The organism is Aquamicrobium terrae (assembly GCF_040545735.1).
Classification (GTDB): Bacteria; Pseudomonadota; Alphaproteobacteria; order Rhizobiales; family Rhizobiaceae; genus Mesorhizobium; species Mesorhizobium terrae_A.
On record NZ_JBEPML010000017.1, the window covers coordinates 1 to 55803 of the forward strand.

The following is a 55803-nucleotide window of genomic DNA, read 5'->3' on the forward strand; positions in this document are numbered from 1 at the left end:
ACCGGTCGCCTGCCGCCGAGGCTGCGGGTTTGCAGGCCCGCAGCCTCGCTGCTCAACCTACCCCATATCGATCAAACAATCCCGGAAGCCGAAGCAAAGCGGAGGCTGTCCGGGATCCATTCCGGAACATCGCGGCGGCCCCTGCGGCACAGGAACCGGTACGGGCCTACGCCAGTCCGCGCTTCGCCATCATCGCCTCGGGCGACGGCATCTTGCCGCGGAAGGCCGTGTAGAGCTCTTCCGGGTCCTTAGAGCCGCCGGCCGCGTAGATGTTGCGGCGCAGACGTTCGGCCAGTTCCGGGTTGAACGCGTCTCCCGTTTCCTCGAATGCGGAGAACGCATCGGCGTCGAGCACCTCCGACCACATGTAGGAATAGTAGCCGGCCGAATAGCCGTCGCCGGCGAAGACATGGGAAAAATGCGGCGTGCGGTGGCGCATGGCGATGGTGTCCGGCATTTCCAGCCCCACCAGCGTTTCGGCCTCGAAACGAAGCGGTTCCTGCGGGGCGTCCGGCCGCGCGTGATAGGCCATGTCGACCAGCGCCGAGGCGGTGAACTCGACCGTGGCGAAACCTGCTCCGAAGGTCTGCGCCGCCAGCATCTTGTCGAGCAGCGCCTTGGGCATCGGCTTGCCGTCGCGGTAATGCAGCGCGTGCTTTTCCAGCACCGCCGGCACTGTCAGCCAGTGTTCGTAGAGCTGCGAAGGCAGTTCCACGAAATCGCGGCTGACGGAGGTGCCCGAAACGCTCGGCCAGGTCACGTCGGTGAGCATGCCGTGCAGGGCGTGGCCGAATTCGTGGAACAGGGTCTTGGCCTCGTCCATCGAAAGCAGCGCCGGCTCGCCCCTGGGCGGCTTGGCGAAATTCATGATGTTGTAGATGACCGGCGTCGAGCCCTCGCCGAGCTTGTAACCGGATTGCAGCGAACTCATCCATGCGCCGGAGCGCTTGGAAGGCCGCGCGAAATAGTCGGCCAGGAACAGGCCGCGTTCCGAGCCGTCCTTGTTCTTCACCACGAAGACGCGCACATCCTCGTGCCAGGCCGCGATGCCGGTCCTTTCCTCGAAGCTGATGCCGAACAGGCGTCCGGCCACGTCGAAGCAGGCGGCGATGATATGGTCGAGCTGGAGATAGGGCTTCAGCTCCGCCTCGTCGAAGGCGAATTTCTCGGCGCGCAGCTTTTCCTGGTAGAAGCGCCAGTCCCACGCCGCGAAGGCCTCGTTGCTGCCCGCCCCGGCCGCCAGCCGCTCCAGTTCCTTCTGGTCGCCGGCGGCCTTCTCCAGCGCCTTCTTCCACACCGGGTCGAGCAGGTCGTGCACCGCCTTCGGCGTCTTGGCCATGGTGTCGTCGAGCTTCAGCGCCGCATAGCTGTCATAGCCGAGCAGCTTCGCCTTCTCGGCGCGCAGCCTCAGCATGTCGCGCACCACCTTCGTGTTGTCGCTGGCGCCGCCGTTCTGGCCGCGCATGGTGAAGGCGCGCCAGGCAATTTCGCGCAGGTCGCGCCGCTCGGAAAAGGTGGTGAACGGCTCGTAGATCGAGCGTGACAGCGTCACCGCATAGCGGCCCTTCTGGCCGCGCAGGGCGGCGGCCTCGGCCATGGCGCTTTTCAGGAAGTCCGGCAGGCCGGCAAGGTCGCCCTCGTCGAGGAACAGCGCCCATTCGCGCTCGTCGGCCAGCACGTTCTGGCCGAAGCCGGTGCCGAGCGACGACAGTTCCTCGTTGATGGCGGCCAGCCGCTTCTTGCCCTCGGCATCCAGCTTGGCGCCGGAGCGCACAAACCCCTTCCAGCTCTTTTCCAGAACCCGCAGCGTCTCGGCGTCGAGCCCGAGTTCGTGGCGCTTCGCATGGAGCGCATCGATGCGGGCGAACAGTTTCTCGTTCATCGAGATGGCCGAGAAGTGACGCGCCATCTTCGGCGAGATCTCGCGCTCCAGCGCCTGGATCGTCTCGTTGGTGTTGGCGCCGGCCTTGCACCAGAAGATCGACGAGACCCGCTCCAGCGGCTGGCCGGAAAGCTCCAGCGCCGCCAGCGTGTTTTCCACGGTCGGCTCGGCCTTGCCGTTGGCGATGGCGTCGATGTCGGCTTCGTGCGCGGCGAGCGCCGCATCGAACGCCGGCTTGAAATCGTCGTCCGCAATGCGGGCGAAATCGGGCAGGCCGAGCGGCCCTTTCCATGCCGTAAGCGGATGAGCGGCAAGGTCGACGGTCTTTTCAGGGGACATGGAGCAGCTTTCGGCGGTTGAAGTCTCGTACCGCCGATGTAGGCCTGTCACCGCCCCGGTGCAACCATGGCAGGCACCGGCTCAGTAGGCGTCGCAATTGTCGGCGACTTCGGCCTGCGAGCTTGCCGTGATGCGGCCGTCGCTGACGGCGAAGGTCTCCTGCATCAGCATCCGGTTGTTGGGAAAGTCGTAGCAGACCATGACGGTGGAAACGCCGTCCTCTTCCTTTTCCAGGCGATGGCGAATGGTGCCGCCGGCCACGGCGTTCTCCCACTCGTCCATCGACTCCAGGAACTCCGCCTTGGTCTGGACGATATCAAGATCGTCGAGGCTGATGCGCGCATCGTCGGTCAGCAATTCGGCCAGAACCGCGCGGTCGGCCTTGAGCAACGCATCGTACCAGCGGTCGATCACCGCCTCATCGGCGCGCGCCGAAATCGCCACCAGCAGGACTGCGCCTGCAAGAAGCCCCAGCACCATGCGCATGACCGGCATGCCCTCTCCCTCCCGGCATGAACGAACATCGCGCACGCCGCCTCACACGGCGTGCTCTATCTGTAACGCGAAAGGCTCAGCCCAGTTCCGGCCGCTCGAAGTCGCCGGTATCCTTGTTCATGACCCACAATTCGCCGGTGGAGATGTCGAACCAGGCGCCGTAGAGGTTCAGCCGCCCCTTGCCTTCCAGAATGCTGACGCACGGGAACGTGCGCAGATTGGCCAGCGAATAGCGGATCGAGATGCGCTCCAGCGCGGTCTGGCGCTCGCTGGAGGTCATCAGCGTGCTGGCCGACACGGCTTCCGCCGCCGGCGCGATCAGGCTCATCCACTTGCCGATGAAGTCGCCGGGCGAAAGCGGTGTGTTGTCGCTGCTGAGCGCGGCCTTGATGCCGCCGCAGCGGCCGTGGCCCATGACCACGATGTTCTTCACCTTCAGGCTCTGCACCGCGAATTCAAGCGCCGCCGAGGTGGAATGGAACTCGTTGTCCGGCTCGTAGGGCGGCACCAGATTGGCCACGTTGCGCAGCACGAACAGCTCGCCCGGCCCGCAGTCGAAGATGGTTTCCGGCGCCGAGCGCGAGTCGCAGCAGGCCACGATCATGGTCTCAGGATGCTGCCCCTCGCGGGCCAGCGAGGCATATCGCCCGCTCTCGGCAGTGTATCTGCCTTGCATGAAGCTGCGGTAGCCGTTGAGGAGGTGCTCAGGAAGATGCGACATGGCCGGGCGAGTGCTTTCCGTTTGGGATGGCGGTAGCCTGATCGGGCTGTGCCCGGTCTAATGGCAAAAAGGCGCCACGATCAACGAAGAATCGCAGATTCGGCAAAGAAAGTGCCGGAAGCCGCGGCTAGAGCATTTTGCAGCCAGACGGAATCGTCTGGCGTTGCACAGCAGCGGCTGGAAAACCAAGCCAGAGCAGCGGCCGCATTCGTCAGAACGCCCGCTCCTCTAGTGCTGGCCGACCGGCTCCAGCCGGCGAAGTAGGATATCGGCGGAAGGGTGCAGCAGGCTGCGCGCGTCCGTCTCGATCTGCAACTCGTTGCTGCCGCGCTGCGCGGCCCGGCTGAGCACCTCGTAGACGGAGGCTGTGGTGGAATGCAGCGCCTGCTCCGCCGTCGCCTGCCCGAGCATGCGCGCCAGATAGAGCGAGGCGGTGAGGTCGCCAACGCCGTTCGGCGGGTTGTCCACCAGCGCGTGCTCGGCAAACAGCGCCTGCCGGTCGTCGACCAGAAGGTTGCCGACCCTGCCGCGGGCCGCGGCCGGCGAGGAGGTGACCAGCATCGTCGCCGGCGGCGCGGTCCGGGCGGCATCGGCCAGCGCCGGCAGGTCGGCCAGCTCGCGCCCGGCCATCCATGCCAGCTCGTAGCGGTTGGGCGTGGCGATATCGGCGAGCGGCATCAACTGGTCGCGCATCGCCTCGGCCACCGCCTGCGGCACATAGAGCCCGTCCAGGTCGCCCATCACCGGATCGCAGACATAGAGCGCGTCGGGATTGCGCCCCTTCACCGCCCGCACCAGAGAGGCGACCGCCTCGGCCTGCCGGCAATCTCCGAGGAAGCCGGACAGCACGCCCTTGACTTCGCCCAGCCAAGGGCTGCCTTCGAGATCCTTCATGAGCGAGGCGAACTGCTCCGGCGGCGCGACGATCTTCGTTCCCGGCCCGTGCCCCAGATGCCACGGCAGCACCACCGTCGGCACCGCCCAGACCGGAAAGCCCAGCGTCTCCAGCGCGAACACCGCCGCGCGGTTGCCGACCGTGCCGCGCACGACATGGCTGGAAATGACGATGACCGCCGGCTTCGGCGCGGGAAGGTGTGAGGTCATGCTTTATCCGTTGCTGAAGACGAGGCGGAACAGCCACACGGCAAGGCCGATCATGATCACCATGCCGAGCACGCGACCGATGCGCGTGCCCCAGGTCTCGATGCGGTCGGAGGGATCGGAATCGGCGGCGCTCAGATGATCGCCCACCCTTTTTGCGGCCCGCCCGGCAAGCGACGTGCCCGAAGGATCGGTCTCGCCGGCGACGCCTTTCAGGATGCGCCGCGATTCCTGCTCCCGCTGCCTGTCCCTGTCTGTGGCCATGGCTTCGAACCCTTGCCTCAACCCTGTTGCGGAGCCGATTGCCGCTGTCTTTCGCCTATAGCACGGCAAGGACGCATGGCAGGCATTTTCTCCGCGCTTCTTTGTGCTATTTCTTGGTCCACCATTCACAGTTGAGGGACATCCTCCATGCTCGCCCAGCGTCTCGCACTCCCCTCCCCGCTGCGCAACCTGCCGGCATTCCTGGTCATGGCCTTCCTGCTGCCGCTGCTGGCGGGGTGCGGCTACAACACCATTCCCACGGCGGAAGAAAACGCCAAGGCGGCATGGAGCGAAGTGCTCAACCAGTATCAGCGCCGCGCCGACCTCATTCCCAATCTGGTCGAGACGGTGAAGGGCTATGCCAGCCACGAGCGCGACGTGCTCGAAGGCGTGGTCGAGGCGCGCGCCAAGGCGACGCAGGTGACGGTGTCGCCCGAGAACCTCTCCGATCCGGGGGCCTTCAAGGCCTTCCAGGACAATCAGGCCGGCCTCACCAGCGCCTTGTCGCGGCTGCTCGCCGTGGTGGAGAACTATCCGGACTTGAAGGCGAACCAGAACTTCCTCGCCTTGCAGGCCCAGCTCGAAGGCACCGAGAACCGCATCGCCGTCGCCCGCCGCGACTACATCCAGGCGGTGCGCGACTACAACCTCACCCTGCGCACCTTCCCCTCGGTGATCTGGGCCACGCTGTGGTTCCGCTCCAACGAGCCGTTCCAGAACTTCACCGTGGCGGAGGACAAGATGGAAGCCCCGCAGGTCAACTTCGGCACCGGCCAGGGCGGCTGAGCCGCAGATGCGCAATCCGGGCCGGTAGGCAGGACGTGACGAGGCAGCATCCCCTCGCATTCGTGCGAACCCATCCTCCCGCCTGGCGGAGGATGGCAGCCGTGCTGCTGGTCGGCCTGTTGCTGCCGATGGCAGCGCTGGCGGCTGCCCTGCCGGCGCTGACCGGCCGCGTCGTCGACCAGGCCGGCATGATGGACGCCGCCACGCGTGTCCTCATCGAGCAGAAGCTGGCGGATTTCGAAAGGCAGGGCTCGGACCAGATCGTCGTCGCCACCGTCGAAAGCCTCGACGGCGAGGCCATCGAACCCTACGCCAACCGCCTGTTCCGCGCCTGGGGGCTGGGCCAGGCCGGCGAGAACAACGGTATCCTGCTGCTGATCTCGCGCGACGACCGCAAGATGCGCATCGAGGTCGGCTACGGGCTGGAGGGCACGCTCACCGACCTGCACAGCAAGCTCATCATCGAGAACGACCTGGTGCCGGCCTTCCGCGCCGGCGATTTCTCCGGCGGCATCGAGAAGGCCGTCGACGACATCATCATGGTGCTCCAGGGCAATCCCGAGGAACTCGAGGCACGCGGCGCCCGCAACCAGCGGAGCGGCGACATCGACGACTGGATACCGGTCATCTTCATCACCATCTGGGCGATCCTGTTCTTCGGCGGCTTCGCCATGGCGATCCTGCCGCCGATCTTCGGCGAGAAGATCGGCCCCGGCCGCTATCGCTGGCTGGGCATGGTGTTCGAGGTCAACAGGAGCGGCTCCTCGCGCCGGTCAAGGCGCGGCAGCGGCTGGTCCGGCGGAGGATGGTCGTCGGGCGGCGGGGGCTGGTCCTCCGGCGGCGGCGGATTCTCGGGCGGCGGCGGTTCGTCCGGCGGCGGCGGCGCATCGGGAGGCTGGTAGATGGCGACACGACCCATAGGCGAGGCCGACCGCGCGCGTGTCGCAGCCGCCATCCGCGCCGCCGAGGCGAAGACCGACGGCGAGATCTACTGCGTCGTCGCCCGCCAGAGCGATGGCTATTTCTTCCCGGCCGCCTGCATGGCGATGATCGGCATCCTGCTGGCCAGCCTCGCCGTCGCCTTCGTCTCCGAATATTGGTGGGTGTCGATCCGCCTGCCGCATTTCATCATGAAGCAACTGGCCGCCGCCGTTGCCGTGCTTGCGCTGCTGTGGCTGGTGCCGGCGCTGCGCATCCACCTCGTGCCCTGGCAGATGCGCCATCGCGCCGCGCACGACAATGCGCTGCGCCAGTTCCTCGGCCGCAACGTGCACAGGACCGCTGCCCGCACCGGCGTGCTGATCTTCGTCTCGCTGGCCGAGCACTATGCGGAAATCATCGCTGATGTCGGCATCGACAGCCGTGTCGACCCGGACCTGTGGGAAGACACGGTGAACGACCTGACCGCCCATGCCCGCCAGGACCGCCTTGCCGAAGGCTTCGTCCGGGCGGTGGAGACCGTGGGCGCCGTGCTCGCCGTCCACTTCCCCGTTTCGCCCGGCGACGCGAACGAACTCGACGATCACCTGATCGAGATCTGACCTCACGTCGGGCCGCCGTGCAAGAATGCGCCGGATGTCCGGCTCGCTCTTGCCTTCGGCCGATTCCGGGGATTATGGTTAAGAAACTATGAACACCTTGACCATCGACATCCGCAGAGCCGAGCCGCGCGACGCCGTCGCGATCGCCAGCGTGCACCTGGAGGCCTGGCGGGGCGCCTATGCCGGCATCATCCCCCACAAGGCGCTGACCTCGATGATCAACCGCCGCGGCGTCGACTGGTGGGCGAATGCCATCCGCCGCGCCGCCACGGTGCTTGTGGTGGAGATCGGCGGCGTCATCGCCGGCTATGCCACCATCGGCCGCAACCGTGCCCGCGAGCTTCCCCAGCAGGGCGAGATCTACGAGCTTTACCTGCGCCCGGAATACCAGGGCATCGGCCTTGGCAGCCGCCTGTTCGCCGCCGCCCGCCGTCGCCTCGCCGACCATGGGCTCAAGGGACTTGTCGTGTGGGCGCTGGAGGAGAACGACAACGCGCTCGCCTTCTATGCCGGTGCTGGCGGCCGCGACATCGCCGAGGGCGTTGAGGTGTTCGAGCACAAGGCCCTGAAGAAGATCGCCTTCGTCTGGGAATAGGGCGGCCCGACGATCTCCAAACGGTCCCCGCATCCGCAATCGCGCCGTTTTCGTCGTTTTTCCGGCCGAATCCGCAGACTGTCGGCCACATCGCATTGCCTGCGGCGCCAAGCCCCGCTATTGCCACCCCCAGGACGTGCTGCTTCGTCAGCGAATGCAGCCTCCCTGATTTCCACCTTCATTCCCGCAGCGACACCTGCCGGTGCCTTCCGGGAATTCAGCAACGTCATGAGGCCCAGACATGCGCATCGACGCCATATCGACCGGTAACAACCCGCCGGAAGACGTCAACGTCATCATCGAGGTCCCGGTCGGCGGCGAGCCGATCAAGTATGAAATGGACAAGGAGGCCGGCACGCTGTTCGTCGACCGCTTCCTCTACACCCCCATGCGCTACCCCGGAAACTACGGCTTCGTGCCGCATACGCTGTCGGGCGACGGCGACCCGGTCGACGTGCTGGTGTGCAACACGCGCGCCCTGGTGCCGGGCTGCGTCATCAATGTGCGCCCCATCGGCGTGCTGATCATGGAAGACAATGCCGGCGAGGACGAGAAGATCATCGCCGTGCCCTCCCCGCACATCACCAAGCGCTATGAGAACGTGTTCGACTACACCGACCTGCCGCAGATCACGCTCGATCAGGTCGCGCACTTCTTCGAGCACTACAAGGACCTGGAGCCCGGCAAGTGGGTCAAGATCGGCGGCTGGCACGGCGTCGACCGCGCCCGCCAGATGATCCTCGAGGGCATCGAGCGCGCCCGCGCCTCGAAGTGAGATATTGAGGCGGGCCCTGCCATCAGGACAGGGCCTGCGCCAGCTTCTGCTGCAAGTGCTGCGGCACGCCGCTCACCCGCACCGTCTTGAGCCGCGCCGTTCCCCCGGCCACCACCGCCACGGTGGAGGCCGGCACGCCCAGGCTTCTGGCCACCAGCTTTTCCAGCGCCGCATTGGCCGCGCCCTTTTCCGGCACCGCCCGCACCCGCGCCCTGGCGTGAACCTTGCCGTCGGCGGCCGTCTCCACCCCGCACAGCTCGTCCTTCGACGCTTTCGGCGTCAGCCGCACATAGAGATCGAGCCCGTCGTCGCGGAGCCTGCAAGGCAGGTTCACCGCGCGCCCTAGAGGAACAGCGGCGCCACGCTCATCAGCAGGAACTGCCGTATGAAGAAGATGGCCAGCAAGAGGATGATCGGCGAGATGTCGATGCCGCCGAGATCGGGCATGAAGCGCCGGATCGGCCGCAGGGCCGGCTCTGTCAGCCGGAACAGCATGTTGCCGATGGTGCCGACGAACTGGTTGCGCGGATTGACGACGTTGAACGCATAGAGCCAGGAAAAGACGGCCGAGGCGATGATGATCCACCAGTAGAGATCGAGCGCCAGGACGAGGGTCTGGATGAGGGCGATCATGCAGGTCTCCAATTGTCGTCGACATGTAGCCATTGCAGCTGGACCGGGCAAGTCCCCGCCGCCGGTTGCAGGAGCGCGGGAAAGACGCAATTGCTCGCTTGACAGGCCCTGCCCTCGGCCCATAAATGCGCCATCCCTCTGGATGGGGCTGTAGCTCAGCTGGGAGAGCGCGTCGTTCGCAATGACGAGGTCAGGGGTTCGATCCCCCTCAGCTCCACCAATTCTCCTTCCGCATTCGTCGTTTCGCATCGCCGCAGAAGGTGATCGGATGACCTTTAGTCATCCCGTTAATGCGTTCTTCAACCTGCTGGCCTATTGCGGAGCGCAATGGGATTCATGAAGCGTGCGGGCACGATGCCAGCCAGACACAGTGAAGTGCAACTGGGCGTGCTGCGCGATCTGCTCGCCGACCTGCGCAACAGCCTGCTGATTTCCATGCCGATCAGCACCGCCCTGTCGGTGCTCATCCTCATCGTCAAGCTCATGTCCGGGTTCGACTGGTTCGCCCTCCTGTGGTTCGTGGCCGTCAATCTCATCAACGGCGCGCGCATCGTGCTGGCGCTGCGGCAACCGCACGGCGAAGCCCTGGAGCAGGAACAGGACTATGCCGGCCTCTCCCGCTGGCTGCACAGCTACATGGTCCTCGCCTTCATGGGCGGCGTCGCCTGGGCCCATGTCGCCATCCTGTCGGAAGCCTTCACCGTACCGGAAGCGCCGGTCTATCTGGTCATCCTTGCCGGCATATCGGCCGGCGCGGTGTCCTACAGCGCCTGCTATGCGGCGCTGCCCATCCTGTTCATGGCGCCGCCGCTCGCCGCGGTCACGGTCTGCATGGTCATCCAGGGCGGGGTGGAGGACTACATACTGGCTTTCGCGGTGGTGCTGTTCTTCGGCGGCCTGACCAAAAGTTCCTTCCTCGGGCAGGAGAGGTTCCGCGAGACCAGCCGCCTCAAATACGAGGCCAGGCAGCATGCCGAGAACATGGAGAAGAATTCCCGGGAAGACCCGCTGACCGGGCTGCTCAACCGGCGCGGCCTCGAACAGGCGGTCAACCGGCTCGAGCGGGCGCAAGGCCCCTTTACGGCCATGCTGATCGATCTCGACGGCTTCAAGTCGGTCAACGACACCTACGGCCACCGCGTCGGTGACGATCTGCTGCTGAAGATCGCACGCCGCATTGACGCCGTGGTGCCGCCGGGGGTCACGCTGGCGCGCATCGGCGGTGACGAATTCACGCTGCTGTTCGTGGCCGCCAGCGCCCCCTCCAGCCCCGAGCATCTGGCCAGGCAGATCATCGCCGCCATCATCCGGCCCTATACGGGCATCAACTCCGTGCAGGTCGGCGCCTCCATCGGCATCTGCATCTCCGAGCGTCCGTGCCTCACCCATATGCTGCTGCGGGCCGACTTCGCCCTCTATACAGCCAAGAACCGCGGGCGAAACGAGCTGTGCATGTTCGACGCCGAGCTTGAGGGTTCGTTCAACCGCCAGCAATGCATCGAGCGGGATTTGAAGGCCGCGCTGCAATCGGGGGAGTTGCAGAGCTGGTATCAGCCGATCGTCAGGCTCGACACCCGGCAGATCGTCGGCTTCGAGAGCCTGCTACGCTGGCAGCATCCGGAGCATGGCCAGATCTCGCCGCCGGAAATCGTCACCACCGCGCGCACCACCGGCCTGCTGCAATCGCTCACCGAAACCGTGTTCCGCAACTGCTGCACGATGATGGAGCAGTTGCAGCGGGGCGGGCGGGCGGACCTTCGCGTCGCCATCAACGTCTCGCCGCGCGAGCTGGAGGCCGCCGACATCGACAGCATGATCCTCCAGGGCCTCGCCGCGCGTGGCCTGCCGCCTTCCATGCTGGAGATCGAGATCACCGAGGAAACGCCGGTCGATCCCGAACGCGTGGGTGAAAAGCTCGCCCGGCTGGCGCAGGCCGGCATCTCCATCGCGCTCGACGACTTCGGCGCCGGCTTCTCCACCCTCGCCTCGCTCAAGGACGGGCGCATTTCGAAGGTGAAGATCGACCGCAGCTTCACCAAGGATCTGACATGCCGGGCGGAAAGCCGGCTCCTGATGAAGGCGACCATCGACCTTGCCCATACGCTCGGCATGGAGGTGATGGCCGAGGGCGTGGAAACGACCGACCAGGCGCAGATCCTCCAGTCGCTGGGCTGCGCCTGCGCGCAAGGCTATCTGTTCTCGGCCGCCCTGCCGCTGGAGCAGGCCTTGCGGCAAGGCCAGCCGCAGCCGAGCTGAGGCTTCCGAAGCCGGGCATCACCGCAGGCCTCGCGAAAGAACAGCAAAAACAAACATATAAGAATGCGTTGCAGCTTCACCGGCTGCCCGCCGCCCGGCTGACGGCGCAGCGCTTCCCATGCCAAATTGTCGCACTGCACACATTGTTTGCGTTGCAGCAAAGAGCCGTCACCCGCCTGCGCCTAGCCTCCTGATTGTAACAAAAGGCAACACAATGCCAGAAGGAGATAAGAACATGTTGACGCGTCGCGAAGCACTGCTGGGTACAGCCACGGGTGCGGCAGCGGCCGCAATCCTGGGCTCGATGGTGGCGACCCCCGCCCTGGCGCAGGCCCGTGCGGGCGACATCGCCAGCCTGCCGCGGGTCAAGGTCGATCTCGTCCCGCCGCCCTTCGCCCATGCCCACGAGCAGGTCGCCACGAGCGGACCCAAGGTGGTCGAGTTCAGGATGGTCATCAAGGAACAGCCCATGGTGATCGACAATGAAGGCACCACCTTGCAGGCCATGACCTATGAGGGCTCCATGCCCGGCCCGCTGATGATCGTGCACGAGGGCGACTATGTCGAGCTCACGCTGGTCAATCCCGAGACCAACGAGATGCCGCACAACATCGACTTCCACTCCGCGACGGGAGCGCTCGGCGGCGGTGAACTGACCCACGTCAACCCCGGCGAGCAGGCGGTCCTACGCTGGAAGGCGACACGCACGGGCACCTTCGTCTATCACTGCGCGCCGACGGGCATGATCCCGTGGCATGTGGTGTCCGGCATGAGCGGCGCCATCATGGTGCTGCCGCGTGACGGGCTGAAGGACGAGAACGGCAAGCCGCTGAAATACGACCGCATCTTCTACATCGGCGAGCATGACCTCTATGCCCCGCGCGACGAGAGCGGCAACTACAAGCGCTACGAGTCGCTGGGAGACAGCTATGACGACACGCTCAAGCTGATGCGCGGCCTGATCCCGACCCACGTCGTGTTCAACGGCAAGGTCGGAGCCTTGACGGGCGACAATGCGCTCAAGGCCAAGGTCGGCGAGACGGTGCTGTTCATCCATGCCCAGGCCAACCGCGATACACGGCCCCACCTCATCGGCGGGCACGGCGACCATGTCTGGGAACAGGGCAAGTTCTCCAACCCGCCGGCCAGGGACCTCGAGACCTGGTTCATCCGCGGCGGTTCCGCGGGGGCTGCGCTCTACACCTTCCTGCAGCCGGGCATCTACGCCTATGTGAACCACAACCTGATCGAGGCTGCGGAACTCGGCGCGACGGCCCACGTTCTGGTCGAGGGCGAATGGGACAACGACCTGATGATGCAGGTCGCCGCTCCCGGCCCGATCCCGACCAACTAGGCTGCCGCGCGGCAGAGAGGCGGGCCACCGCCTGACCAGACTGGCCCGCCGGCGTTCCCGGCGGGCCTTTTTCTTGGACCCCCGGCTTCCCGGGTCCCGGGCAGAGAGCCCGGGGTCCAAATGAGCAGAAAAGACCCTGTCATGCGTCAATCGAGACGCATGACGATCTGGCAAGGACGCAACCATGAAAAAACATGTCCTGTTCGCAGCCGCCGCCCTGGCCATTCCGGCCGCGGTTCTGGCCGCCCGCATTCCCGCGCATGTGCCGGTGGCGGCGATCGCCACGCCTGCGCCCATGCCCACCCCCATGTCCACCATTGCGCCGCAGACCGTGACCGTCAGCCCCGGCAAGCTCTCCTACCGGCTGCCCGGCGAGTTCCAGCATGCTGAGCGGCCCGTGGACCCGCCCGCCGACCATGTCCGTTTCCGCCGTGCCTTCGAGATCATGACCTATCAGGTCAGCGCCCGGGACTATGCCCGCTGCGTCACCGAAGGCGCCTGCGAGGCGGTGCCGCCGGCACCTGCCGATGGCGACGACCTGCCGGTGACGGGCGTCAACTTCCGCGACGCCACGGCCTATGCCGAATGGCTGTCGAAGAGAACCGGCGAGACCTGGCGCCTGCCCACCGACGAGGAATGGGCCTATGCGGCGGCCGAGCGCTTCGACGAGAAGGCGCTGGAGATCGAGGACACCGCCAACCCCGCCACGCGCTGGATCGCCCGCTACCTCAGCGAGGCCGAGGCCGCGCGCGGCAGCGATCCCCAGCCGAAGCCGCAGGGTCACTTCGGCCCCAACTCGAACGGGATCTACGACGTGGCCGGCAATGTGTGGGAATGGACCAGCACCTGCTACCGCCGCGCCGCGCTCGACCAGCGCGGCCGGATCGACGCCAGCACCGACAATTGCGGCGTGCGCGTCGTCGGCGGCCGGCACCGGGGCTACATGTCCTTCTTCATCCGCGACGGCAAGAGCGGCGGCTGCGCGGCCGGCCTGCCCCCGGACAATCTCGGCATCCGGCTGGTCAAGGAACGTCCTTCCAGGCTCGCGGCCTTCCGCGCCCTGTGGCGTCGCGACGTGCTCTAGAAGCCTGACCACCCGCAGCTTGGAAAACCGACCCCGGGAGCTTCGGCCGAAACTCCCGGGGTCGGTGATTCAGGCCCGGCACTACCGATGTCGTAGGCTTGCAGGCAACGAAAAGGCCGGGTGGAAGATGTCCCACCCGGCCTTTTCGCGAGAGCGCAGCAGTCGCTCAGTTCGTGGCGGCGGCCTGCTCGAGCAGTTCGGCGAACACCTTCTTGGCCTTGCCGACCTGCTTGACGGCCTTGGCTTCCTCGAGGTTGACGGGCTTGCCGACCACGATCAGCGCCACCATGCCCATTCCGTAGTGGGGGGTGCACTTCACGCCGTAGACGCCTTCCTTCTCGACCGTAACGGTGATCTGCTCGTTGATCTTGCCCTTGAACGGCTCCGCGCCTTCCGGGATCATGCCCTTGATGCTCTCGGCGTCATGGGACTTGTCGGTGGGCACGAACGTCACGGTGTCGCCGGGCTGGGCCACGATGAAGTCGGGCTGGAAGACCATGGAGCCCTTCTCACCCTTGTTCAGCATCTGCACCTGATGGTCTGCGGCATGGGCTGCGCCTGCCAGAAGGGCAACGGCGAAGGCGGCAGCGATGGTGGTGATCTTTCTCATGGTCTTGTCCTTTTTTCTTGCTTGACGGGGTGAACCGTTGGCCACTGTCTAGGCTCGGCGGGCGGCCATAACGTTGATGTAGAACAAACTTGATCCGGAATGCCACCTTTAAGGCGGCTTGCCCGGCCACCATTGCCTGTGACATTGTGGCGCCGGCAGCGGAAACGGTTCGGGCGCGGGGTTCGAACGACGCTGGGAGACGCAGCATTGAGCCGACTGGACCGGTCCCTGATATCGGAACTGCCCCTCTTCCAGGGCATAGAGCCGGCCGATCTCGACGGCATCGTCGGGCAGGCGCGCTCGCTGCGCATCGCGCGCGACCATACGGTGTTCGACCAGGAGGGTGAAGCCCACTCCTTCTTCCTGCTGCTGGACGGCCGGGTGCGCGTCGTCAAGACGACGCCCGAGGGCCAGCAGGTCACCGTGCACTACATCAGCCCGGGCGAATTGATGGGCATAGCGCATGCGCTGGGCCGCACCACCTACCCTGCCACCGCCATCGCCGTGGTCGATTGCGTGGTGCTCGCCTGGCCGGGAAATCTGTGGCCGGAACTGGCCGCCCGCTTCCCCAATTTCGGCGCCGGCACCTTCCGCACCGTGGGTGCGCGCCTGCAGGAGACCCAGCAGCGCGTGATCGAGATGGCGACCGAACAGGTGGAGCAGCGCGTGGCCCATGCCCTGCTGCGGCTGGTCAAGCAGACCGGCAGGAAGACCGACGAGGGCATCCTCATCGACTTTCCCATCTCGCGCCAGGACATCGCCGAGATGACCGGCACCACGCTGCACACCGTCAGCCGGCTTCTCACCGCATGGGAGGAGAAGGGCCTGGTCCGCAGCGGGCGCCAGAAGGTGACGGTGGTGGAGCCCCACAAGCTGTTCGCCTTGGCGGAAGGGCGCGGCAGCAAGGGCTGACCGGGCTCATTCCATCGCCCGGGAAAGCTCGTCCACCAGCGTCTGCTCATCCAGCGCATGCTCGCGCACCGCATCCGCGACCGTATGGAACGGCGCGATCGGGCAGCCGACGCACAGCATGCCGTTGCCGAGGATGACCCGGATCGTGCCCGGCCACCGGCGCATGATGGCGTCCATCGTCATGTCATGGTCGAAATGTCGCTTCATGATCCGCTACCGCCTGCAAAGCCTGAAGCGCGTGGCGATCTTTCAGCGTCGCTCGGCCCGCTTCAGGCCCGTGTTTCCATGCATGCTTCAGTCCCGAAACCGGTGGTCACTTCCGGGTGATGTATTTTAATTATGAAGCATCGGGCAGGCAGGATCGTTGCGCGCGCGCAAACTTGAGAAGCCTTCTCCTGAAAACCTGTTTCAGGCCGAAAGGCGCGGAAAGAAGATCGCCCGGGCCGGATCGAAATCGTAGCGCGGCTCGTAATCCGGCGCATCGGCGGCCACCTGCTTCACCGCCTCGATGAGGTAGTCAACCTTGGCGTCATCGAGCAGCACGCTGAAATTGAGCCGGGTGAAACCGGGCTTGGCCATCTCGTCGCCGGCAAGGATCGCCTGCCGCAATTGCTCCGCCTGCACGGCATCGATGCCCAGCAGCCGCAGCACATAGGGGCCGGCGCAGGCACAGCCCCCGCGCGCCTGGATGCCGAACCGGTCGCTCAGCATGCGGGTCACCAGTTGCTGGTGGACATGGCCGCCCTTGCCGTCCCGCACGCGGAAGGAAAAGATCGGCAGCCTGTCCCCGGCTTCCGGCCCGAGCAGTTCGAGATTCGGCACGTCGCGCCATGCCTCCATGGCACGCCGGGCGAGTTCGCGGTTGCGCTCCCCTGCCCGCTCCGTCCCGATCGCCTCCTTGACCAGCAACACCAGGGCGGCGCGAATGTCGCCGACGACATTCGGCGTGCCCGCCTCCTCGCGCGCCTCGAGGCTGGAACTGTAGTCGTGGCCGGCGGAGGTGACGAAACGCACCGTGCCGCCGCCCGGCAGGGACGGCCTGTCGATCACGGTGGCGGCGCGCCGCACCACCAGCACGCCCGAGGCCCCCGGCCCGCCGATGAACTTGTGCGGCGAGAACACGATGGCATCGACACAAGCGCCGCCATCGCCCGTCATCGACATCGGCAGGTAGGGCCCGCCGCCCGCATAGTCCCACACCATCAGCGCGCCGGCGGCCTTCACCGTCTTCGTCAGCCCGGCCACGTCGGCGACGATGCCGGTGACATTGGAGGCGGCCGAGAAGGCGCAGACCGTCAGTGCCACGCCCGGCTCGCGAAGCGTGGCCTCCAGCGCGGCGACGTCGGGCCCGCCCTGCGGTCCCTCCGGCAGTTCCACGATCTCGGCCCCGCTCTCGCGCCACGGCAGGATGTTGGAATGATGCTCATAGGGGCCGATGACGACCCGCGCCCGCTTGCCGGCACGCACCGCATCGGCCACGCCGAACAGGCTGACCAGCCGGTTGATGCCGGCCGTGGCGCCCGAACCGGTGAAGATGACGGCGTGGTCCTCGCCCGCGCCGCAATGGCTGGCGACGACCGCCCGCGCCTCGCGCCGCAGCCGGGTCATGAAGCCACCGCACCAGGAGGCCTCGGTGTGGCTGTTGGCGTAATAGGGCAGCACCTCCTCCAGCACGAAACGTTCCACTTGGCTGAGCGCCCGGCCGGAAGCGACATAGTCGGCATAGACCATCGGCTTGCGCCCGAACGGCCCGTCGACGGTGGCGTCTGCCCCGATCAGGCCGGCGCGCAGCCCGGCCACGATGTCCTCCATCGCCAGGCTTTGCCGAAAGCGATCCAGCAGGCTGCCGCAAAACTGTGCCGAGGCCGTCATTGTCTCCATCCCTGTTCCGCGAGGAAATATTGGGATGGATTTTACGCGGATTTCTGGTTGAAACCTCACCTGTTTAATGCACGAATATCTAAATATTGGGTCATATGATCGAGATATGAGCAAAATCGACCGGATAGATTTGAAAATCCTGAACTGCCTCCAGCAGCAGGCCGGCCTGTCCCAGCGCGAACTGGCGGAACGGGCCGGCATTTCGCAGAACGCCTGCTGGCGGCGGCTGCAACGGCTGGGTGCCGAGGGCATCCTGCGCGGTTCCCATGCCGACATCGACCTGGCGGCCCTGGGGCTCAACCTGACGGTGCTGGTGATGATCCGCACCCGCCATCATTCCAAGGAGTGGGCGGACAGCTTCCGCAAGCATGTCGAGCGGCTGCCGGAAGTCATCGACTTCTACCGCATCGGCGGTGACTGGGATTACATGGTCAAGGTCGTCACCCGCGGCATGGCCGGCTACGACGCCTTCTACCAGAAGCTCATCACCGACTTCGATCTGGCCACCGTCACCGGCCACTTCTCCATGGAGGCGATCATCGACAGCCGCCCCGTGGACCTGCTGCGGGTGCGATAGAGCATCAGCTTGAAAAGTTGCAGGCTTTCGGACCGATCAGTCGCCGGACTTCGCGGCCGGCGGCGGCGCAGCCTCGGCCGCCTTGGCGGCATCGTCCATCAGCTCGTACCACATGGCGTTGAGCACCGCGAAGGCGGCGGCAAGCGGCAGGCCGAGCAGCCAGGAAAAATACCACATGTCGTTCTCCTTCCTCAGTAGGCGTGGCCGCTGCCGTCGCTGATCGACTTCTCGTCCACCTTGCCCCACAGCACCCGGTAGACCCAGCTCGTATAGGCGACGATGAGCGGGATGAAGATCGCCGTCACCACCAGCATGACGAACAGCGTGAGATGGCTGGACGAGGCATCCCAGACGGTGAGGCTGGAGTTCGGATCGAGCGACGAGGGCAGGATCATCGGGAACATGGACACGCCCACGGTGGCGACGATGCCGAGCACCGAAAGGCCGCTGGCCAGTTCCGGCAGCACCTCGCGCCGGCTTTTCAGCAGCACCAGATTGGCCAGCGCGCCAAGGAAGCCGAGCGCCGGCGCGATCATCATCCACGGATGACGGCCGTAATTCTCGAACCAGATGCCGGCCCCGCGCTCCACCGTCTTGGCGAGCGGATTGGACGGGCCGTCGGTCACCACGGCGCTGGCGATGCGGTAGCCGTCGATGCCGGCCCATAGCCACAACCCGCCGAGGGCGAACAGCACGATGGTCGCCACCGCCGCCACGGCGCCGAACCGGCGGGCCCGCGCCGCCACGGCGTCCTTGGTCTTCATCGCCAGCCAGGAACCGCCATGCATGACCAGCATCGCCACCGACAACAGGCCGCACAGCAGGGCGAAGGGATTGAGCAGCTCGAACAGCGTCGTGCCCTCATAGTAGATGCGCAGGTCCGTGCCGAAGCGAAACGGCACCCCCTGCAGCACATTGCCCACCGCCACGCCCATCACCAGTGCCGGAACGAAGCCGCCGATGAACAACGCCCAGTCCCAGCCAGTGCGCCAGGCGACGCTGTCGCGCTTCGACCGGAACTTGAAGCCGACGGGGCGCAGGATCAGCGCGAACAATATCGCGAACATGGCGAGATAGAAGCCGGAGAAGGATACCGCATAAAGCGGCGGCCAGGCGGCGAAGATGGCGCCGCCGCCAAGGATCAGCCACACCTGGTTGCCTTCCCAGACCGGGCCAACCGTGTTGATGACGACGCGGCGTTCGACATCGGTCCTGGCCACGAACGGCAGCAGCATGCCGGTGCCGAGGTCGAAGCCGTCCATCACCGCAAAACCGATCAGGAGGACGCCGAGCAGCGCCCACCAGATGATCCTCAGGGTCGGATAGTCGAGGAGTTCGTGCAGGATCATGTCTTCTACTCCGCCGGTGCGAGGGAAGGAGGCGCCAACCGGGCGCGCGGTGCATGATCGGGCTCCGGTCCCTTGCGGATCGCGGCCAGCATCAGCACCATCTCGATCACGAACAGCACCGAATAGATCAGCGAGAAGCCGACGATGGTGAACAGCACCGTGCGCGCGCCGAGGCTGGACACGGCCACGGCGGTGGGCAGCACGCCTTCGATCACCCAGGGCTGGCGCCCGAACTCGGCGACGATCCACCCGCATTCGGCCGCGATCCACGGCAGCGGGATGGCGAACACCGCGACCCGCAGCAGCCACGGATAGCGGTCGAGCCGGTGCCGCGCCGAGAGATAGAAGAACACGCCGGTCAGGACGATGAAGAAGAAGCCGAGGCCGACCATGATGCGGAAGGTCCAGAACAGGGTTGGCACGTTCGGCACCGTATCCCACGCCGCCTGCGCGATCTGCTCGTCGCTCGCCTGCGTCGGGTCGTCGAGATAGGGCTTGAGCAGCAGAGCGTAACCGAGGTCGGCGCCGTGTTCCTCGAAGGCGGCGCGCGCCGCTTCCGGGATCGCCGCATCGCTGCCGGCGGCGCGGATCTCCTGCAACGCCCCATAGGCGATCATGCCGTTGCGGATGCGCGTCTCGGCATGCTGCACCAGTTCCTCGATGCCGGGGATCTCGGTGGTCAGCGAGCGCGTGCCGATCAGGCCCATCGCCCAGGGGATATGGACCGCATAATGGGTCTTGCGCGCTTCCTGGTCGGGGAAGCCGATGGCTGTGAAGGCCGCCGGGGCCGGCTCCGTCTTCCACATCGCCTCGATGGCGGCGAGCTTCATCTTCTGGTGCTCGGTGGAGAGGTAGCCGCTTTCATCGCCGAGCACGACCACCGACAGGGACGCGGCCAGCCCGAACGAGGCCGCGACGGTGAGCGAACGCTTGGCGAGTTCAAGGTGCCGGCCCTTGAGGAGGTACCAGGCCGAGACGCCGAGCACGAAGATCGACGCGGTGACATAGCCCGCCGAGACCGTATGCACGAACTTCGCCTGCGCCACCGGGTTGAACAGCACGGCGAAGAAGTCGTTGACCTCCATGCGCATGGTCTGCGGGTTGAAGGCCGCGCCGACCGGGTTCTGCATCCAGCCGTTGGCGATCAGGATCCACAGCGCCGAGAAATTGGAGCCGATGGCGACGGCCCAGGTGGCGGCGAGATGGCCGAGCCGGGACAGCTTGTCCCAGCCGAAGAAGAACAGGCCGACGAAGGTGGCCTCGAGGAAGAAGGCCATCAGCCCCTCGATGGCCAGCGGCGCGCCGAAGATGTCACCGACATAGTGGCTGTAATAGCTCCAGTTCATGCCGAACTGGAATTCCATGACGATGCCGGTGGCCACGCCCATGGCGAAGTTGATGCCGAACAGCACGCCCCAGAACTTGGTCATCTGCCGCCAGATGTCGCGGCCGGTCATGACATAGACCGTCTCCATGATGGCGAGCAGCACCGACAGGCCGAGCGTCAGCGGCACGAACAGGAAGTGGTAGAGGGCGGTGATCGCGAACTGCAATCGTGACAGGGAGACGATGTCGAGTTCCATGGCTAAGTCCGGCTTTTCCGGCCTCCTTGGCTAGTGCGGCGCACTCACCCGGCGCCGTCATCACCTGCTCAATCCGGCCGCAGCCGGCCGAGCAATTCTTCGTGCCCCTCGCTGCCGCGCGCCGCATCGGCCACGATCCGGCCGCCCTCGACCAGCACGATGCGATCGGCCAGTTCCGCCTCGCGGCGGACATGGGTGACGATCACGAGGGCACGGTCCTGCGCGCGCGCATCGAGACGCTCGATCACGTCGCGCGCCGTCGCGCCGTCGAGCCCTTCGGTCGGCTCGTCGAGCAGCCACACGCATGTATCGCGCAGCAGCAGGCGGGCAAGGGCCAGACGCCGCGCCTGCCCGGCCGACAGGCCGATGCCGCCCTCGCCGAGCACGGTATCGAGCCCGTCGGGCAGGCTGGCCACGAACGGGCCGAGGCCGGCGGCATGCAAGGCATCCAGCATCCCGGCCTCGCCGGCATCGGCGCGCGCCAAGGCAAGGTTGCCGCGCAGCGTGTCGTGGAAAAGCTCGCTGCGCTGCGTGAGCAGCGTGGCGGGCAGCGTCGCGACCGTTCCCGCCTCCGGTGCGATCTCGCCCGCGATCAGGGAAAGCAGCGTCGACTTGCCCGCCCCGCTGGCGCCGATCAGCGCGACATGCTCGCCCTTGCCGACGATGAGCGACTGGCCGGCGAGCACCGGGCACCCGGCCGCGTCATAGCGCACCGTCACGCCGTCGATCTCGACGGCGTGGAGGAGGTTCGACGGCATGGAGGGCCGCGGTGATGTCCCGGCGGCTTCTTCCAGCTTCGGCCTCAGCCGGCGGGCCGACAGCAGCACCCGGCCGAACTCCAGCGCGCCACGGCGCAGCGCCGTGAACGGCTCAAGGCTGGCCAGCGCCACGAACACCGCAAGGGCCGCGACCGACGCGCCGATGGCCCCGTTTTCGGCCAGCATGGCGGCGGCGACCAGCGTGACGGCCACAAGCCCCGCGCCGGCAATGGCGAAGGCGAGGCCGGTGCCGGTTTCGATCCGGTTCAGCGCATCCTCCGCCCCGGCCAGCCGCGCGTCGGCGGCGGAGACGGCGGCGGCCTGCGCCGCCAGCCGGTTGGCCATGACGAGGTCGGACTGGCCGCGCATCAGGTCGATGGTGCGCGCCCGCAGCACCTCCAGCGCATGGGCGCGTCGCCGCGCCGGCTTCTTCGCACGGGCGGCCGCGGCGGCAGGGATCGCGAGCCCGGCCACGATCAGCGCCGCACCGATGCCCGCGCCCAGAACCGGGGCGATGAGGCCCAGCACCAGCGCGGTGACAAGGGCCGAGCCAACGGCAGCCGCCAGCGGCACGACGACGCGCAGGTAAAGCGAATCCAGCGCATCGATATCGACGGTGAGCCTGAACAGCAGCCGTGCCGGCCGCGCCGCCAGCCTGCGCGCCGCCTCGTCACCGGCGAAACTGCGGAACAGGCGCTCGCGCAGCCTTGCCAGCACTTGGAGCGTCGCATCATGGGTGACCAGCCTTTCGCCATAGCGCGAGGCGGTGCGGGCAAGCGCCAGGAAGCGGATGCCGGCAGCGGGAGCGAACACGTCGAAGACCAGAGCCGTCGCCAAGGATGCACCGGCGATCGCGGTGGCGGTGATGAACCAGCCGGAGAGGCCAAGCAGGGCGATGCCCGCCAGGGCGGTCGTCAGGGCCAGCGCGGCCCCGGCGGCCAGCATCGGCCGGTTGCCGGACCAGAACAGCGCCAGAACGGTGCGCAGGTGCCGCATGCCGCTCATGCCCGCTCCCTTCCCGCTGGCACATTGCCCAGCGTGACGATGCGGTCCATGCGCGCCGCCAGCACCGGATCGTGCGTTGCGACGATCAGCGTCCGGCCTTTGGCGACCTCCAGAAGCATGTCGGTGATCTCGTCGGCGGTGCGGCGGTCGAGATGGGCGGTCGGCTCGTCGGCCAGCACCAGGCCGGCACCTTGCGTCGCCGCCGCCCGCGCGATGGCCAGCCGCAGCGCCTCGCCGCCGGAAAGGCCGGCGCCGCCTTCGCCGAGCACCGCGCCTGCGCGCCTAAGCGCCACCGCGCCCAGCCGTGCCGCTTCCAGCGCAGCGCCGGCTTCCCGCTGCCCGATGTCCGGCCGCCCGAGCGTGACGTTGCGCCGAAGCGTGCCGGCGAAGATGTGCGGCATCTGGCCGATCCACGCCATGCCGGCGCGCAGCCGCCCCGCCGTGTCGGAGCGCAGCGGCTCGCCACCGATGCGGACAGTGCCCGCCTGCGGCACGGCCAGCCCGCCGATCAGCGCCAGCAGGGTCGACTTGCCGCCGCCGCTCGGCGCCATAACAGCAACGCGCTCGCCCGGCCGAATATCGAGCGACAGCCCGTCGAACACCTTCCGGCCCTGCCCGGCATGATGGAAATGCACCTCGTCGAGCGTGACGGACGCCGCCCCGCCGGCTGCGGCCGGCCCGGTCCCCGTTTCATCGACCGGCACGATCGCCTCGCCGGCCGTCATCACCTTCTCGAGCGCCTCCAGCGCCGCCACGCCGGCGGCGCGGTCGTGCCAGACGGCGGAGAGGTCGCGCAACGGCTCGAAGAAGGCCGGCGCCAGCATCAGGATGAACACGCCCTGGCCGAGCGACAGCTTGTCGCCCCAAGCGCCGAACTCGAGCTGGCCGAGAAAATGGAAGCCGACATAGACGGCGACCATGGCCACGCCCAGTGCCGAGAACAGCTCCAGCACTGCCGAGGACAGGAAGGCGATGCGCAGCACCGACATGGTGCGGCGCCGCAGCAGATCGGCCTCGTGGCGCAGCCGGACCGCCGTGCTGTCCACCGCATCGAAGCTGCGGATGGTGGCCAGTCCGCGCAGCCGGTCGAGCAGGAAGCCGTTCATGTCGCCCATCTTGGCAAGCTGGCGCTCGCTCGCCTCCCTGGCCCGCCAGCCGATCAGCGCCATGAACACCGGGATCAGCGGCATGGCGACCAAAAGGATCAGCGCCGCCACCCAGGACAGCGGGAACACGCAGGCGAAGATGGCAAGCGGCACGATCATGGCGCGCCAGCGCAACGGCTGGAAACGCGACAGGTAAGGCACCACCGCCTCGGCCTGCTCGGCCACCGTGCTGGCGACGAAGCCGGAGGACGGGCGCGACGCATCGAGCGGCGAGCGCGTCGCCAGCGCCGCTATGGCTTCGGCCCGCAGCCGGGCGAGCTCACGCCGGGCAGCCGTGAAGGCGAGCCGCGATCCGGCCCGGTCGAGCACCGCGCGCACCACGCCGAGCACGAAGACGGCGACGGCCGGTGCCACCACTGCAGCCGCGACGCCGCCGGCGGCGATGTCGCCGACGGCCATCGCCAGCAGGCCCGCCTGCGCGATCCAGATAAAGGAAGCGGCGATCTGCAGGCCGATGCTCAGCCTGCCGGGCGACCGCACCGCCGGCCTCGTCTTGCCGGGCCTCGCATCGGAACGATCCGGGCGGGCGGATGCATCGGCAGCGGGCCGGTCGGGAGCCGCGCGACGGGCGATGGCTGTATCGAGCGCAGTCAAGTCTGTCCCTTGCGCTTGCGGCCGATGGAAACGATGCGGTCCTTGGCGTCGAGCAGCTTCGTCACCTTGGAACCGAGGCTGAGCAGCATCGCCAGCCTTTCCGTATCGAGCCGTTTCACGTCATCGTACCAGTTGGTGAGCTGTTCGATGAGTCCGTTCATCTCCATAAGGCGCGACTGCGCAAAGCGTTCCTCCGCGCTGCCGGGCTGCTGCATGAGCAGCTCGCGCAACATCGACAGCGTGGGGTCGACTTCGCGCTTCTTGCGCTCCTCGGCCAGGGTGCGCAGGATCTGCCAGATGTCGTCGGGCGCGGTGAAGAAATCGCGCCGGTCGCCGGGAATGTGCCGCAGCACGACCAGGTTCCAGGTCTGCAATTCGCGCAGGCCCATGGAGACGTTGGAGCGCGACACGCCGAGCGCGTCGACGATCTGGTCGGCGCACAAAGGCTCGGCCGAGACATAGAGCAGCGCATAGATCTGACCGACGGTGCGGTTGATGCCCCAGCGGCTGCCCATTTCGCCGAAATGCAGCACGAAGGACTGGATGAGCGGAGGAAGATTCATGGCACACAGTAATTTCAGAAATTTCTGAAAATTCAGTACGCCTGGACATGACAAAAATCAAGGCAGGCAGCATGTCGCACCCGCATGATGAAGGGTCGCCGATCCCCGAATCGGGATCGAACCTGTTGTCATTCTTGGGAAATACGCCCTGAGCATGGGCTGCGGCGAACGCTGCCCGCTGTTCCCGTACGTTTGCCTTAGCCGCATTTGCGCAACGCCAGACGAGTCCGTCTGGCTGCAAATAAGGCTTCAGAAGCCGATCGTTTCCTCGAAGCGATCCCAGGAACGATACATCTCGTAGCGCCCGAGACCCTCGATCGGCACATGGCCGTAATAGGGCGAAAGCTGGAATTCGGCCGCCATCTCGCTGTGGCCGGCAACCGCGCCGGCGTAGATGGCCGAGGCCAGCCCGGTGCGGTTGGCACCATGGTCGCAATGCACCAGCAGCGGCTTGGGCGCATCGCGCATCAGGGCCGCCAGTTCCTTCGCCTTGGCGACGGGCAAGCGCCGCGCCGAGGACATCGGATAGTCGATGATGCGGATGCCGTGCCGCTCGGCCTCGGCGCGCGCAGCCAGCGCCTCCGCATCGGGCTTCTCGTCGCGCAGGTTGAGGATGGTGCGGATGCCGTAGCGCTCCGCGTAATGCGCGACATCGTCGTGATCGGGCTGCCCGGACCGGTAGAACTCGCCCGGGATCACCTCATGGAAATTGCCGAGCAATTGCTGCACGCCCATATGGGCCCCCATCAGCGCCGGCGCGCCAAGCAGCACGGCAAGGAGAACCCGCAATCGTCGCAAACCAGCCAATATCGGCTCCCTCAACATTTCCGGCCAATCCCTGGCACGGATTTGCGACAGGAAAAAGAACTGGTCCGCACAAAAAGCGCGCGCTCAGTCGGCAGCCCTGTCTTTCAGGCGCGTGAAATGGCCCATCTTGCGGCCGGGGCGCGCCTGCGCCTTGCCGTAGAGATGCACCATCACGTCGGGCTCCGCCACCAGTTGCGGCATCAGCGCCACATCGTCGCCGATCAGGTTTTCCATCACGCAATCGCTGTGGCGGCGCGTTTCGCCGAGCGGCAGGCCGGCGACCGCCCTGATGTGCTGCTCGAACTGCGAGACGGTGCAGGCGGCCTCCGTCCAGTGGCCGGAATTGTGCACGCGCGGCGCCATTTCATTGGCCAGCAGCGAGCCGTCGTCCAACACGAAGAACTCCACGCCGATGACGCCGACATAGCCCAGCGCCTCCAGGATGGCTGCCGTCGCGTCGCGCGCCGCCGTCGCCGTCACCGGCGCGATGGCCGCCGGCACGGTCGAGCTGCGCAGGATGCCGTCGCGGTGCACGTTCTCGGCCGGCGCGTAGGTCTTCACCTTGCCGTCGGCGCCGCGCGCCCCGATCACCGAGATTTCCCGCTCGAACGAAATCAGGCCCTCGAGGATCAGCGGCACCGAGCCCATGGCCTCGAACACGCCGGCATAGCCGCCGGTCAGCATGTTTCGGAAGACGCGCTGGCCCTTGCCGTCATAGCCCATGCGCCGCGTCTTCAGCACGCCGCTGCCGCCGAAGGCCTGCAGGGCGGACGCCAGCCCGGCATCGCCGTCCACCGCCAGGAACGGCGCGGTGGCGATGTCGATGCCGTTGAGGAACTGCTTCTCGACCAGCCTGTCCTGCGAAACCTCCAGCGCGCGCGGCGGCGGCAGCACCGGCACGCGCGCCGCCAGGGCCTCGGCCGCTTCCACCGGCACGTTCTCGAACTCATAGGTGACGACGGCGCTGATCGAGGCCAGTTCCGCCAGGGCGGCCGGATCGTCATAGGCGGCGACGATCTGCCGGTTGGCGACCTGTGCCGCCGGGCAGTCTTCCTGCGGTTCCAGCACCGCGATACGGTAGCCCAGCCTTGCGGCCGCCATGGCCAGCATGCGGCCGAGCTGGCCGCCGCCGACGATGCCGATGGTCGATCCGGGGCCGATGGTCGATCCGGGCGTCAGCATCACGCATCATCCTTCGGTTCGAGGGCAACCTTGTCCGTCTGCGCCGCGCGCCAGGCTTCCAGCCGTCCGGCAAGCGCCGCATCGGTGAGCGCCAAGACGGCGGCGGCCAGCAGCGCCGCATTGACCGCCCCCGCCTTGCCGATGGCCAGCGTGCCGACCGGGATGCCGGCCGGCATCTGCACGATCGACAACAGCGAATCCTGCCCCGACAGCGCCTTCGATTCCACCGGCACACCGAACACCGGCAGCGGCGTCATCGCCGCCGTCATGCCCGGCAGATGCGCCGCACCGCCGGCACCGGCGATCACCACCTTGTGGCCGGCCGCCTTGGCGCCGTGGGCGAAGTCGTAGAGCCGCTGCGGCGTGCGGTGGGCGGAAACGATCAGGCTCTTGTGGGAGACGCCGAGTTCGGCCAGCGTTTCGGCGGAGTGGCGCATGGTCGCCCAGTCGGACTGGCTGCCCATGATGATGGCGACATCGGCTTGGTGGTCGGTCAAGGCCCTGCTCCCGTCAGCAAAGCGGCGACGTAGCGGAATTTTCCCCGGCCCGCAAGGACGACCCATGCCGCAACCGGACCATTGGCCACCGCTGCCGGAATTGACAGGCCCGCCGGGCAGTGGTTAGCGTCGCTCCTGGAATCGGTTCCACATACGGATCAAAAGGGAACACGGTCAGCCGAGCGATCGGCAAAGCCGCGACTGCCCCCGCAACTGTAGCCGCCGAGCCTCTCCCCGATATGCCACTGGGCCGCAACGGTCCGGGAAGGCGGCGGGAGGCGACGACGCGGAAGTCAGGAGACCTGCCGGTTCCGGTCACCCATGCTTGATCACGGGGTGGGATCAGGCGCGGCCGTCCGCTGCGGTGACACGACAAGGTGTTGCCGCGTGCCTTACGGCTGCCGGGTGGAACATGCGATCCCCCTGCCCTTCCGGTCCGCGGTTGAAGTGGAAATCGCCGGCGCGAGACGCCCGGCATTCGGGGGTAAGGACCATGAGAACGACAATTCTGGCCGCAGGCGTATGCGCGCTGGCGCTGACCGGCCCGGGCTGGGCACAGCAATCCGCGAACAGCGACGACGACACCATCCAGCTCGACACGATCGTGGTGACCACGCCGCTGCGGCGCGCTTCGTCGCTCGAGCGTTCAACGTCGTCGGTGACGGTGATCGGCGAAGAAGAGATCAGGAAATCGGCGGCGCTCGATTTGCTCTCCCTACTGAAGACCCAGCCGGGCATAACCGCCACATCGAATGGCGGCCTCGGCGCCGATTCCAGCCTGTCGCTGCGCGGAGCCAGCGCGGCCCAGACGCTCATACTGGTCAACGGCGTGCGTGCCGCATCGGCCACTGCGGGCACACTCAACCTTTCCAGCATCCCGCTCGATTCCATCGATCGCATCGAAATCGCCAGAGGCGGCCATTCGGCGCAGTATGGCGCCGACGCCATTGGCGGCATCATCAATATTATCACCAAGCAAGGCGGCTCCTGTCCCGAGGGCAAAAGCGCTTGCGGCAGCGTGACGGCCGGCGTCATGCATCCTTGGGGCGGCGCATTGTCCGGCAACGTAATTGGACGCTCGCAGGCCGGCGTGAACTTCGCCCTAGGTGCCAGCCTTCTGGGCACGCAAGGCTACGACTTCACGACGGCTCCTTACGAACTGGACAAGGACGGCTTTATCCGCGGCGCGCTCAACCTCTCGCTCTCAAAGGACCTTGAATGGGGTCGGCTCTATTTCGACGGCCTCGCTTCGCGAGGAAGGACGCAGTACGACAATGCGTATGAAGACTGGCTGACAGGCGATCTGATCGAAGGTCCGAACGAATCGGACACTACCAACTTTGCCGGCAGGCTCGGCGCACGAATCGACCATGGCGAGGACTGGTCCTCAACCGTCGAGCTTTCATCCGCGCTCGACGACAGTTCCAATTTCCGCGGCAATCTCGATGGTGACGATTTCAGAACGCTGCGCTACGGCATTCTGGCATCAACGCAGAAAAGCTTCGAAGCGGAAAACACCCACCACCTGCTGGCAGGCGGTGTAGAAGCCTATCGCGAGACAGTCGACGGCAGCACGGTCGGGCCTGATCGCTATGATGAGGACACACGCAATCTGGTCGGCGTGTTCGGGCAGTACTCGTTCGAATTCGAGGCGCTGACTCTCGACAGCGGTCTTCGCTACGACCACAACGGCCAGTTCGGCTCCAAGGTGACCTACAATATCGGTGCGAGCTACGAGTTGACTGACGGGCTGGTGCTGCGCGCTTCCCATACGACCGGATTTCGCGCCCCGACCTTCAACGACCTCTACTATCCGGATGCAGGCAACCCGAACCTCAAACCTGAAGAATCCAGTTCCTATGAAGTCGGACTCCATTGGCAGGCGACCGGGCGGACGCTGATCGATCTGTCTGTCTACAGAAACGACATCGACGAGATGATTGCATGGGCGCCCGAATTTCCTGGCAGTTGGAACTGGATCCCCAGCAACATCGAAAAGGCTCGCGTAAGCGGCTTCGAGGCCAGTATCGAACATCGCATCAATGATGCATGGGCAGCGCGCGCCATGATCGACATTCGTGAGCCTTTGAACAGAAGCGCCGGCGAACACGGGAAATACATTATCTACGGCGAGCGCTTTCGCGGCAGCGTCGGCGTGACCTACACGCCGCTGGAGGCGCTCAGCCTCGGCGTCGACCTGCTTTATGTATCGTCACGCTACACGGACAAGAAGAACCTAAACGAGCTGCCCTCCTACATTACCGCCGATTTCACCGCCAGCTACGCCATGGACACGCAATCGAGGTTGAAATTCACGGCGCAGAATATCTTTGACAAGGATTACCAAACCAAGGACGGTTATCGTGCGCCCGGGCGCACGCTCGGCCTGTCCTTCACCCGGTCGTTCTGAAGCCCTTTGCTTGAACTGCCGTGGCAAGACGCGACCGATGAGCAAGCCTAAGATTCTTAAGCGTGGCTTATTCGCGACCGCCGTGCTGGGTATGGCCGCGGCGCTGCCTGCCCTCGCCGCCGAACCTGCTCCCCGCCGCGTCGTGTCCATGAATGTGTGCACCGACCAGCTTGCCATGCTGATCGCCGGCGCGGGCCAGCTCCATTCCGTCTCGGCGCTGGCGGACGATCCGCGGGCCTCGGCCATGTCGGATGAGGCGCGCGCCTTCGCGGTCAACCACGCGCTGGCCGAGGAAATCTTCCTCATGGAGCCGGACTTGATCCTGGCCGGCACGTTTTCCGCGCGCGCCACGGTCGGGCTGTTGCGCCGCCTCGGCTTCCGGGTCGAGGAGTTCGCCCCGGCCAGGTCCTTCGCCGACGTGCGCGACAACATCCTGCGCATCGGCGCGCTTCTGCACCGGCAGGAGCGCGCCGCCGAACTGGTGGCGCAACTGGACGACGGCCTCGAACGGCTCCGCGCCGGCGCGCAATCCGGCCGCACCATCGCCCTCTACGAACCGAACAGCTACACGGCAGGCGGCGGCACGCTGGCCAACGACATCTTCACGGCAGCCGGGCTGGTCAATATCGCCGAAAGGCTCGGCGTCACCGGCTCGACACGCCTGCCGCTGGAGCAGCTGATCATGGCCAGGCCCGATCTGATCGGCCGTTCCAGCAGCGACTACGAGGCCCCCGCGCTGGCGCAGGAAAATCTCGTCCATCCCGCGTTTCGCGCGCTGTCGCAGCAGGACGCCATCGACCTGCCGGTGGCCAAGATGATCTGCGGCGCGCCTTTCACCCTCGACGTTGCCTTCATGCTGCAGGACGCGGCGAAGCAGGAGCGCCCATGAGCGCCGACCGGCATTATCCCCTGCTCCTTGCCCTGCTGGCCGCCGCCACGGTGGCGCTGTTCCTGCTGTCGCTGACGGTCGGCCCGGCCGGCATCGCCTTCCTGGAAAGCATGAAGGCGCTGGTTTCCGACAAGGCCGATGGCGTCGCCCTCATCATGCGCGAGATCAGGCTGCCGCGCGCCATTCTGGGCGGCATGATCGGCGCCACGCTCGGCCTCTCCGGGGCCGTCCTGCAAGGTTATCTGCGCAATCCGCTGGCCGAGCCCGGCCTGCTCGGCATCAGCGCCTCGGCCTCGCTGGGCGCGGTGCTCGCCATCTATACCGGCCTCTCCGCCGCCTTTGCGCTCGCCCTGCCGCTCGCCGCGCTGACCGGCGCGGTGGCGGCGGTTCTGGTGGTGCAGGCACTCGCCGGCCAGCGCGGCGGCGCGCTCATCGTCATCCTCGCCGGCATCGCCGTCACCAGCTTCGCCGGCGCCATGACCTCGCTGGCGCTCAACCTCTCCCCCAATCCGTTCGCGGCGCTGGAGATCATGTTCTGGATGCTGGGCTCGCTCACCGACCGCTCCATGGTCCATGTCTGGCTTTCGGCGCCGTTCATGCTGGTCGGCTGGCTGATGCTGGCCTCGCTCGGCCGCGCCCTCGATGCGCTGACCCTCGGCTCCGAAACCGCCGCCTCGATGGGCATCGAGCTGCGCAAGGTGCAGTTCCTCGCCGTGTTCGGCACCGCCGCCAGCGTCGGCGCGGCGACGGCCGTGGCCGGCGCCATCGGCTTCGTCGGGCTGGTGGTGCCCCATATATTGCGCCCGCTGGTCGGCGCGCGCCCGTCGCGCCTGCTGCCGGCCAGCGCGCTCGGCGGCGCCTGCGTGGTGCTGACCGCCGACATCCTGGTGCGCATCATCGCTCCCGAGCGCGACCTTAAGCTCGGCGTGCTGACGGCCATCGTCGGCGCGCCCTTCTTCCTGTGGCTGGTCTTCCGCACCCGCAGGAGCCTGCTGTGACGCTGCTTTCGGTCGAAAACCTTTCCGTGGAACTCGGGCACAGGCCGGTGCTGCACCGGCTGGGCTTTGCCGTCCAGCCGGGCGAGTTCATCGGCCTCATCGGTCCCAACGGCGCCGGCAAATCCACCCTGCTGCGCTCGGTGCTCAACCTGTTGCCCGCGCAAGGCCAGGTGCGCCTCTGCGGCACCGACGCCGCCGCCATGAACGCGCGCCAGCGCGCCGCCTGCGTCGCCTATCTGGCGCAGGAGCGCGAGATCGCCTGGGCCGTGCCGGTGGAAATGGTGGTGGCGCTCGGCCGCTCGCCGCACCGGCCGGGCTTCGCCGCGCTCACCGACAAGGACCGCGCCATCGTCGACGCCGCCATGCGGCGCATGGACGTGGAAGCGTTCCGCCACCGCATCGCGACCGAACTGTCCGGTGGCGAAAAGGCCCGCGTTCTGGCCGCGCGCGCCCTGGCGCAGGACACGCCGCTGCTGTTGGCCGACGAGCCGACGGCCGGGCTCGATCCCGCCCACCAGATCGCCCTGATGCGGCTGTTCGATTCCCTGGCTGCGGATGGCCGCAGCGTGGTGGCCTCGCTGCACGATCTCGGGCTGGCGGCGCGCTGGTGCTCGCGCCTGATCCTGCTCGACAGGGGCCGCATCGTGGCCGATGGACCGCCGGCAAGCGTGCTGACGCCGCAAAGCCTGCGCGCCATCTATGGCGTGGAAGCCTGGTTCGGCGAGGCGGATGGCGCGCCGATCGTGCATCCGCTTGATCTGGCCACGCCCGAATCCTGATCGGCCCTTCATTTAGGCCGCGCCGGGCGGCCGCCTACGCGTGGCAAGGAAGCGGCTCACCCGGCTGCCGGGCGACGGCCGGGGCTTCATGCCGTCTTCCAGTTGACCCGAAAGATCGAGCGTCGGCCGCTCGCCCACCGCATCGAAATGCGCTTCCAGCCAATCGCTCGCCGCATCGCGCCCGAGATCGCGCAGATATTCGAGGAAGGCCCATTCGGCATTGATCTTGGACGATGCCGACAGGCCCTTGAACGCCTCGTCGGCATCGATGCGATGCATGCGGATGTCGCGGTATTCGCCATGCGGCAGGCGGCCGACCGCGATCAGTTCCTTGACGAAGGCGATCGCCCTGAATTCGCGCAGCAGCGCGGCGTTGAAGGCGATCTCGTCCATGCGGTTCTGGATTTCGCCGGCGCTGGTCGGCGCGCCCTCGCGCTGCACCGGGTTGATCTGCACCAAAAGCACGTCCTCGGTCTGCGTCGCCTTGAAGAAGGGGAACAGCGCCGGGTTGCCGCCATAGCCGCCGTCCCAATAGGGCACGCCGTCGATATCGACGGCCCGGAAAAGCTGCGGCAGGCAGGCCGAGGCCATCACCGTATCGGTGCTGATCTCGCCATCGGAGAACACGCGGATCTGGCCGGTCTCGACATTGGTGGCCGAGATGAACACCTGCATCGCCTCGCAGCAGCGCACATTGTCGAAGTCGATCTCGTCTTCGATGACGTCGCGCAGCGGGTTGAGGCCGAGCGGATTGGCCAGATAGGGCGACACCACCCGCGACATGGTGTCGAACCAGATATAGCCGGGCGAATTCTCGACCGACCAGTTGCCCCACAGCATGTCCCAGGGCGTCCGCTGCACAGGGCTGAAGCGGCCCTTTCGCGCCACCGCGCGCCAGAATTCCGCGAGCTTGGCACGCGCGCCTTCCATGCCGCCGCGCACGAAGCCGTCGGCCAGCGCCACCGCGTTCATGGCCCCGGCGCTGGTGCCGGAAACGGCGACGATGTCGAGCCGCCCGTCTTCCAGCAGGCGGTCGAGCACGCCCCAGGTGAAGGCGCCGTGCGAGCCGCCGCCTTGCAGGGCGATGTTGATCTTCTTGCGCTGCGCAGTTTCACCGTTGGCCGGCATGCGCGGTCCTTCCGAAGCCGAGATGAAAAGGGGCGGGCGTTGCTACTGCGCCACCCAGCCGCCATCGACGGAGACGTGGGTGCCGTTGATCTGGGCGGCAGCCTCCGAGCAGAGGAACACCACCGTCGCCGCCACCTGCTCGACGGTGACGAATTCCTTGGTCGGCTGCTTTTCCAGCATCACCTCGCGCACCACCGTGTCACGGTCCATGTTGTGCGCCTTCATCTGGTCGGGAATCTGCGCCTCGACCAGCGGGGTGAGCACATAGCCGGGGCAAACGGCGTTGCAGGTGATGTGCTCGCGCGCCAGCTCCAGCGCCACCGTCTTGGTCAGCCCCATGATGCCATGCTTGGCCGACACATAAGCCGACTTGAACGGCGAGGCGACCAGCCCGTGGGCCGAGGCGATGTTGACGATGCGCCCGCCGCCCTGCCGTTTCATCAGCGGCACCGCCGCTGCGATGGTGTGGAAGGCGGAGGAGAGGTTGATGGCGATGATCGCGTCCCACTTCTCGATGGGGAATTCCTCGACCGGCGCGACATGCTGGATGCCGGCATTGTTGACGAGGATATCGACCGAGCCGAAGCGCTCGGCGGCCTTGGCCACCAGGTCGCGGCATTCGGCGGGCTTCGACATGTCGGCCTTGATGTAGACCGCCTCGACCTCGTGATCGCGGGCGATGGCCGCCGCCACGTCGTGATCCTCCGGCCTGTCGGAGAAGGAATTGACGACGACGTTGCAGCCCTCTGCCGCCAGCGCGCGGGCGACGGCGAGCCCTATTCCGGAGGTCGAGCCGGTAACGATTGCAGTCCGCTTGGCGCTCATGACGGGTCCCCTTGCCTATGCTGTGACGAAAAATGTTGCAGTGCAATATAATCGACGCCGCGCCCAAGACCAGCCCGACTGCGTCAAAAAGCGATGTGTCGAGACTTCTTTGCGGCTTGAATGTTGACTGCTAGGATCATGTATGAGCTTCCAGCGCTTCGTCCGGGACAGCTCCGCTTGAGAGGCCATCCATGAAGTCCATGCTTTCCGCCCCCGTCCTTTGCGCGCTTGCCGGGATGCTTCTCGCCGCGCCCGCCATGGCGCAGGACAAGGAGATCATCGTCTACAACGCCCAGCACGAAAGCCTGGCCAAGGAGTGGGCGGCCGGCTTCACCCGCGACACCGGCATCAAGGTGACGCTGCGCAACGGATCGGACAGCGAGTTCTCCAACCAGATCGTGGCCGAGGGCAAGGCCTCGCCCGCCGACGTGTTCCTGACCGAGAATTCGCCGGCCATGACGCAGGTCGAGCAGGCCGGCCTGTTCGCGCAGGTCGATCCCGACACGCTGGCGCTGGTCGAGGACCAATATCGCCCCTCCAGCGGCCAGTGGATCGGCATCGCCGCCCGCAGCACCGTCTTTGCCTACAACAAGACGAAGCTGACGGAAGACCAACTGCCGAAATCGCTGCTCGACCTCGCCGATCCGCAATGGAAGGGCCGCTGGGGCGCCTCGCCCTCCGGGCCGGATTTCCAGGCCATCGTCAGCGCGCTTCTGCAGTTGAAGGGCGAGGAGGTGACGGCCGGCTGGCTGAAGGCGATGAAGGCCAATTTCAAGGCTTATCGCGGCAACAACACCGTGCTCAAGGCGGTGAACACCGGCGAGATCGACGGCGGCATCATCTATCACTACTACTGGTTCGGTGACCGGGCCCGCACGGCCGAGAACAGCAACGAGGTCGAGCTGCACTATTTCAGGAACGGCGACCCCGGGGCCTTCGTGTCGATCTCCGGCGGCGGCGTCCTCGCCTCCAGCAGGCACCCGCAGGAAGCGCAGGCCTTCCTGAAATGGATCGTCGGCAAGGCCGGCCAGCAGGTGCTGCGCGACGGCACCTCCTACGAATACACAGTCGGAAAGGGCGAGGCTTCCAATGCCGGCCTGGTGCCGCTGGAGGACCTTCAGGCTCCGAAGATCGATCCACACACGCTGAACTCCCGCAAGGTGACCGACCTGATGACCGACGCGGGTCTGCTGTAGGCCCTCATGCAGGCGTCCGCCGACAGCACCCTGATTGCCGCGTCGGCATCGAGCCGGCAGAGTGCGGCCCCATTGCGCCTGTCATGGATCGGGCTCGCCGCCGTGCTGGTGACGCTGCTGGCGCTCATTCCGCTTGGCTTCATCCTGTGGGTCACGGTGCAGACCGGCTGGGAAACCGCCGCCGCCCTCATCTTCCGCCCGCGCGTCGGCGAGCTTCTGGTCAACACGCTGCTGCTCGAGGTGCTGGCCGTGCCCGCCTGCGCGGCACTTTCGGTGGCGCTCGCCTGGCTGACCGAGCGCAGCGACCTGCCCGGCGCGCGCCTGTGGGCGTGGCTGTGCGTCGCGCCTCTGGCCGTGCCGGCCTTCATCCATTCCTATGCCTGGGTCACCATCGTGCCCGGCCTCAACGGTCTTGGCGCCGGCGTGCTGGTGTCGGTGCTGGCCTACTTCCCGTTCCTCTACCTGCCGGTTTCGGCGGCACTTCGCCGCCTCGATCCGGCGCTGGAGGATGCGGCGGCGGCCCTCGGCCACGGCCCATGGAGCGTGTTCTTCCGCGTCGTGCTGCCCCAGCTCCGACTGGCGCTGTGCGGCGGGGCGCTGCTGGTCGGCCTGCACCTGCTTGCCGAATACGGGCTCTTCGTCTTCGTGCGCTTCGACACCTTCACCACCGCCATCGTCGACCAGTTCCAGTCCACCTTCAACGGACCCGCCGCCAACATGCTGGCCGGCGTGCTGATCGCCTGCTGCTTCGCGCTGCTGGCGCTGGAGATGCTGGCGCGCGGCGACGAGCGCTATGCCCGCGTCGGCTCCGGCGCGGCCCGCCGCCTTGTACCGGCCAGCCTCGGCCGCGCCACCTGGCCCTGCCTGCTGCTCTTCGCACTGGTCACGCTTCTGTCGCTCGGCGTGCCCTTCTACACCATCGCCCGCTGGCTGTGGGCCGGCGGCCTTCAGGTGTGGCGCCTGGACGAGATAAGTGCAGCGCTCGGCCACACCACGGTGCTGGCGCTCGGCGGCGCGCTGCTCGCCACGCTCGCCGCCATCCCCATGGCATGGCTGTCGATCCGCGCGCCCGGCCGCCTGCAACGCGTTCTCGAAGGCTGCAACTACATGGTCGGCGCGCTGCCGGGCGTGGTCGTGGCGCTGGCACTGGTCACGCTCACGGTGCGCTATCTGCTGCCGCTCTACCAGACCCTCGCCACCATCCTCGTCGCCTATATGCTGATGTTCCTGCCGCGCGCCATCATCAGCCTGCGCGCCTCCATCGCCCAGGCCCCGGTCGAGCTGGAGCAGGCGGCGATGAACCTCGGCCGCAAGCCGCTCGACGCGCTGTGGTCCACCACCATCCGCCTGTCCGCGCCCGGCGCCGCCGCCGGCATGGCGCTGGTGGCGCTCGGCATCCTCAACGAGCTCACCGCCACCCAGATGCTGGCGCCAAACGGCACCCGCACGCTGGCGCTCGCCTTCTGGGCCTATAGCGGCGAGATCGACTATGCGGCCGCCGCCCCCTATGCGCTGATCATGGTCGCGGCCTCGCTGCCGCTGACATGGCTGCTTTACGTGCAATCGAAGAAGATGGCCGGACAATGAGCTTTCTGGAACTTTCCGGCCTGCGCAAGAGCTACGGGCCCGTCGGCGCCCGGGTGGCCGCAGTGGACGGCGTCGACCTTGCCGTCGCCTCCGGCGGCCGCACGGCCATCGTCGGCCCTTCCGGCTGCGGCAAGACCACGTTGCTGCGCCTCATCGCCGGCTTCGAGCGGCCTGATGCGGGCAGCATCGAGCTGGACGGCACAAGGCTTGCCGGGCCAGATGCCTTCGTGCCCGCTTACCGGCGCCCCATCGGCCTCGTCGCGCAGGATGGCGCGCTGTTCCCGCATCTGTCCATCGCCGCCAATATCGGCTTCGGCATCGCCCGCGACGCGCCGGACCGGCAGGCGCGGATCGCGGAACTCGTCCGGCTGGTGGGCCTCGACGAGGCTTTCCTGCAACGCCGTCCGCACCAGCTTTCCGGCGGCCAGCAGCAGCGCGTGGCGCTGGCGCGGGCGCTGGCCCGCAAGCCGCGCCTGATGCTGCTCGACGAGCCGTTCTCGGCGCTCGACACGGGCCTGCGCGCCTCCATGCGCAAGGCGGTCGCCGGCGTGCTGGAAGCGGCCGGCGTCACCACCATCCTCGTCACCCACGACCAGGCCGAGGCGCTGTCTTTCGCCGATCAGGTGGCGGTGATGCGCGCCGGCTCCCTCATCCAGGCGGGCACGCCGCGCGACCTTTACCTCAGGCCTCGCAACCGCATGGTGGCGGAATTCCTCGGGGAGGCGATCATCCTGCCGGCCCGCATCGAGGACGGCCGTGCCCATTGCCTGCTGGGCGTGGTTCCCGTCGACAGCACCGTACGGCATGAGGCGGCCGAAATCCTGCTGCGGCCGGAACAGATCGGGCTCGAAGCCGGCGCCGCGGCCCCGGCGGGCGGCGTGGATGTTGTCGTAACGGACTCGGAGTTCAGCGGGCCGACATGCACGCTCTCCGTGCGGGTCGCCAATGGCGCGGGCGAGGCCGGCGCGCTTGTCCTGCGCCGTGCCGCGGCCGGCGCGCCGGAGGTGGGCACGAGCGCCCGCCTCACGGTCAGCGGCAGCGCGCACCTGCTCGATTGATGCGCGCCACCTGAAAGGCCTTACCGCGTGTTGCGGCTGCGCGCCGCCAGCGTACGCAGGCGCAGCGCGTTGAGGCGGATGAAGCCCTCGGCGTCCTTCTGGTCGTAGGCGCCGCGGTCGTCCTCGAAGGTCACCAGATCGTCGCGGTAGAGCGACTTTGCCGACTTGCGGCCGGTGACGATGACGTTGCCCTTGTAGAGCTTCAGCCGCACCGTGCCCTCGACCTCTTCCTGGCTCTTGTCGATCAGCGCCTGCAGCATCTCGCGCTCGGGCGAATACCAGAAGCCGTTGTAGATCAACTCGGCATAGCGCGGCATCAGCTCGTCCTTGAGATGACCGGCGCCACGATCCAGCGTGATCGACTCGATGGCGCGGTGCGCGGCGAGCAGGATGGTGCCGCCGGGGGTCTCGTAGACGCCGCGGCTCTTCATGCCGACGAAGCGGTTCTCGACCAGGTCGATGCGGCCGATGCCGTTGTCGCGGCCGAGATCGTTGAGGGCGGCGAGCAGCGAGGCCGGCGACAGCTTCTTGCCGTTCAGCGCCACCGCGTCGCCCTTGAGGAACTCGATCTCGATCTCGGTCGCCGCATCGGGCGCGTCGAACGGCGAGACGGACCGCTGGTGCACATATTCCGGCGGCTCGCTCCACGGGTCTTCCAGCACCTTGCCTTCCGAGGACGAGTGCAGGAGGTTGGCGTCGACCGAGAACGGCGCCTCGCCCTGCTTGTCCTTCGGCACCGGAATCTGGTGCTTTTCGGCGAACTCGATGAGGTCGGTGCGCGACTTGAACGACCAGTCGCGCCACGGCGCGATCACCTTGATGTCGGGGTTGAGCGCATAGGCGGAAAGCTCGAAGCGCACCTGGTCGTTGCCCTTGCCGGTCGCGCCGTGGGCGATGGCGTCGGCGCCGGTTTCCTCGGCGATCGCGACCAGATGCTTGGAGATCAGCGGCCGGGCGATCGAGGTGCCGAGCAGATAGGTGCCTTCATAGAGGGCGTTGGCGCGGAACATCGGGAACACGAAGTCCTTCACGAACTCCTCGCGCAGGTCCATGATGCGGATGTCCTTGATGCCCAGCATCTCCGCCTTCTGGCGCGCCGGCTCCAGCTCGCCGCCCTGGCCGAGATCGGCGGTGAAGGTGACGACCTCCGCTCCCAGCTCGGTCTGCAGCCATTTCAGGATGATGGAGGTGTCGAGGCCGCCCGAATAGGCGAGCACGACCTTCTTGACGTCTTTCAGCTTGGACATGGGCGTTTCCGGTGTTCGTTCTAAGGGAGCGCGAGGCGCGAAACTGCGTGCGCACTCATAGCAGGAAAGCAGCGCCGGACAAGCGCCCGCACTCCTAGCCGATGGCGGATGGCTTTGCCCGGCCGTGCAAAAATGACGCAAAGAGGAGGCGTTCTGAAACCTTTTCTTGTGAAACCCGTCAATTTCGTGCATTTCAGGCGCCGCGACCGGCAGGCCGCTTCTCAACCACCCGAACTGACAGGATTTCATGATGCCGGAAGACAGCCCTCTCGATAGCGCCCTTATCCGTCTCGACGAAGCCGCTAGGCACCTGAACGTCGACGCCGATGTCATCGAGAAGCTGAAATATCCGCGCGAAACCACCAAAGTGCGCCTGATGATCCGCATGGACGACGGCTCGCGAAAATCGTTCCTGGCTTGGCGATGCCGCTATGACGACACCCGCGGCCCGACCAAGGGCGGCATCCGCTTCCATCCCGACGCCACGGCCGAAGAGGTCGAGATGCTGGCCTTCTGGATGACCTTCAAATGCGCCGTGATGAACCTGCCCTATGGCGGCGGCAAGGGCGCCGTTCAGGTCGATCCGCGCCAGCTTTCCAAGGCCGAGCTGGAGCGCCTGTCGCGCTCCTACATCCAGGCCTTCTCGCGCATCATCGGCCCGGACCGCGACATTCCCGCCCCGGACGTCTACACCAATTCGATGATCATGGGCTGGATGGCCGACGAGTACAGCCAGATCGTCGGCGAAGGCTCGCCCGCCGTCATCACCGGCAAGCCGCTGGCGCTCGGCGGCTCGGTCGGCCGCGGCGATGCCACCGCCCGCGGCGGCTACTATCTGGTGCGCCACCTGGCCAAGGAGCTCGGCCTTTCCGGCAAGCTGCGCATCGCCATCCAGGGCTTCGGCAATGCCGGCCAGCACATCGCCTCGCTGCTCGCCGGTGATGGCCACAGCATCGTGGCGGTTTCCGACTCCGGCGGCGCCGTCTATGCACCGGACGGCCTCGACCTCGACACCCTGGTCGCCACCAAGAACAACAACCAGTCGGTCGTCCACACGGCCGGCCAGAACGGCCATCAGGCGATCGCCGCCGACGAGCTGGTGGGCGTCGACTGCGACGTGCTGGTGCCGGCCGCGCTGGAAAACATGATCCACAAGCACAACGCCCATACGGTGAAGGCGCGCCTGGTGCTGGAGCTCGCCAACGGCCCGGTGACCCCGGAAGCCGACGAGATCCTGGCCGAGCGCAATGTCGTGGTCCTGCCCGACATTCTCGCCAATGCCGGCGGCGTCACCGTCTCCTATTTCGAATGGGTGCAGAACAAGCAGGGCTATTACTGGGAGCTGGGCGAGATCCACACCAAGCTGCGCTCCATCATGGAGCGCGAGGGCCGGGCGATCTGGGAGCTGTCGGTGTCCCGCGGCGTCACGCCGCGCACGGCCGCCTATGTCCATGCGCTGAGCCGCCTGGCCGAGGCCATCGAGGCCCACGGCACCCAGAGCTATTTCGACAGCTGATCCACTCGAACCGGGAAACCGGATGGGCTATAAGGGGGCGCCGCACGATGCGGCGCCCTTTTCTTTTCATGCTCCGTCGCCAGGTTCGCCCATGCCGTTCATCCCCGACGCCACCGTGCTCGTCCAGTTCGCCATCGCCACCGTGGTCCTGGCGATAACGCCGGGGCCGGACATGACCCTGTTCGTCGGGCGGGCCCTGTCGCAGGGCAAGGCGGCGGGCTTCGCCTGCATGCTGGGCGCCATGACCGGCATCGTCTTCCACACCGCGCTGGTGGCGCTCGGCCTGTCGGCCCTGATCGTCGCCTCGCCGCAGGCCTTCCTCGCGCTCAAGATCGGCGGCGCGCTCTATCTGGTCTGGCTGGCCTTCCAGGCGATCCGCCACGGCTCCGCCTTCTCGCCGGAAACCGGCGGCCGGGCGCCCCGTTCACTGGCCCGCAACTGGGCGACGGGGCTCGGCATCAACCTGCTCAACCCGAAGATCATCCTGTTCTTCATGACCTTCCTGCCGCAGTTCGTCTCCGCGCATGATGCGCATGCGCCCGGCAAGCTGTTCTTCCTCGGCCTGATGTTCATCGTGCTGTCGCTGCCCTTCACCGCATCCATGGTGATCGCCGCCGACCGCTTCGCCGCCCTGCTCAAGGGCAGCCCGCGCCTGACGAGGGTGACCGACTATCTGTTCGCGGGCGTGTTCTCGGCCTTCGCGCTCAAGATCCTGACGACCCAGGCGAAGTAGGCGGCAGTTCGCCGGCGCCGCCGCGCCATCTGCGCGCCCATTGGCCGGCAACCAGCCAGTAGGCCAGCCCGCCGACAACGCCCGCGCCGATCATCGCCAGCAGCACGGCCGTGTCGCCGAATCCGGCGCCGGGCTCTGCCCCACGGTAGAACAGCCCGGTGAAAGCCAGCGCAACGAAGCCGCCGGCCAGCGCATAGAACAGCCAGTCGCGCTTGCCGAGGAACTCCGCAACGGCGATGGCGACGACGGCCGGCCAGAAGTTGAGGTGGGCGACGAACAGCGCCAGCAGCGGCACCGACACCATCATGCCGGTGGTGAAGGCCGGCAGGGCCTCCTCTTCCGCCAGGCCCGACCAGCCGAGAAACAGCACATGGATGAAGGCGCTGGCGGCGAGGCAGGCGGCGGCATAGCCGGCCAGCACGACGGCGAAGCGCAGCAGGACGGCGAGGACACCGCTCAAGCCTCGCCGTGCCCGGCGATCATCATCGCCTCCAGCGCCAGCCGCTCGCTCTTGCGCAAGCGCTCCGATTCCGACTTGAGCTGGCCGCAGGCGGCGAGGATGTCGCGCCCGCGCGGCGTGCGGATCGGCGAGGCGTAGCCGGCATTGTTGATGTAGTCGGCGAACTTCTCGATCGTCTCCCAGTCCGAGCACTGGTAGTTGGTGCCGGGCCAGGGATTGAACGGGATCAGGTTGATCTTGGCCGGTACGCCCTTGAGCAGCTTCACCAGCGCCCGTGCGTCGTCGAGGCTGTCGTTGACGTCCTTGAGCATCACATATTCGAAGGTGATGCGGCGTGCATTGGACAGGCCCGGATATTCGCGGCACGCCTTGATGAGCTGTTCGAGCGGGTACTTCTTGTTGATCGGGACCAAAAGGTCGCGCAGATCGTCATTGGTGGCATGCAGCGAGATCGCCAGCATGACGCCGATCTCCTCGCCGGTGCGGTAGATTTCCGGCACCACGCCGGAGGTGGAAAGCGTGATGCGGCGCTTCGACAGCGACAGCCCGTCGCCGTCGGAGGCGATCAGCAGTGCCTTCTTCACCGCCTCGAAATTGTAGAGCGGCTCGCCCATGCCCATCATGACGATGTTGGAGACCTTGCGCCCTTCCGCCGGCACGATGGCGCCCGCCGGCGTGTCGGTGTCGGGGAAGTCGCCCAGCCGGTCGCGCGCGGTCAGCAACTGCGCCAGGATTTCCTCCGACGTCAGGTTGCGCACCAGCTTCTGCGTGCCGGTGTGGCAGAAGGAGCAGGTCAGCGTGCAGCCGACCTGGCTGGAAATGCACAGCGTGCCGCGCCCCTCTTCCGGGATATAGACGGTCTCGATCTCGACCGGCCGGCCGGCCCCGCGCGGCGGGAAGCGGAACAGCCATTTGCGGGTGCCGTCATTGGAGATCTGCTCCTCGACGACTTCCGGACGCGCAACGGTGAAGGCGCGGTCGAGCGCCGCCCGCAGTTCCTTCGAGATGTTGAACATCTGGGCGAAATCGGAGACGCCGCGCACATAGAGCCAGTGCCAGAGTTGGCTGACGCGCATCTTGGCCTGCTTTTGCGGCACGATGCCGGCCCCGACCAGCGCCTCGGCCATCTCCTCGCGCGTCAGGCCGATCAGCGTCGGCTTCTCCGGCGCGGGAGAAGCACGCAGCGCATCGCGGGCGCCGGCGGATGTGAGGTCGAGTGAAAGGCTCATGGCTGGCCCAATATAGGAGGTTTGCGGCCGATTTCAGCAGCGGATTTCGGCGAAGGGCGCCGCATAGCACAAGCCGGCGCCGAAGTCATGTGCTCCGACCCGGAAACGCAGAAGGCCGGACCCGAGGGCCCGGCCTTCGCTTACCTGATGCGGCACCCCTATTTGCAGTTCGAGATCGAACTGAGCGCGGCGGTGATGCCCTTCAGCGAGAATACATAGCTGGTGGCGTTGCCGCGGCCGGACTTGGCCTGCACCTTCATGTCGGCGCCGCCACGCATCGCCGCGATAAGCTGCGGCTCGTCGGCCGCGTTCTCGACCCAGGCCGACTTGCCGCGCGTGAACATGGTGAAGGACTTGTCGCCGACGGAGACCGTCACCTTGGAATTCGCCTGGAAATCATAGCCGGCGATGAACTGCGGCTCGTAGCTCACCTGCTGGCCCGGACGCTGGCTGACGAAGAAGAACATGTCGCCATGGTTGAGGCTGGGCGGCTGCTTGTCGGTGGGAACGGTCAGCACATAGCACACCTTGCCGCCGGAAGCCTGGTAGCTGTAGGTGCCCCAAGCATTGTGCTGGCCGATCTTGGTCGCCTGCTGGGCCAGGACCGGCGAGGCGGTGGCGAGCATGATCAGACCAGAAACTGTAGCTATCAATCGGCGCATTGTAATTCCCATATTCCAAAGGGTGTGGGAGCAGGCCGGCGTCTCGTCCTGCCCGATCCATTCAATTTGATTTAATCTGGGTTACCAAAGCGTGAAGACCGCCAAAGAAAAGCACTTCCGCCATAGCTAACCGCCGCCATCTCCGCGCGTCCGCTTGCGAATTTCCCATCCGCTGGCCTCGGCACGACGTCCCTGAGCGGGACTTGGAATGGAGGAAAGAGGCAAGAATTTGACTTTTTGCCAAATCGGCACGCTTGCCGGCAACGCCGCGCGCCGGCGGCGATCAGATATCTTCGGCGAGCGCTTCTTTTGCCGCGGCCTTGTGCGCCGGCGTGATGTGGGCGCGCACGGCCGCGATGGCCGCGCTCAGCACCGCGACGTCGTCGGTGAAGCCGAAACCGAGGATGATGTCGGGGATGGCGTCCGTCGGCAGCACGAAATAGCCCAGCGCCGCGATCAGGATGCCCTTGGCCCGGAGCGGGGTGTTCCTGTCGAGCATGCAGTAATAGGCGGCCACCACGTCCTCCATGAACGGAATCTGGCGCGCGGCCCGCTTGGCTGTGCGCCAGAATTTCTCGCGCACCTCCTTTTCGCCGCCCAGCTTGTCCGCAAAGCCGAAGAGATCGAAAACGGTCCTTTCAGCCATGTATCCTTGTCTCCTTGCGCCGGCCGGCCGCCTGCCCGCCTTCGGGCATCATGTGGTGCGGCGGGTTGTCGCCTGCAAGATTTTCAGCGCCTCAGCCGCCGAAAATCGCATCGATGCGCCGCGCCAGCACGAAATCGAGTTCGGTCAAGCCGCCGGCATCGTGCGTGGTGAGCCTGATGTCGACCGTCTTGTAGACGTTCGACCATTCGGGATGATGGTCCATCTTCTCCGCTTTCAGCGCCACCCGCGTCATGAAGGCGAAGGCCTCGGAAAAATTGCGGAAGACGAAACGCCGCTCGATCGCCTTGCCGTCATCGGTCATTTTCCAGTCGGGACGCTCCTTGAGCGCCGCTTCCAGAACATCCTGCGCCAGTTTCTCTCTTGCCATGGCTTGCTTCCATGTTATCCGCTTCGGGAAAACATAAAGCATGTCGCCCGAAAGTGGGAACCGGTTTCGGGATAACGACATGCGACGTGCTTCAGGATCCGCCGCCATGGACGCCAAACCAAAAACGGACGCCGAGCCGAAAAGCGCGATCCTGTTCGTCTGCCTCGGCAACATCTGCCGCTCGCCGCTGGCCGAGGGCGTGTTCGGCGCGGTTGTCGAGGAAAGGCGCCAGGCGCACCGCTTCGTGCTGGATTCGGCCGGCACCGGCGACTGGCATGCCGGCGAAGCGCCCGACCCGCGCTCCATCGCGGTCGCCGCCCGCTACGGCATCGACATTTCGGGCCAGTCGGCAAGGCGCGTCGCCGAGCCGGATTTCAGCCGCTTCGACCTCATCCTCGGCATGGATCGCTCCAACGTGCAGAACCTGCGGCGCATCGCACCGGCCGAGGCGCATGGCCGCATCCATCTGTACCTGGACTATGCGCTGGGAACGATGCGCGACGTTCCCGACCCCTATTGCGGCGATGCGGACGGCTTCGAAAAGGTCTACCGCATGATCCGCGAGGCATCGGAAGCGCTGTCGACGCGGCTGGCCGGATAGGTTCCGTTGCCGGCCAGCGGCCAGGCTTCCTCGACGATATAGGGTCCGCCGCCGACCGAATCGCGCGACGACATCAGCACGAAGCGGCCGACCTTGAAGGGCATGGCGGCGAAATTGCCGCGCGCCGAAAGATAGCGGGCGACATCGGCCGGATGGCCGTTGCGCAGCCTGGCCAGCGTGACATGCGGCATGAACTTGCGCGGATCGGCGCGCAGGCCGAGGCGCTGGCAGATGCGGTCGATCTCGGCCTGAAGGGCCGTCAGATCCGGCGAGGCGGCGACGCCTGCCCACACCGCATGCGGCTTCTTCTGGCCGAAGGCCCCGACGCCGGCCAGCGTCAGCGTGAAGGAAGGCCGGCGCACACGGTCCAGCGCGTCGACGATGTCGTCCGCCACATGGCCTTCGACGTCGCCGATGAAGCGCAACGTGATGTGGTAGTTCTCGACGTCGATCCAGCGGGCTCCGGGAAGGCCACCCCGCAACAGCGAGAGCGAAAGCGCGGCATCGCGCGGAATTTCGAGGGCGGTGAAAAGACGCGGCATGGCATAGCCTCCTGTCCTCGAATCAAGCTCTCACCTGTCAGCGAAACACCGATATGACGGCGGAGCAAGCTAATTGTTCCACCACGGAAATTCCGCGGGGGAAACTGTTCCTCCTCATCAACCCTGCGGCAGCGCCGCGATCGCCTTCTCCACGGTCGGCAGCATCCTGTCCACGATCGTGCGGATGCCCTCGGCGCTCGGATGCATGCCGTCTTCGCTGAGCAGGTCCTGCACGGCCGCCACCCCGTCGAGGAAGAACGGATAGAGCACCACGCCATGCTTCTGCGCCAGCCGGGGATAGAGCGACCCGAAGGCCTCGCCATAGGCATGGCCGAGATTGGGCGCGGCCAGCATGCCGGCCAGGAGCACGTCGACGCCGCGCGCCTTCAGGCGCGAGATCATCTGGTCGAGATTTTCTTCCACCAGCGCCGGGTCGATGCCGCGCAGCATGTCGTTGGCGCCGAGTTCGAGGATGACCAGATCGGTTCCATCCGGCACCGACCAGTCGAGCCGGGCAAGCCCGCCGCTGGTGGTGTCGCCGGAAACGCCGGCATTGGCCACCGCCACATCGTGGCCTTTGGCGCGCAGCGCCTCCTGCAACTGTTCGGTGAAACCCTCGCCCGGCCCCAGCCCGTAGCCGGCCATCAGGCTGTCGCCGAAACCGACGATCTGCACCGCATCCGCCCGCGCCGGAGCGGCAAGCGAAAGCGCCGCGCCTAAAAACATGATGCCCGCAAGCATGATAGGGCACAAAAACTTGTATTTGAAAGCCATGTCCTAGGCCCCATATGTGCGTGACGTTTCCTGCTGCTTCCCCTCCATATAGGACCGATCCGTTTTGACAGAAGCCGTCATCGAACTGGAAAATGTATCGCTGACGCTCGGCGAAGGCGCATCGTCGGTCCATGTGCTGAAGAACATCCACCTCACCGTCAGGCAGGGCGAGATCGCCGGCATCGTCGGCCCGTCCGGCTCCGGCAAGTCGACGCTGCTGATGGTGCTGGCCGGGCTGGAGCGTGTCGATGACGGCCGCGTGAGCATCGCCGGCGTGACGCTGAACGACAGGAGCGAGGACGAGATCGCCGCTTTCCGGGGCCGCAACATCGGCATCGTCTTCCAGTCCTTCCACCTCATTCCCAACATGACCGCGCTGGAGAACGTGGCGGTGCCGCTGGAACTGGCCGGCCATCCCGATCCCTTCAAGGTGGCCGAGCAGGAACTGGCGGCCGTGGGGCTCAGCGAGCGCCTCACCCACTATCCGGGCGAACTCTCCGGCGGCGAGCAGCAGCGCGTCGCCATCGCCCGGGCGCTTGCACCCTCCCCGCCGATCCTGATCGCCGATGAGCCGACCGGCAATCTCGACCAGGCGACGGGCAGGCAGATCACCGATCTTCTGTTTTCCAAGGCCGCGGAACGCGGCATGACGCTGGTGCTGGTCACCCACGACCCGGCGCTGGCGGCGCGCTGCTCGCGCCGCATCGCCATCCGTTCCGGCCGCATCGAGGCCGAGCCCATGCTGACGGCGACCGCATGACCAGGCCCGCCCGCCAGCTGGCTCTCGCCTTCCGCTTCGCGCTGCGCGAGATGCGCGGCGGCCTGTCCGGCTTCGCCATCTTCCTCGCCTGCATCGCGCTGGGGGTCGCGGCCATCGGCGGCGTCAATTCGGTCGCCCGCTCGATCGGCGACGGTGTCGCCGCGCAGGGCCAGCCCCTGCTTGGCGGCGACCTGCGCTTCCGCCTCAACCAGCGCGAGGCGGAGGCGCCCGAACTCGCCTTCCTGCGCGCCACCGGCGAGGTGTCGCACAGCGCCAGCATGCGCTCGATGGCCCGCCTGTCCGACGGTTCGGACCAGGCGCTGGTCGAGGTCAAGGCCGTCGACGACCCCTATCCGCTCTACGGCACGCTGGTAACCGAGCCGGCGCTCGACCGCGACGCGCTTCTGAGCGAGCGGGCCGGCAGCTTCGGCGCGGCAGCACCCGAATTGTTGTTCGAACGCCTCGGCCTGAAGGTCGGCGACCGGATCATGCTCGGCAATGCCAGCTTCGAGTTGCGCGCCGAACTGATGAGCGAGCCGGATGCCGTCTCGGAAGGCTTCGGCTTCGCGCCGCGCCTGCTGGTCTCGCTGGAGGGCCTGCGGGCTTCCGGCCTCGTCGTTGCCGGCAGCCTCGTCGAGCATTCCTACAAGCTGCGGCTGGCGCCGGGAACCGGCGACGCCCGCCTCGAACGGGTCGAGGCCGAGGCGCGCGCGGCCTTCCCCGAAGCCGGCTGGTCGATCCGCACCCGCTCCAACGCCGCGCCGGCGCTGTCGGCCAATATCGAACGCTTCTCGCAGTTCCTCACTTTGGTCGGCCTCACCTCGCTGGTGGTCGGCGGCGTCGGGGTGGCCAATGCGGTGCGCGCCTATCTCGACGGCAAGCGCGGCGTGATCGCCAGCTTCAAGAGCCTCGGCGCCTCGGGAAGCTTCGTCTTCACCGTCTATCTGGTGCAGACCATGCTGATCGCCGCGATCGGCATCGCCATCGGGCTCGTTCTGGCCGTCCTCATGCCCTTCGCCGCCTCCGGCGCATTGCAGGCGATCATCCCGGTGCCGGCCGAGGCCGGCATCTACCCGGCCGCGCTTGCGCTCGCCGCCACCTTCGGCATTCTGGTCACCCTCGCCTTCGCCGTCCTGCCGCTCGGCCGCGCCCGCGACGTGCCGGCCACCGCGCTGTTCCGCGAACTCGGCTTCGAGGGCCGGGGCCGCCCCCGCCTCGTCTATATCGCGACGGCGGCCGGCATCGCCCTGGCGCTCGGCGCGCTGGCAATCCTCACCGCGCACGACCGCCGCATCGCCGTCACCTTCGTCGGGGCCACGCTGCTGTCGTTCCTCGTGCTGCGCCTCGTGGCCTTCCTCGTGCAATGGCTGGCGCGGAAGGCGCCGCGCCTCAACTCCACGGCGCTGAGGCTGGCGGTCGGCAACATCCACCGGCCCGGCGCGCTCACCCCGTCCGTGGTGCTGGCGCTGGGGCTCGGGCTGACGCTGCTGGTCACGCTGGCACTGATCGACGGCAATCTGCGCCGCCAGATTTCCGACAGCCTGCCGGAAAAGGCGCCGAACTTCTTCTTCGTCGACATCCAGGGCGCCGATGTCGATGCCTTCTCCACGCTGGTCACGCGGGAATCGCCGCAAGGCACGCTGGTCAAGGTGCCGATGCTGCGCGGCCGCGTCATCGCCCTCAACGGCACCGACGTGCGCGATCTGGACATTCCGCCGGAAGGCGCCTGGGTGCTGCGCGGCGACCGCGGCCTCACCTATGAGGCCGAGCAGCCGCGCAACGCCTCGCTCAGCGGGGGAAGCTGGTGGCCGAAGGACTATGCGGGCGAGCCGCTGGTCTCCTTCTCGGCCCAGGAAGGCGAGGAGCTCGGCCTTGCCGTCGGCGACACGGTGACGGTCAACGTGCTCGGCCGCAACGTCACCGCCCGCATCGCCAACTTCCGGCAGGTGCAGTGGGAGACGCTCGGCATCAACTTCGTCATGGTGTTCTCGCCCAACACCTTCGCCGGCGCGCCGCATAGCTGGTTGGCGACGCTTTCCGATGGCGCGGCGACAGTGTCGGACGACGCCCGCATCCTCAACGCCGTCACCCGTGCCTTTCCGGCCGTCACCACCGTGCGCGTCAAGGACGCGCTCGACATCGTCAACCAGCTCGTCGGCGAACTGGGCACCGCGATCCGCGCCGCCGCCGCCGTGGCGCTGATCTCGTCGGTGCTGGTGCTGGCCGGGGCGCTGGCCGCTGGCAACCGCGCCCGCATCCACGACGCGGTGGTGCTGAAGACGCTCGGCGCCACCCGCCGCACGCTGATTTCCGCCTTTGCGCTGGAATACATGCTGCTCGGTCTCGCCACCGCCGTCTTCGCCCTCGCCGCCGGCGGGGTCGCGGCCTGGTATGTCGTCACCCGCATCATGACGCTGCCCTCGCAGTTCTCGGCCGAAGTCGCCCTCGCCACCACCGTGCTGGCGCTGGTGCTGACCGTCGGCATCGGGCTGATCGGCACATGGCGGGTGCTGGGCCACAAGGCAGCCCCCGTGCTGCGCAACCTGTGACGGGGTGAAATGATGGGCCTCGCCGTGCCCGGCGAGGTTAATTCGGCGCAATCTTTGCGCTTTTGCCCATCAAAAACGCGCGATTTCCGCCTTCACGAAGCATTTCGGGGGGTTACGGGTCTTGTTCCGATCCCAAAGAACCATCATATTCCGGGCAGGCATGCTGGAGGCCCCGCCAGCGGCGCCTGGGCATACGCCCGACACCGGACGGGGCAAGAAGCAACAGAGGACTTCAATGGCTGAACCCCTTCGCAATTACCAGACGCGTACGGCCCCCTACGGCCGCGCCGACATGGCCATCGACGAGGGCCTGCGCGCATATATGCTGCGCGTCTACAACCTGATGGGCATGGGCCTGCTGATCACCGGCCTCGCAGCCGTTGCCACGATCATGCTGGCCACGACCAACAATCCGGCCGCAGCGGTCGCCACGCTGCCGAGCGGCCAGATGCTGACCTCCTTCGGCTACGCCATCTTCGCGTCGCCGCTGAAGTGGGTGGTGATCCTCGCCCCGCTGGCTGCCGTGTTCTTCCTGTCGTTCCGCGTGCAGTCGATGAGCGTGGGTGCGGCGCAAACCACGTTCTGGGTCTATGCCGGCCTGGTGGGCCTGTCGCTGTCGTCGATCTTCCTGGTCTACACCAGCGCCTCGATCACCCAGACCTTCTTCGCCACGGCGGCCGCCTTCGGCGCGCTGTCGCTCTACGGCTACACCACCAAGCGTGACCTGACGGCCATGGGCTCGTTCCTGATCATGGGCCTGTTCGGCCTGATCATCGCCATGGTCATCAACCTCTTCCTGCAGTCTTCGGCCCTGTCCTTCGCGGTTTCGGCCATCGGCGTGCTGATCTTCGCCGGCCTCACCGCCTATGACACGCAGAAGATCAAGGAGATGTACTACGAGTCCGACGACGCCGAGGTGGCCGGCCGCAAGTCGATCATGGGCGCGCTGACGCTCTACCTCGACTTCATCAACCTGTTCATGTTCCTGCTCCAGTTCATGGGCGACCGCCGCTGAACCGGCCGGAACCAATGACAGCGAAGGGCGGCAGCACGGCCGCCCTTTTCTTTTGGCCGTGGGCAGCAGTATAGAACTGCATCCTTCCACAACTGCGGACACACCCCATGATACGCGCGGCGACCGAGGCCGATCTTCCCCGCATCACGGAAATCTACCGCGACGCCGTGCTCAACGGCACCGCCACCTACGAGCTGGAACCGCCCTCGCTCGCCGAGATGCAGGGTCGCTATGAAGGGCTGCGCGCCAGGGGCTATCCATTTCTGGTCGCCACGGACGAGGATGGCACCGTACTCGGCTATGCCTATGCCGGCCCGTTCAGGGCGCGCCCCGCCTATCGCTTCATCGTCGAGGATTCGGTCTATATGGCGCCCGAAGCCAAGGGGCGCGGCATCGGCCTAGCCCTGATGAAAGCCCTCATCGAGGACGTGCGCCGCCTCGGATTTCGCCAGTTCGTGGCGGTGATCGGCGACGGCAGGCCGGACAGCCCCTCCGTGCGCCTGCATGAAAAGCTGGGCTTCGCGCACAGCGGGGTGCTGGCCGGGTCCGGCTACAAGCACGGGCGCTGGCTGGACACGACCTTCATGCAGCTGGAGATGAACGGCGGGACGACGCTGCCGCCCGATCCGGACTCATGGCCCGAGCGGGAGCTGTAAGGACGGCTGAGTCCTCGTCCATTTCAGATGGCGAACATCTGGAAGCCAGCGCGAGACGCAGGCTGTCCGGCACGGTTTCGGCATGGATTCCCGACACTCTCGCTCCCTACGGTCGCTTCGAGATCGGGAATGACGGGTAGGTCTAAATTCATTCGTCATTCCCGGCCTCGCAATGAGCGAAGCGAATGGAGAGTGTCGGGAATCCATGCTGGAACCGTGCCGAACACAGAGGATTCAGTCGCCGGACCGACCGGAATAAACCCCGCCCGCGTTCACATATTGCAGCCAACCGCAATCTCGGCCGGCCGAACGCCTACGCCTTGACCAGCTTCAGCCTGTTGTCGAAGATATTCAGGACCCGCGCCAGCTCGTGCCCGCGCTTGAGGATGCGCCCGCCGGCCGCCACCACGGAGAAGGCGCCCTGCCGCCTCGCCAGCTTCGGGTCCTTGACGATCTGGAACAGCGGCACCTCGCTGGTGCGCCGATAGACCGAAAACACCGCCCGGTCTTCCAGATGGTCGATGGCGTAGTCGCGCCATTCATTGGCCGCCACCATGCGCCCGTAGAGCCGCAGGATCAGGTCGAGCTCCCGGCGGTCGAAGGCCACCGGCATGCCGAGGCGCTCGCGGCGCGCCTCGTGCAGGGGAATAGGTATTGCGGATGCGTCTCCTTCTCCTCCTGCGCCGCCTTCGCTCATGCCCGAATCCTTGCAATGCAACAACTCACGGGCAGGTTCGCGCTTTCCGGCGCCAATTGCAAGTATGGCGGCCATGCCGTGGCGTTCGTCGGCCTCGGGTTACATTTGTAAAAGCATGTTGAAATTGGTGATCTGTCGCCACATTTTCGCCGTTTTTTATCCGCGCTCCCGCCCCATTGTGAAACGACTTTACCCTCGTTGCCTGAGACGGTTCGGTCCGGCACTGGCTCGTAACCCCCAAGCCCCCCGCCCACGGGCCTGAGTCGGATCGAACCAACCTCGCTTTCCAAAGGCCAGGTTTCTCCGCAGCAATTCCTTGAAATCGCTACAAATTATGGCTTCGGCTTGTTGACGAAGGCTGCCCCGATGATCGGTCCCGGCAGGCCGTCCGTGGCCACCGACTGCAACAGCACCGCGCATCCGCCCTTCTTGAGCACTTCGCTGGCCGGCAGTTCGTAGCGCTGCGCCTTGCCATGCCACATGCCGGCGGTCTGCATGGACGAAACCGCGTTCCAGTAGGTCATCTGCCGGCCCCGGTTGCGACCCCGGCCGATCTCCACGGTTTGCGGCGGCTCGAAATAGGCGAGCACCACATGCGCCGTGTCGGGCAGATTCGCGCCCGGCTCGGCCGCGCCGACTTCGATAACGACGCTTTCGTCGTCGCGCGTCACCCGGATCGGCACAAGCATGCCGCCACCCGACGATTTCAGCATGGAAAGCGTGCCGCCCACCGCGCCGCGGTTGGCGCCGTTGACATGGGTGCGGCCATTGATGACCGCCTGCGGCGTATAGATGGAGCGGCCGCCGAAGGTCCGCATATAGGCATATTGGCGCTCGGTATTGTCCTTGCTGCTCAGCGTGTCGTGCCAGCCGAGATAGTCCCAGTAGTCGACATGGTAGGCGAGCGCGACGATATCGTCCTTGCCGGCCAGCTCGGCGAAGAATTTGTCGGCCGGTGGGCAGGAATTGCAACCCTGGCTGGTGAACAGTTCGACCACACCGGCAGGCTTCTCGAAACCCGTTTCCGCTTCGTCGGCAAGGCCGGCGCCGCAAAATGCCGACAATGCGACCGCAATCAGGCTAAGCCGCAATGATGTTCCGATTGGCATGGCGATGTCCGAATCCGCCGGCTTGCCCGGCTTTGTTTTGTTTGCCGACCTGTTTGGCAGATGCCACGCTCAACGGAAAGTCACGTTGCGGTGAGAAAAATCACATATAACGTGAAAGGCCGCCGGAGGGCACCGGCGGCCTTTCTCCAATCACTGCAAAGCTGGATCAGGCAGCGAGGTCGCGCAGCACATACTGCAGGATGCCGCCGTTCTTGTAGTAGTCCAGCTCATCCAGCGTATCGATGCGGCACAGGATCGGAACCTGCTTCACCGTGCCGTCGGCATAGGTGATCTTGGCCGCCATCTTCTGGCGCGGCTTGATGTTTTCCAGGCCGTCGATCTCGACCAGTTCGTCGCCCTTGAGATTGAGCGAGGCCCAGGAGGTGCCTTCCTCGAACACGAAGGGGATGACGCCCATGCCGACCAGGTTGGAGCGGTGGATGCGCTCGAAGGACTGGGCGATGACCGCGCGCACGCCGAGCAGGTTGGTGCCCTTGGCCGCCCAGTCGCGCGACGAGCCGTTGCCGTATTCGACGCCGGCGAAGATCACCAGCGGCACGCCTTCCTTCTTGTACTCCATGGCGGCGTCGTAGATCGACATCTCCTCCTTCGAGGGATAGTGGATCGTGTAGCCGCCTTCCTTGCCGTTCTCGCCCAGCATGTGGTTGCGGATGCGGATGTTGGCGAAGGTGCCGCGCATCATCACCTCATGGTTGCCGCGACGCGTGCCGTACTGGTTGAAGTCGGCAACGTTCACGCCATGGTCGAGCAGGTACTTGCCCGCCGGCGAGGCGGCCTTGATCGAGCCGGCCGGCGAGATGTGGTCGGTGGTGATCTTGTCGCCGAACAGGCCGAGCACCCGCGCGCCCTTGATGTCGGAGATCTTGCCGATGCCGTCGCGCATGCCCGCGAAATAGGGCGGGTTCTGCACATAGGTCGACTTGTCGTCCCAGGCATAGGTCTGGCCTTCCGGCGCCTTGACCTTCTGCCAGTTCTCGTCACCCTTGAAGACGTCGGCATATTTGCGGGCGAACAGCTCGCGCGTCACGTTCTTCTCGATGAACTCCTGGATCTCGGCGGTGGTCGGCCAGATGTCCTTCAGGTAGACCGGCTTGCCGTCCTTGCCTTCGCCCAGCGGTTCCTTGGTCAGGTCCCTGGTGACGGTGCCGGCCAGCGCATGCGCCACCACCAGCGGCGGCGAGGCGAGGTAGTTCGCCTGCACGTCGGGCGACACGCGGCCCTCGAAGTTGCGGTTGCCGGACAGCACGGCGGCCGCGATCAGCCCCTTCTCGTTGATGGTCTTGGAGATCGGGCCGGGCAGCGGGCCGGAATTGCCGATGCAGGTGGTGCAGCCGAAGCCGACCAGGTTGAAGCCGATCTGGTCGAGTTCCTTCTGCAGGCCCGACTTCTCCAGATATTCGGCCACGACCTGCGATCCCGGCGCCAGCGAGGTCTTCACCCACGGCTTCTGCTTGAGGCCGAGGCGGTTGGCGTTGCGGGCGAGCAGGCCGGCGCCGATCAGCACCGAGGGGTTGGAGGTGTTGGTGCAGGAGGTGATGGCCGCGATCACCACGTCGCCATGGCCGAGGTCATGGTCGGTGCCCTCGACCGCATAGCGCTTGTGCATCTCGGCGGCCTTCTTGTACTCGGCCTCCATCGCCTTGGCGAAGCCGGCGGGGATGTCCTCCAGCGCCTGGCGCCCCTCGGGACGCTTGGGGCCGGCCATGGACGGCACCACGTCGCCGAGGTCGAGCTCGAGCGTGTCGGTGAACACCGGATCGGCCGAACCGTCGTCGCGCCACATGCCCTGCGCCTTGGAGTAGGCCTCGACCAGCGCGATGCGCGCCTCGTCGCGGCCGGACATGGAAAGATAGCGCAGCGTCTCGTCGTCGACGGGGAAGAAGCCGCAGGTCGCGCCATATTCCGGCGCCATGTTGCCGATGGTGGCGCGGTCGGCCAGCGTCATGTTGGAGAGGCCGGGGCCGAAGAACTCGACGAACTTGCCGACGACGCCCTTCTTGCGCAGCATCTGGGTGACG

56 protein-coding genes, 1 tRNA gene and 1 riboswitch (1 of these 58 only partly in view) are annotated in these 55803 nt (G+C 66.5%); of the genes, 25 read left to right on the forward strand and 32 right to left on the reverse strand.

Translation table 11 applies throughout. The annotated features are described in order from the left end of the window. Positions 1-166: 166 nt before the first annotated feature. The 5 genes from ABID37_RS19745 to ABID37_RS19765 all read right to left on the reverse strand — a co-directional run bounded on the left by ABID37_RS19745 (position 167) and on the right by ABID37_RS19765 (position 4802). Complete coding sequence (locus ABID37_RS19745; protein WP_354197869.1) at positions 167-2221, reverse strand: M3 family metallopeptidase; 2055 nt, start codon at positions 2219-2221, stop codon at positions 167-169. An 81-nt stretch (positions 2222-2302) separates the two neighbouring features. After that, positions 2303-2716: a DUF4440 domain-containing protein gene (locus tag ABID37_RS19750; RefSeq protein ID WP_354197871.1), complete on the reverse strand. Its 414-nt coding sequence runs from the start codon at positions 2714-2716 to the stop codon at positions 2303-2305. Between the two features lie 76 nt (positions 2717-2792). Next, entirely contained in the window at positions 2793-3437 is a 645-nt protein-coding gene (locus ABID37_RS19755; RefSeq protein ID WP_354197873.1) for a carbonic anhydrase, read from the reverse strand. 228 nt (positions 3438-3665) lie between these two features. Next, positions 3666-4541: a pyridoxal kinase PdxY gene (pdxY, locus tag ABID37_RS19760; protein WP_354197875.1), complete on the reverse strand. Its 876-nt coding sequence runs from the start codon at positions 4539-4541 to the stop codon at positions 3666-3668. Positions 4542-4544: 3 nt separating this feature from the next. Further along, positions 4545-4802, reverse strand: coding sequence for a hypothetical protein (locus ABID37_RS19765; protein ID WP_354197877.1), 258 nt, complete (start codon positions 4800-4802; stop codon positions 4545-4547). Positions 4803-4949: 147 nt separating this feature from the next. On the opposite strand from ABID37_RS19765, the gene ABID37_RS19770 reads away from it, so the two are divergent. The 5 genes from ABID37_RS19770 to ppa all read left to right on the forward strand — a co-directional run bounded on the left by ABID37_RS19770 (position 4950) and on the right by ppa (position 8499). Continuing rightward, the gene (locus tag ABID37_RS19770; protein WP_354197879.1) at positions 4950-5588 is read left to right on the forward strand and encodes a LemA family protein; all 639 of its coding nucleotides are present in this window, start codon (positions 4950-4952) and stop codon (positions 5586-5588) included. Between the two features lie 92 nt (positions 5589-5680). Then, on the forward strand, positions 5681-6490 hold the full coding sequence (locus ABID37_RS19775; protein WP_354197881.1) for a TPM domain-containing protein: 810 nt from the start codon (positions 5681-5683) through the stop codon (positions 6488-6490). Next, positions 6491-7129 carry a TPM domain-containing protein gene (locus ABID37_RS19780; protein WP_354197883.1) on the forward strand — a complete coding sequence of 213 codons (639 nt, stop codon included), beginning with the start codon at positions 6491-6493 and terminating at the stop codon, positions 7127-7129. It begins immediately after the preceding gene. An 88-nt stretch (positions 7130-7217) separates the two neighbouring features. Further along, a complete protein-coding gene (locus tag ABID37_RS19785; RefSeq protein ID WP_354197885.1) occupies positions 7218-7724 on the forward strand; it encodes a GNAT family N-acetyltransferase in 507 nt (168 codons plus the stop codon). A 241-nt stretch (positions 7725-7965) separates the two neighbouring features. Then, positions 7966-8499, forward strand: coding sequence for an inorganic diphosphatase (gene ppa / locus ABID37_RS19790; RefSeq protein ID WP_354197887.1), 534 nt, complete (start codon positions 7966-7968; stop codon positions 8497-8499). A 22-nt stretch (positions 8500-8521) separates the two neighbouring features. On the opposite strand, the gene ABID37_RS19795 is transcribed toward ppa, so the two are convergent. Continuing rightward, positions 8522-8833: a DUF167 family protein gene (locus ABID37_RS19795; protein WP_354197889.1), complete on the reverse strand. Its 312-nt coding sequence runs from the start codon at positions 8831-8833 to the stop codon at positions 8522-8524. An 8-nt stretch (positions 8834-8841) separates the two neighbouring features. Further along, positions 8842-9132, reverse strand: a complete 291-nt coding sequence (locus tag ABID37_RS19800; protein ID WP_354197891.1) for a YggT family protein — start codon at positions 9130-9132, stop codon at positions 8842-8844. A gap of 144 nt (positions 9133-9276) precedes the next feature. Here ABID37_RS19800 and ABID37_RS19805 point away from each other — a divergent pair. The 4 genes from ABID37_RS19805 (at position 9277) to ABID37_RS19820 (ending at position 13826) form a co-directional block, all read left to right on the forward strand. Beyond that, positions 9277-9352 (forward strand) — tRNA-Ala (locus ABID37_RS19805). 134 nt (positions 9353-9486) lie between these two features. Continuing rightward, a complete protein-coding gene (locus tag ABID37_RS19810) occupies positions 9487-11388 on the forward strand; it encodes a putative bifunctional diguanylate cyclase/phosphodiesterase (protein WP_354197893.1) in 1902 nt (633 codons plus the stop codon). A 235-nt stretch (positions 11389-11623) separates the two neighbouring features. Then, on the forward strand, positions 11624-12742 hold the full coding sequence (gene nirK, locus ABID37_RS19815; protein ID WP_354197895.1) for a copper-containing nitrite reductase: 1119 nt from the start codon (positions 11624-11626) through the stop codon (positions 12740-12742). Positions 12743-12926: 184 nt separating this feature from the next. Further along, positions 12927-13826, forward strand: a complete 900-nt coding sequence (locus ABID37_RS19820) for an SUMF1/EgtB/PvdO family nonheme iron enzyme (RefSeq protein ID WP_354197897.1) — start codon at positions 12927-12929, stop codon at positions 13824-13826. A gap of 166 nt (positions 13827-13992) precedes the next feature. Here the strand turns inward: ABID37_RS19820 and ABID37_RS19825 are convergent, their stop codons facing one another. Further along, positions 13993-14436, reverse strand: a complete 444-nt coding sequence (locus ABID37_RS19825) for a pseudoazurin (protein ID WP_354197899.1) — start codon at positions 14434-14436, stop codon at positions 13993-13995. Positions 14437-14643: 207 nt separating this feature from the next. On the opposite strand from ABID37_RS19825, the gene ABID37_RS19830 reads away from it, so the two are divergent. Further along, complete coding sequence (locus ABID37_RS19830) at positions 14644-15348, forward strand: Crp/Fnr family transcriptional regulator (protein WP_354197901.1); 705 nt, start codon at positions 14644-14646, stop codon at positions 15346-15348. 6 nt (positions 15349-15354) lie between these two features. Here the strand turns inward: ABID37_RS19830 and ABID37_RS19835 are convergent, their stop codons facing one another. After that, complete coding sequence (locus ABID37_RS19835; RefSeq protein ID WP_354197903.1) at positions 15355-15555, reverse strand: DUF1858 domain-containing protein; 201 nt, start codon at positions 15553-15555, stop codon at positions 15355-15357. Positions 15556-15756: 201 nt separating this feature from the next. Next, positions 15757-17229, reverse strand: a complete 1473-nt coding sequence (locus ABID37_RS19840; RefSeq protein ID WP_435521600.1) for an aminotransferase class V-fold PLP-dependent enzyme — start codon at positions 17227-17229, stop codon at positions 15757-15759. Between the two features lie 106 nt (positions 17230-17335). Between ABID37_RS19840 and ABID37_RS19845 the strand changes: the two genes are divergently transcribed. Then, on the forward strand, positions 17336-17806 hold the full coding sequence (locus ABID37_RS19845; RefSeq protein WP_354197907.1) for an Lrp/AsnC family transcriptional regulator: 471 nt from the start codon (positions 17336-17338) through the stop codon (positions 17804-17806). A gap of 36 nt (positions 17807-17842) precedes the next feature. Here the strand turns inward: ABID37_RS19845 and cydX are convergent, their stop codons facing one another. The 9 genes from cydX to purE all read right to left on the reverse strand — a co-directional run bounded on the left by cydX (position 17843) and on the right by purE (position 27310). After that, the gene (gene cydX / locus ABID37_RS19850) at positions 17843-17983 is read right to left on the reverse strand and encodes a cytochrome bd-I oxidase subunit CydX (RefSeq protein ID WP_354197909.1); all 141 of its coding nucleotides are present in this window, start codon (positions 17981-17983) and stop codon (positions 17843-17845) included. 14 nt (positions 17984-17997) lie between these two features. Continuing rightward, a complete protein-coding gene (gene cydB, locus ABID37_RS19855) occupies positions 17998-19155 on the reverse strand; it encodes a cytochrome d ubiquinol oxidase subunit II (protein WP_354197911.1) in 1158 nt (385 codons plus the stop codon). Between the two features lie 5 nt (positions 19156-19160). After that, positions 19161-20738 (reverse strand): cytochrome ubiquinol oxidase subunit I, encoded by a 1578-nt coding sequence (locus ABID37_RS19860; protein ID WP_354197913.1) that lies wholly within the window; start codon positions 20736-20738, stop codon positions 19161-19163. A gap of 68 nt (positions 20739-20806) precedes the next feature. Further along, the gene (cydC, locus tag ABID37_RS19865) at positions 20807-22501 is read right to left on the reverse strand and encodes a thiol reductant ABC exporter subunit CydC (protein ID WP_354197915.1); all 1695 of its coding nucleotides are present in this window, start codon (positions 22499-22501) and stop codon (positions 20807-20809) included. Continuing rightward, positions 22498-24261 carry a thiol reductant ABC exporter subunit CydD gene (gene cydD / locus ABID37_RS19870; RefSeq protein ID WP_354197917.1) on the reverse strand — a complete coding sequence of 588 codons (1764 nt, stop codon included), beginning with the start codon at positions 24259-24261 and terminating at the stop codon, positions 22498-22500. Before cydD ends, cydC begins: the two co-directional genes overlap by 4 nt. After that, a complete protein-coding gene (locus ABID37_RS19875; RefSeq protein ID WP_354197919.1) occupies positions 24258-24824 on the reverse strand; it encodes a GbsR/MarR family transcriptional regulator in 567 nt (188 codons plus the stop codon). Before ABID37_RS19875 ends, cydD begins: the two co-directional genes overlap by 4 nt. Positions 24825-25073: 249 nt before the next feature. Beyond that, on the reverse strand, positions 25074-25649 hold the full coding sequence (locus tag ABID37_RS19880; RefSeq protein ID WP_435521601.1) for a tyrosine-protein phosphatase: 576 nt from the start codon (positions 25647-25649) through the stop codon (positions 25074-25076). Between the two features lie 66 nt (positions 25650-25715). Beyond that, entirely contained in the window at positions 25716-26813 is a 1098-nt protein-coding gene (locus ABID37_RS19885; protein WP_354197921.1) for a 5-(carboxyamino)imidazole ribonucleotide synthase, read from the reverse strand. Further along, the gene (gene purE / locus ABID37_RS19890; protein WP_354197923.1) at positions 26813-27310 is read right to left on the reverse strand and encodes a 5-(carboxyamino)imidazole ribonucleotide mutase; all 498 of its coding nucleotides are present in this window, start codon (positions 27308-27310) and stop codon (positions 26813-26815) included. Before purE ends, ABID37_RS19885 begins: the two co-directional genes overlap by 1 nt. Positions 27311-27435: 125 nt before the next feature. After that, positions 27436-27634: riboswitch (cobalamin riboswitch) on the forward strand. A 169-nt stretch (positions 27635-27803) separates the two neighbouring features. Here purE and ABID37_RS19895 point away from each other — a divergent pair. From ABID37_RS19895 to ABID37_RS19910, 4 genes are read left to right on the forward strand one after another with little or no spacing between them, the layout of a single operon-like run. Then, entirely contained in the window at positions 27804-29720 is a 1917-nt protein-coding gene (locus ABID37_RS19895) for a TonB-dependent receptor plug domain-containing protein (protein ID WP_354197925.1), read from the forward strand. A gap of 37 nt (positions 29721-29757) precedes the next feature. Continuing rightward, a complete protein-coding gene (locus ABID37_RS19900; protein WP_354197927.1) occupies positions 29758-30609 on the forward strand; it encodes an ABC transporter substrate-binding protein in 852 nt (283 codons plus the stop codon). Continuing rightward, positions 30606-31607: a FecCD family ABC transporter permease gene (locus ABID37_RS19905; RefSeq protein ID WP_354197929.1), complete on the forward strand. Its 1002-nt coding sequence runs from the start codon at positions 30606-30608 to the stop codon at positions 31605-31607. The genes ABID37_RS19900 and ABID37_RS19905 overlap by 4 nt, the downstream gene beginning before the upstream one ends. Further along, positions 31604-32386 (forward strand): ABC transporter ATP-binding protein, encoded by a 783-nt coding sequence (locus tag ABID37_RS19910; protein WP_354197931.1) that lies wholly within the window; start codon positions 31604-31606, stop codon positions 32384-32386. The genes ABID37_RS19905 and ABID37_RS19910 overlap by 4 nt, the downstream gene beginning before the upstream one ends. 12 nt (positions 32387-32398) lie before the next feature. Here ABID37_RS19910 and ABID37_RS19915 read toward each other — a convergent pair whose 3' ends face one another. Then, positions 32399-33514 (reverse strand): patatin-like phospholipase family protein, encoded by a 1116-nt coding sequence (locus ABID37_RS19915; RefSeq protein ID WP_354197933.1) that lies wholly within the window; start codon positions 33512-33514, stop codon positions 32399-32401. Between the two features lie 42 nt (positions 33515-33556). After that, the gene (locus ABID37_RS19920) at positions 33557-34339 is read right to left on the reverse strand and encodes a 3-hydroxybutyrate dehydrogenase (RefSeq protein ID WP_354197935.1); all 783 of its coding nucleotides are present in this window, start codon (positions 34337-34339) and stop codon (positions 33557-33559) included. 191 nt (positions 34340-34530) lie between these two features. On the opposite strand from ABID37_RS19920, the gene ABID37_RS19925 reads away from it, so the two are divergent. The 3 genes from ABID37_RS19925 to ABID37_RS19935 are packed head-to-tail and all read left to right on the forward strand — an operon-like array spanning position 34531 to position 38180. Beyond that, complete coding sequence (locus ABID37_RS19925; protein ID WP_435521602.1) at positions 34531-35535, forward strand: iron ABC transporter substrate-binding protein; 1005 nt, start codon at positions 34531-34533, stop codon at positions 35533-35535. A gap of 6 nt (positions 35536-35541) precedes the next feature. Continuing rightward, positions 35542-37122 (forward strand): ABC transporter permease, encoded by a 1581-nt coding sequence (locus ABID37_RS19930; RefSeq protein ID WP_354197937.1) that lies wholly within the window; start codon positions 35542-35544, stop codon positions 37120-37122. Continuing rightward, on the forward strand, positions 37119-38180 hold the full coding sequence (locus ABID37_RS19935) for an ABC transporter ATP-binding protein (RefSeq protein WP_354197939.1): 1062 nt from the start codon (positions 37119-37121) through the stop codon (positions 38178-38180). The genes ABID37_RS19930 and ABID37_RS19935 overlap by 4 nt, the downstream gene beginning before the upstream one ends. A gap of 20 nt (positions 38181-38200) precedes the next feature. Here the strand turns inward: ABID37_RS19935 and ABID37_RS19940 are convergent, their stop codons facing one another. Continuing rightward, positions 38201-39427 (reverse strand): argininosuccinate synthase, encoded by a 1227-nt coding sequence (locus tag ABID37_RS19940; RefSeq protein WP_354197941.1) that lies wholly within the window; start codon positions 39425-39427, stop codon positions 38201-38203. Between the two features lie 250 nt (positions 39428-39677). Here ABID37_RS19940 and ABID37_RS19945 point away from each other — a divergent pair, with 250 nt between their 5' ends. Both ABID37_RS19945 and ABID37_RS19950 read left to right on the forward strand, forming a co-directional pair. After that, positions 39678-40943, forward strand: coding sequence for a Glu/Leu/Phe/Val family dehydrogenase (locus ABID37_RS19945; protein ID WP_354197943.1), 1266 nt, complete (start codon positions 39678-39680; stop codon positions 40941-40943). Between the two features lie 91 nt (positions 40944-41034). Next, a complete protein-coding gene (locus ABID37_RS19950; protein WP_354197945.1) occupies positions 41035-41676 on the forward strand; it encodes a LysE family translocator in 642 nt (213 codons plus the stop codon). Here the strand turns inward: ABID37_RS19950 and ABID37_RS19955 are convergent. From ABID37_RS19955 to ABID37_RS19975, 5 genes are all read right to left on the reverse strand, one after another. Further along, positions 41648-42136 (reverse strand): hypothetical protein, encoded by a 489-nt coding sequence (locus tag ABID37_RS19955; RefSeq protein WP_354197947.1) that lies wholly within the window; start codon positions 42134-42136, stop codon positions 41648-41650. The two genes, ABID37_RS19950 and ABID37_RS19955, sit on opposite strands and share 29 nt — an antisense overlap. Continuing rightward, positions 42133-43365: a dual-specificity RNA methyltransferase RlmN gene (gene rlmN / locus ABID37_RS19960; RefSeq protein WP_354197949.1), complete on the reverse strand. Its 1233-nt coding sequence runs from the start codon at positions 43363-43365 to the stop codon at positions 42133-42135. Before rlmN ends, ABID37_RS19955 begins: the two co-directional genes overlap by 4 nt. A 158-nt stretch (positions 43366-43523) precedes the next feature. Then, on the reverse strand, positions 43524-44027 hold the full coding sequence (locus ABID37_RS19965; RefSeq protein ID WP_354197950.1) for an invasion associated locus B family protein: 504 nt from the start codon (positions 44025-44027) through the stop codon (positions 43524-43526). A gap of 283 nt (positions 44028-44310) precedes the next feature. Continuing rightward, on the reverse strand, positions 44311-44673 hold the full coding sequence (locus ABID37_RS19970; RefSeq protein WP_354197952.1) for a YkvA family protein: 363 nt from the start codon (positions 44671-44673) through the stop codon (positions 44311-44313). Positions 44674-44764: 91 nt separating this feature from the next. After that, positions 44765-45061, reverse strand: coding sequence for a 4a-hydroxytetrahydrobiopterin dehydratase (locus ABID37_RS19975; protein ID WP_354197954.1), 297 nt, complete (start codon positions 45059-45061; stop codon positions 44765-44767). 106 nt (positions 45062-45167) lie between these two features. On the opposite strand from ABID37_RS19975, the gene ABID37_RS19980 reads away from it, so the two are divergent. Then, complete coding sequence (locus ABID37_RS19980; RefSeq protein ID WP_354197956.1) at positions 45168-45662, forward strand: low molecular weight protein-tyrosine-phosphatase; 495 nt, start codon at positions 45168-45170, stop codon at positions 45660-45662. Here the strand turns inward: ABID37_RS19980 and thpR are convergent. Next, positions 45608-46204, reverse strand: coding sequence for an RNA 2',3'-cyclic phosphodiesterase (gene thpR, locus ABID37_RS19985; RefSeq protein ID WP_354197958.1), 597 nt, complete (start codon positions 46202-46204; stop codon positions 45608-45610). The genes ABID37_RS19980 and thpR overlap by 55 nt on opposite strands. Positions 46205-46321: 117 nt before the next feature. Further along, on the reverse strand, positions 46322-46978 hold the full coding sequence (locus ABID37_RS19990) for an arylesterase (protein WP_435521603.1): 657 nt from the start codon (positions 46976-46978) through the stop codon (positions 46322-46324). 64 nt (positions 46979-47042) lie between these two features. Between ABID37_RS19990 and ABID37_RS19995 the strand changes: the two genes are divergently transcribed. The 4 genes from ABID37_RS19995 (at position 47043) to ABID37_RS20010 (ending at position 51958) form a co-directional block, all read left to right on the forward strand. Then, the gene (locus ABID37_RS19995; RefSeq protein ID WP_354197962.1) at positions 47043-47738 is read left to right on the forward strand and encodes an ABC transporter ATP-binding protein; all 696 of its coding nucleotides are present in this window, start codon (positions 47043-47045) and stop codon (positions 47736-47738) included. Continuing rightward, entirely contained in the window at positions 47735-50287 is a 2553-nt protein-coding gene (locus tag ABID37_RS20000; RefSeq protein WP_354197964.1) for an ABC transporter permease, read from the forward strand. The genes ABID37_RS19995 and ABID37_RS20000 overlap by 4 nt, the downstream gene beginning before the upstream one ends. A 235-nt stretch (positions 50288-50522) precedes the next feature. Beyond that, positions 50523-51302 (forward strand): Bax inhibitor-1/YccA family protein, encoded by a 780-nt coding sequence (locus tag ABID37_RS20005; RefSeq protein ID WP_354197966.1) that lies wholly within the window; start codon positions 50523-50525, stop codon positions 51300-51302. Positions 51303-51409: 107 nt separating this feature from the next. Next, the gene (locus tag ABID37_RS20010; protein WP_354197968.1) at positions 51410-51958 is read left to right on the forward strand and encodes a GNAT family N-acetyltransferase; all 549 of its coding nucleotides are present in this window, start codon (positions 51410-51412) and stop codon (positions 51956-51958) included. 313 nt (positions 51959-52271) lie between these two features. Here the strand turns inward: ABID37_RS20010 and ABID37_RS20015 are convergent, their stop codons facing one another. From ABID37_RS20015 to acnA, 3 genes are all read right to left on the reverse strand, one after another. Next, positions 52272-52655 (reverse strand): DUF2794 domain-containing protein, encoded by a 384-nt coding sequence (locus tag ABID37_RS20015; protein ID WP_354197970.1) that lies wholly within the window; start codon positions 52653-52655, stop codon positions 52272-52274. Positions 52656-52987: 332 nt separating this feature from the next. Then, a complete protein-coding gene (locus ABID37_RS20020; protein ID WP_354197972.1) occupies positions 52988-53764 on the reverse strand; it encodes a DUF1223 domain-containing protein in 777 nt (258 codons plus the stop codon). Positions 53765-53930: 166 nt separating this feature from the next. Further along, positions 53931-55803 carry the 3' portion of an aconitate hydratase AcnA gene (gene acnA, locus ABID37_RS20025; protein WP_354197974.1) on the reverse strand. It continues 818 nt past the right edge of the window, so the window shows 1873 of its 2691 coding nt (coding positions 819-2691); its start codon lies beyond the right edge, outside the window — the gene reads right to left on this strand; it ends in the stop codon at positions 53931-53933.

Excerpts from the sequence above, each read along its gene's own strand:
- ABID37_RS19745 (WP_354197869.1), bottom strand. The coding sequence starts at position 2,221 with ATGTCCCCTGAAAAGACCGTCGACCTTGCCGCTCATCCGCTTACGGCA.
- ABID37_RS19750 (WP_354197871.1), bottom strand. The coding sequence starts at position 2,716 with ATGCCGGTCATGCGCATGGTGCTGGGGCTTCTTGCAGGCGCAGTCCTG.
- ABID37_RS19755 (WP_354197873.1), bottom strand. The coding sequence starts at position 3,437 with ATGTCGCATCTTCCTGAGCACCTCCTCAACGGCTACCGCAGCTTCATG.
- pdxY (WP_354197875.1), bottom strand. The coding sequence starts at position 4,541 with ATGACCTCACACCTTCCCGCGCCGAAGCCGGCGGTCATCGTCATTTCC.
- ABID37_RS19765 (WP_354197877.1), bottom strand. The coding sequence starts at position 4,802 with ATGGCCACAGACAGGGACAGGCAGCGGGAGCAGGAATCGCGGCGCATC.
- ABID37_RS19770 (WP_354197879.1), top strand. The coding sequence starts at position 4,950 with ATGCTCGCCCAGCGTCTCGCACTCCCCTCCCCGCTGCGCAACCTGCCG.
- ABID37_RS19775 (WP_354197881.1), top strand. The coding sequence starts at position 5,681 with ATGGCAGCCGTGCTGCTGGTCGGCCTGTTGCTGCCGATGGCAGCGCTG.
- ABID37_RS19780 (WP_354197883.1), top strand. The coding sequence starts at position 6,491 with ATGGCGACACGACCCATAGGCGAGGCCGACCGCGCGCGTGTCGCAGCC.
- ABID37_RS19785 (WP_354197885.1), top strand. The coding sequence starts at position 7,218 with ATGAACACCTTGACCATCGACATCCGCAGAGCCGAGCCGCGCGACGCC.
- ppa (WP_354197887.1), top strand. The coding sequence starts at position 7,966 with ATGCGCATCGACGCCATATCGACCGGTAACAACCCGCCGGAAGACGTC.
- ABID37_RS19800 (WP_354197891.1), bottom strand. The coding sequence starts at position 9,132 with ATGATCGCCCTCATCCAGACCCTCGTCCTGGCGCTCGATCTCTACTGG.
- ABID37_RS19810 (WP_354197893.1), top strand. The coding sequence starts at position 9,487 with ATGCCAGCCAGACACAGTGAAGTGCAACTGGGCGTGCTGCGCGATCTG.
- nirK (WP_354197895.1), top strand. The coding sequence starts at position 11,624 with ATGTTGACGCGTCGCGAAGCACTGCTGGGTACAGCCACGGGTGCGGCA.
- ABID37_RS19820 (WP_354197897.1), top strand. The coding sequence starts at position 12,927 with ATGAAAAAACATGTCCTGTTCGCAGCCGCCGCCCTGGCCATTCCGGCC.
- ABID37_RS19825 (WP_354197899.1), bottom strand. The coding sequence starts at position 14,436 with ATGAGAAAGATCACCACCATCGCTGCCGCCTTCGCCGTTGCCCTTCTG.
- ABID37_RS19835 (WP_354197903.1), bottom strand. The coding sequence starts at position 15,555 with ATGAAGCGACATTTCGACCATGACATGACGATGGACGCCATCATGCGC.
- ABID37_RS19840 (WP_435521600.1), bottom strand. The coding sequence starts at position 17,229 with ATGGAGACAATGACGGCCTCGGCACAGTTTTGCGGCAGCCTGCTGGAT.
- ABID37_RS19845 (WP_354197907.1), top strand. The coding sequence starts at position 17,336 with ATGAGCAAAATCGACCGGATAGATTTGAAAATCCTGAACTGCCTCCAG.
- cydX (WP_354197909.1), bottom strand. The coding sequence starts at position 17,983 with ATGTGGTATTTTTCCTGGCTGCTCGGCCTGCCGCTTGCCGCCGCCTTC.
- cydB (WP_354197911.1), bottom strand. The coding sequence starts at position 19,155 with ATGATCCTGCACGAACTCCTCGACTATCCGACCCTGAGGATCATCTGG.
- ABID37_RS19860 (WP_354197913.1), bottom strand. The coding sequence starts at position 20,738 with ATGGAACTCGACATCGTCTCCCTGTCACGATTGCAGTTCGCGATCACC.
- cydC (WP_354197915.1), bottom strand. The coding sequence starts at position 22,501 with ATGAGCGGCATGCGGCACCTGCGCACCGTTCTGGCGCTGTTCTGGTCC.
- ABID37_RS19875 (WP_354197919.1), bottom strand. The coding sequence starts at position 24,824 with ATGAATCTTCCTCCGCTCATCCAGTCCTTCGTGCTGCATTTCGGCGAA.
- ABID37_RS19880 (WP_435521601.1), bottom strand. The coding sequence starts at position 25,649 with ATGTTGAGGGAGCCGATATTGGCTGGTTTGCGACGATTGCGGGTTCTC.
- ABID37_RS19885 (WP_354197921.1), bottom strand. The coding sequence starts at position 26,813 with ATGCTGACGCCCGGATCGACCATCGGCCCCGGATCGACCATCGGCATC.
- ABID37_RS19895 (WP_354197925.1), top strand. The coding sequence starts at position 27,804 with ATGAGAACGACAATTCTGGCCGCAGGCGTATGCGCGCTGGCGCTGACC.
- ABID37_RS19900 (WP_354197927.1), top strand. The coding sequence starts at position 29,758 with ATGAGCAAGCCTAAGATTCTTAAGCGTGGCTTATTCGCGACCGCCGTG.
- ABID37_RS19905 (WP_354197929.1), top strand. The coding sequence starts at position 30,606 with ATGAGCGCCGACCGGCATTATCCCCTGCTCCTTGCCCTGCTGGCCGCC.
- ABID37_RS19915 (WP_354197933.1), bottom strand. The coding sequence starts at position 33,514 with ATGCCGGCCAACGGTGAAACTGCGCAGCGCAAGAAGATCAACATCGCC.
- ABID37_RS19920 (WP_354197935.1), bottom strand. The coding sequence starts at position 34,339 with ATGAGCGCCAAGCGGACTGCAATCGTTACCGGCTCGACCTCCGGAATA.
- ABID37_RS19925 (WP_435521602.1), top strand. The coding sequence starts at position 34,531 with ATGAAGTCCATGCTTTCCGCCCCCGTCCTTTGCGCGCTTGCCGGGATG.
- ABID37_RS19930 (WP_354197937.1), top strand. The coding sequence starts at position 35,542 with ATGCAGGCGTCCGCCGACAGCACCCTGATTGCCGCGTCGGCATCGAGC.
- ABID37_RS19935 (WP_354197939.1), top strand. The coding sequence starts at position 37,119 with ATGAGCTTTCTGGAACTTTCCGGCCTGCGCAAGAGCTACGGGCCCGTC.
- ABID37_RS19940 (WP_354197941.1), bottom strand. The coding sequence starts at position 39,427 with ATGTCCAAGCTGAAAGACGTCAAGAAGGTCGTGCTCGCCTATTCGGGC.
- ABID37_RS19945 (WP_354197943.1), top strand. The coding sequence starts at position 39,678 with ATGCCGGAAGACAGCCCTCTCGATAGCGCCCTTATCCGTCTCGACGAA.
- ABID37_RS19950 (WP_354197945.1), top strand. The coding sequence starts at position 41,035 with ATGCCGTTCATCCCCGACGCCACCGTGCTCGTCCAGTTCGCCATCGCC.
- rlmN (WP_354197949.1), bottom strand. The coding sequence starts at position 43,365 with ATGAGCCTTTCACTCGACCTCACATCCGCCGGCGCCCGCGATGCGCTG.
- ABID37_RS19965 (WP_354197950.1), bottom strand. The coding sequence starts at position 44,027 with ATGCGCCGATTGATAGCTACAGTTTCTGGTCTGATCATGCTCGCCACC.
- ABID37_RS19970 (WP_354197952.1), bottom strand. The coding sequence starts at position 44,673 with ATGGCTGAAAGGACCGTTTTCGATCTCTTCGGCTTTGCGGACAAGCTG.
- ABID37_RS19975 (WP_354197954.1), bottom strand. The coding sequence starts at position 45,061 with ATGGCAAGAGAGAAACTGGCGCAGGATGTTCTGGAAGCGGCGCTCAAG.
- ABID37_RS19980 (WP_354197956.1), top strand. The coding sequence starts at position 45,168 with ATGGACGCCAAACCAAAAACGGACGCCGAGCCGAAAAGCGCGATCCTG.
- thpR (WP_354197958.1), bottom strand. The coding sequence starts at position 46,204 with ATGCCGCGTCTTTTCACCGCCCTCGAAATTCCGCGCGATGCCGCGCTT.
- ABID37_RS19990 (WP_435521603.1), bottom strand. The coding sequence starts at position 46,978 with ATGGCTTTCAAATACAAGTTTTTGTGCCCTATCATGCTTGCGGGCATC.
- ABID37_RS20000 (WP_354197964.1), top strand. The coding sequence starts at position 47,735 with ATGACCAGGCCCGCCCGCCAGCTGGCTCTCGCCTTCCGCTTCGCGCTG.
- ABID37_RS20005 (WP_354197966.1), top strand. The coding sequence starts at position 50,523 with ATGGCTGAACCCCTTCGCAATTACCAGACGCGTACGGCCCCCTACGGC.
- ABID37_RS20010 (WP_354197968.1), top strand. The coding sequence starts at position 51,410 with ATGATACGCGCGGCGACCGAGGCCGATCTTCCCCGCATCACGGAAATC.
- ABID37_RS20015 (WP_354197970.1), bottom strand. The coding sequence starts at position 52,655 with ATGAGCGAAGGCGGCGCAGGAGGAGAAGGAGACGCATCCGCAATACCT.
- ABID37_RS20020 (WP_354197972.1), bottom strand. The coding sequence starts at position 53,764 with ATGCCAATCGGAACATCATTGCGGCTTAGCCTGATTGCGGTCGCATTG.